The organism is Bacillus sp. ISO11 (assembly GCF_003458115.1).
Lineage (GTDB): Bacteria > Bacillota > Bacilli > Bacillales > Bacillaceae_G > Bacillus_A > Bacillus_A cereus.
Window position 1 is genome coordinate 1 of the sequence record NZ_QXCO01000021.1, and the last position, 56,174, is coordinate 56,174.

The window sequence follows — 56,174 nt, forward strand, 5'->3', positions numbered from 1 at the left end:
AGATTTCCCATAGCGTAAGCTAGTAAGATCTCTGAAAGATGATCAGGTTGATAGGTTCGAGGTGGAAGCATGGTGACATGTGGAGCTGACGAATACTAATAGATCGAGGACTTAACCATATAATATGAAGCAATGTTATCTAGTTTTGAAAGAATATAAAAAACTTGTTGACTTTCAAAAGTAAATGAGTTACAATAATTCTTGTCTTAAATGAATACAGTCTGGTAATGATGGCAGAGAGGTCACACCCGTTCCCATACCGAACACGGAAGTTAAGCTCTCTAGCGCCGATGGTAGTTGGGACCTTGTCCCTGTGAGAGTAGGACGTTGCCAGGCAAAATGGAGGATTAGCTCAGCTGGGAGAGCACCTGCCTTACAAGCAGGGGGTCGGCGGTTCGATCCCGTCATCCTCCACCATATATGTCGGAGGGGTAGCGAAGTGGCTAAACGCGGCGGACTGTAAATCCGCTCCTTCGGGTTCGGCAGTTCGAATCTGCCCCCCTCCACCATTCTTAATTAATGGGCTATAGCCAAGCGGTAAGGCAACGGACTTTGACTCCGTCATGCGCTGGTTCGAATCCAGCTAGCCCAGCCATTAAGAGCCATTAGCTCAGTTGGTAGAGCATCTGACTTTTAATCAGAGGGTCGAAGGTTCGAGTCCTTCATGGCTCACCATTTTAATGAAATATGCGGGTGTGGCGGAATTGGCAGACGCACTAGACTTAGGATCTAGCGCCTTTGGCGTGGGGGTTCGACTCCCTTCACCCGCACTTTTAATAAAATAACTCATACATGTCTTGCGGAAGTAGTTCAGTGGTAGAATACAACCTTGCCAAGGTTGGGGTCGCGGGTTCGAATCCCGTCTTCCGCTCCAATTTTCAATATGACATGCCGGGGTGGCGGAACAGGCAGACGCACAGGACTTAAAATCCTGCGGTGGGTGACCACCGTGCGGGTTCGACCCCCGCCCTCGGCACCATATGCGCCCGTAGCTCAATTGGATAGAGCGTTTGACTACGGATCAAGAGGTTAGGGGTTCGACTCCTCTCGGGCGCGCTTTTATTAACGGGAAGTGGCTCAGCTTGGTAGAGCACCTGGTTTGGGACCAGGGGGTCGCAGGTTCAAATCCTGTCTTCCCGATATTCCCAAAAAACATGGGGCCTTAGCTCAGCTGGGAGAGCGCCTGCCTTGCACGCAGGAGGTCAGCGGTTCGATCCCGCTAGGCTCCACTTTATTTAATATATGTCTCGGAGGTATACCCAAGTTCGGCTGAAGGGATCGGTCTTGAAAACCGACAGGCGGTGAGAATCGCGCGGGGGTTCGAATCCCTCTACCTCCTCCATTTTTTCTTTAATGGTTTAGACATATAATAATAAAATATTTATTTTTTCCTTCATGGAGGTATACCCAAGTTCGGCTGAAGGGATCGGTCTTGAAAACCGACAGGCGGCGAGAGTCGCGCGGGGGTTCGAATCCCTCTACCTCCTCCATTTTTTAAAACTTTATATTGTCGCGGGGTGGAGCAGCACGGTAGCTCGTCGGGCTCATAACCCGAAGGTCGCAGGTTCAAATCCTGTCCCCGCAACCAAATGGTCCCGTGGTGTAGTGGTTAACATGCCTGCCTGTCACGCAGGAGATCGCCGGTTCGACCCCGGTCGGGACCGCCATTTATGTTGGCTCGGTAGCTCAGTCGGTAGAGCAGAGGACTGAAAATCCTCGTGTCGGCGGTTCGATTCCGTCCCGAGCCACCATTTTTTTATGCCGGCTTAGCTCAATTGGTAGAGCAACTGACTTGTAATCAGTAGGTTGGGGGTTCAAGTCCTCTAGCCGGCATCATTTAGGGGCATAGTTTAAAGGTAGAACTGAGGTCTCCAAAACCTCCAGTGTGGGTTCGATTCCTACTGCCCCTGTAAAGTATATGGGCCTATAGCTCAGCTGGTTAGAGCGCACGCCTGATAAGCGTGAGGTCGATGGTTCGAGTCCATTTAGGCCCACCATATATTATTCCGCAGTAGCTCAGTGGTAGAGCTATCGGCTGTTAACCGATCGGTCGTAGGTTCGAGTCCTACCTGCGGAGCCATGGCCCGTTGGTCAAGTGGTTAAGACACCGCCCTTTCACGGCGGTAACACGGGTTCGAATCCCGTACGGGTCATACAAAAAAGAGTCAGCATTATGCTGACTCTTTTTTATTTTGTTAATCCTTTTTATTACGTTACTTTCCAGAAATAAATAAAGGAATTTTGGAAAAGCTATGGTATGTATAAAAAGGAGGAAATAAATAATGACACGAGTTAGAGACTTAATGAGTACCCATATTGTACATTGTACACCGCTAGACAATGTATATGAGGCAGCTGTTAAAATGAAGGAAGAATCAGTTGGATTAATTCCAGTTGTTGAAAATGAGCAAGTTGTTGGGCTTGTTACTGATCGTGATTTAGTCGTTCGAGGGATTGCTGAAAAACATCCTGGATCTAATAAAATTACAAATGTGATGACAACAAATATTATCTCAGTTTCTCCAAATGATTCTATTGAAAAAGCTACAGAGCTAATGGCACAGCATCAAATTAGACGATTACCAGTAGTTGATAGTGGTCAACTTATTGGCATGTTAGCACTAGGAGATTTAGCTATAAGGGAATCAGCAGATGATCAAGCTGGATTTGCCTTGAGTGAAATCTCAGAGCGTACAGAGTAAATTGAAACTTTAATTAACCGAGAGTTTAATGGTCACTCATAAAGAGCTAAATTATATATAAATTTCAGATACATTATTCTAGCATATATGGATTAAACTAATATGTTAGCGTGATGTATCTGAGACATTATATAATAAGGATACGGTTAATAATTTCGACATTTTTTTAAAATTTGTTATTCTTAATTTTTAATAAGAGAAAAGATGATATACTGATAGATATAAGTATTATGATAGATTTTGAATATAACAATATTAATTTTTAGTGGTGCGATAATAAATTAATATTTCCTACATAGATGAAAAGGGAAGGGGAATTATATGAAGGCTGTACAGGGCGATCCAAATTGGAATTTGGTTACAGATACATATATAGAACCAAATAATTTCGCTGAATTATTTTCTTTGCTTGTACCTTGTCACCCAAAAGGTGAGGGGAAAGAACGAACTATATTAGTATGGAAAGAGAAAGAATTTTATAAAGAAGAAAATTTAGCGGCATTTATCGTATATGGCATGAATAAAGCAAAGAAATTACCGCAGTTTCATAAAGATGAAATTCCAACTTTAGTGCGTATTCTTCGCTTATGCCAAGAGATTGGTTGGTATGAAGAGGCAAATGATTTTATGATAGCGCAAGGATTAGCTGAGTTTGTTCATACTTCATTGGAATATGAAACATGGGATCTTTTGACGCAATCAGTTGCTTTAAATTATTTAATTATTAAATATCGTATAGGTGAATTGACAGATAGGGATATTGAAATTTGGGATAGAGTTAAATTTAATGAGAAGTGTATAACCGATTGTAAACATTTATTATCTCATAAAGAAGTATTGGAATTTACATTCTTTTATATGTGCAAGAGAGCGAAATCATTATCAAAAGAGCAATTAAATAGTGATATGATGAGTTTAGCAATGTATTGTAATACTTTTGTATATGATTTGTATACACATGATTTATTACGGAAATATCGTAAGTGTACAGATTTCCTATCATATTATGGACCTAGTCAGGCAGTTTTAGCATGTCAAAGAGCTGTATTATCTCAAATTTCCGATCGCTTAGACCCATTAAAGACAACGCATGTAGATGATTATTTATATGTGATGAAAGAAATGATGGAGCATATGACGATAGGAGTAATGGATCGATACGGTCATTTTATTGGAAAGCTACTATCTTATGTGCCATTTTTCGAAATGATACAAGTTCCACAGCATGCATATTATTGTGAAGAATTACTGTATATTTGTAAGGGCATTGAATATAAAGAAGAAACACTACGCAATTATATATTTATACAATTACATGATTGTTTACCATCATTCTTTAGGCTATTTCTTAAAAATAAGCGTTACGCAACGATTCATGATATTCTTTTCTATTGGTGCGATGACGAACAACGAATGAGCTTAGAGAAAAAATATAATCTGAGCTTTATTTATGAAAAATATGCTTGTGGATAAACAATATTTTCGATATGAAAAATTAATATAAATTAAAAAGGATCTCCAGTTTATGTGAGATCCTTTTTTGTTAGTAAAACAAGGAGAAGGTGATTAAGACAAGAAAAAACATTCCATATAGGAGAAGTTGTTCAGTATAACTTCCTTGTATACCAAAAAAAAGTATTGGCTTTCTTATACAAATTCAATATGTATTTTATTGGAGTATCTTTGAAAGATTGGTACACAGTGTCTCCTCTTTCTAAGCTTCTTGTTCTTGTTTTTGTTTTTGGTTATAAGGGACATTAATATATCTAGCTACAAATAATAAAACAGCCATAAAGAATACTGGAAATACAGTAGATAAATAAAAGCCATTACTAATTATATTTGTTATGAGAGCACTCAAAAGAAAAATAGCATTATAAATATGGGCAATTTTTTGTTTTAGTTGCACTTGAAATGATTCCATCATAATTTCTAATGCAACAAAAGCAATAATAATAGATAAAAATACAATGTTTGTATTGTAAATGATTAAACAACAGATTAAACCTAAAAAGGCTACGTATTCAATTATAAGAGGTATATTGCGTGGCATACAATTTACCTAACTAAATATGGCAGTGGATTTACTGCATTTGTTTTTTCAAAATTCCATTCTCCATTATGTAATTCAAAATGAAGATGCTGCCCGTATGAATGACCTGTGTTTCCCATATGACCTATTAATTGTCCAGTTTGTACTTGATCACCAGCTTGTACAGTGCGATCCTTCATATGAGCATAAACAGTTGTATATAATTTCCCATTGATTTGATGCGCAATGAAAACAACATTGCCATAGCTAGCTGAATAATAAGATTTCACAACTTTACCTGCAGCAGCAGCTTGGATAGAGACGTTTCCTGGAGCGGCAATATCTATACCATAATGCATTTGTTCCCAGCGTATATCAAAGGTTGAGCTAATTCTTCCTTGAGCAGGGAATTTGAAAGCAGCTGGAATTGATGAAGGTTGATCTGTTTTAGCTTGTGGTTGATTTTGTACTACATAGTGTTTTGCTACATATCCGTATCCTGTGCCAAAACGAATTTTATACCAAGTTCCTACAGTTTCTACTACTTGTACTTGTGTACCGTTTTGTAATGAACCGAGTAGAGCGCTACTTGTACTAGCGTTGCTACGTACATTTAGATTAGGTGTTGCAACAGTATATTTTGTATTATTTTGAACGGTGATTCCTTTTACTAAGGGTTGTGAACCATTAGAGATGAATGCTTTTTGTACGTAACCTGTTTGGCCATTATGCGATATTTTATACCATTCGCCTTGATCTTCTTGAACGGTAATAAACTTGCCATTTGGTAATACATCTAAAATGGAAGATTCTAAATTAGGTTCAGAGCGAACGTTTAATGCATTAGCATTAACGATGTATTGATCATTAGAATGAAGTTTGTTTTTTAGTAAAATAGCATCTTTTTGTACATAACCTACTTTATTATGAACAGATACTTTATACCACTCATTAGTTGTTTCAAGGATGTTCACTTTTGTATTAAAGCGAATTGTATCAATTGATGTGCTTTTTACGTTATCTTCTGTATGTAATGCTACTTGATCGACTTTGACATACCCAGTTTTAATATTAGATAATTGTTCAGCGTTTGCTTTTTGTACATTTGTTTCACCCATAGAAGGAAGTAAAGAAGCAATCGCTACAGTAGTTGCTGTTAAAGCAGTAGCTTTCATATTCATGGAATAGAGACCTCCTCTAGTTGTATAGTTGTAATTTTATTATAGTATAAAGATATAATATAGTGGGTGTATTCACATAAATGTAATATGAAATCAATATAAAAATAAATTTTTTGAGGATAATGATTCCTTCTTATGCAATTAATTGGGGTTTTATTTTCTAAAATAGAATGTATGTATTGTATAACTTTGATATTCTGTTGATAATTAAGAAAATTAAAAAAGTTGATGATGTCTTATTAGGGTGTTATACTGACAGTGATAATTTTATAGTTTGCTAGGAGAGCTGGTGTTGCCAGCTGAGAGTAGGCCGTAAGCCTTTGATCCTTTTTATTACCTGATCTAGATTACGCTAGCGTAGGGAAGCAATTCGGACACTAACAATGAGTCCCCGTTTCTTTGCGTATAGAAACGGGGCTTTTTTATTTAAAAATTTCATATTGAAACCACTAGGGGTGCTTGATTTGCTGAGAGAGGAATAATCCTTAACCCTTACAACACCTGATCTAGGTAATACTAGCGAAGGGAAGTGGAACATCGAATAAATGTATAACTTTATTTGCTGTAACCACTTCTTATATATAGAAGTGGTTTTTTATTTAGATACATATATTGAAAGGGGATAGAGAAATGAAATTTTGCGATAGATTATTAGAAACTGTGCAACCGGTTTGGGAGATGAGTCATAGTCATCCGTTTGTAGTGGGTATGGGAGATGGCACGTTAGAAAAAGATAAATTCCAGTATTATATTATTCAAGATTATTTATATCTGCTAGATTATGCAAAGTTATATGCGATTGGTGTTGTAAAAGCAACGAATCCACAAGTAATGGGAAAGTTCGCTGAACAAATTGATGGAATATTAAATGGCGAAATGACAATCCATAAACAATATGCAAAAAGACTTGGAATTTCTATAGAGGAGATAGAGTCTGCGAAACCATCTGCTAAAAATTTAGCTTATACAAATTACATGATGTCTGTATCTCAAAATGGCACACTTGCGGAATTAATAGCAGCGCTTCTTCCATGTATGTGGAGCTATTGGGAAATTGGAAAGCGTTTAAATGATATTCCTGGAGCAAGAGATCATGAGTTTTTTGGTGAGTGGATTCAAGGATATAGTTCGGAAGAATACGGTAATCTGTGTATTTGGTTAATAGATTTATTAAATGAAATGGCAGTGGGAAAGTCTGAGACAGAACTAGAAAGATTAGAGGAGATTTTCTTATATTCCAGTCGATTTGAATATTTATTCTGGGATATGTCCTATCGTAAGGAGATGTGGGGATTTGAGGAGCAAGAACATACTACAGTTTCATAATGTTTCTTTTCATTACGATGAGAAACCAATCATCCATGAATTAAATGCTTCTATACATGAGAAAGAGTTTGTCAGTATTATCGGACCGAGTGGATGTGGGAAAAGTACTTTATTTCGCCTTATTACAGGTCTAGAAAAGGTAAGTACTGGACAGATAGAACTGACAGAAACAAAGCACCATCGTGTAGGATATATGCCGCAAAAAGATATGCTTTTGCCGTGGAGAACAATTATTGAGAATGCTGCCCTGCCGCTAGAGTGCCAAGGTGTACAGAAGAAAGAAGCACAAGTAAAGGCAAAGGAACTGTTACATAAATTTGGTTTGCAAGGGTATGAGAAAAAATATCCGAAAGATTTATCTGGTGGTATGAGACAACGTGTATCTTTTATTCGAACTTTATTAACAGGCGGGGAAATATTGCTGTTAGATGAACCCTTTAGTGCGTTGGATGCTTTAACGAAGACCTCTTTGCAAGAATGGTTGTTTGAACAATGGCAAGAGTGGGAAAAAACAATTTTATTCATTACTCATGATGTTGAAGAAGCGTTATTTCTTTCAAACCGAGTTTTAGTAGTGGAACAGCAGCCGATAACGACTTTGACTGAGCGGACTGTACCGCTTGATCATAACAGAACACGAAAAGATTTATATAAACCGGAAGTATTAGCGCTGAAAGATGAGCTTCTTAGTATGTTACAAAGGCAGGTACTTGTGTGATGAACCGATTGAAAGAATTAGTTCCTGCTATTACACTTTCTAGTATTTTACTAGCTGTGTGGGAAATAGGAGCAAGAATTGTAGATGAGATGTACATTTTACCGTCACCTTCTGCGATTGTAATGAAGATATGGAAACTAAAAGACATATTATTTACAGTTCATTTACCTGCAACGTTATACGTCGTTTTAATAGGTGTTGTTATCTCTATCGTATTAGGTGTAGGGCTAGCGATGTTAATGAATGCGAGTACATGGATGGAGAGAGCATTTTATCCATTATTAGTTGCTTCACAAACGATTCCGATTACTGCGCTTGCTCCGCTATTTGTTTTATGGTTTGGATACACAATTTGGAGTAAGGTTGTTGTCACAGTTTTAATTACGTTTTTCCCAATTGCGGTCAATACGTATGATGGACTGCGTAGTACGAAAAAAGAATGGGAGGAGCTCTTAGTTACATATGGAGCAACAAAAAGAGATATTTTTCTTAAATTAAAGTTGCCGTCTGCTCTTCCTTATTTTTTCTCAGCTTTAAAAATTGCAGTTCCGCTTAGTGTTATCGGAGCAGCAATTGGAGAATGGCTCGGTGCACAAGCTGGGCTTGGATATTTCAGTAAGAGAATGATGACGCAGTTAGATGGAGCTGGCGTATTTGCACCTATTGTATTGTTATCATTATTAGCTATTTTCTTCGTCGTAATTATTTCCATATTAGAAAAGAAATTCATTAGTTGGAGGAAGTATTCATGAAATTTTTAAAGCGCATCTTTGTGTTTACATTATTAATTGCAATAATTGCAGGATGTTCGAGTAATTCAGCATCAGACAAAAGTAAAAAAGAGAAAGAAATAACAGTTATGTTAGATTGGTATCCAAATGCGGTACATAGCTTTATCTATGCAGCAATTGAAAAAGGATACTTTAAAGAAGAAGGTGTAAAGGTAAATATTAAATTCCCTTCTAATCCGACTGATCCATTAACGCTGGCAGCAGCAGGGAAGGTGACAGTTGGCTTGTATTATCAGCCAGATGTTGTTATGGCGAGAGCGAATGAGCAAATTCCAGTGAAATCAATTGGGGCTGTCGTACGTTCACCATTAAATCATGTTGTATCACTGAAATCAGCGGGCATTCAATCACCGAAAGATTTAGAAGGAAAAACAGTAGGATACTCTGGAACACCTTTAAGTGAGATGTATTTAAAAACGATGGTAAAAGAAGCTGGTGGTAATCCTGATACAGTGAAAGTAGTTGATGTTGGATTTGATTTAGTACCAGCATTAATTACGAAGAAAGTAGATGCGGTAACAGGGGCATACATTAACCATGAAGTACCTGTTATGCGTCATGAAGGCCATGAACCAGCGTACTTTAATCCAGCTGATTACGGAGTACCAAACTACCATGAGCTTGTGTTTGTAACAGGTGATAAAACGTTGAAAAAAGATAAAGAAGCGTTGCAAGCTTTCTTACGTGGTACGAAAAAGGGCTATGATTTCATGAAGAAAAACCCAGATGAAGCATTGAATATTTTATTAAATCATCAAGAAAAAGAAAACTTCCCACTTGTGCCAGAAGTTGAAAAGGAAAGTATGAAAATTTTATTAGAGAAGATGGAAACGAAAGATGAGCCATTCTTATCAGATTCAAAAGAATCTTGGGAGAAACAAAATAAGTGGCTGAAGGACAAAGGAATGACGAAAGAAACCGTCCCAGCCGATGAACTATTCGAAAATATTTTAAAGTAGGCGAATGAATATGAAAAATGAGCTCCACGTAATCTCAAATGGCCATATGCCATTCGAAGAGTTAGTGAATGTAGCGATGCAAATTGAGAGTGAGATTGATTATTTGCATATTCGTGAGCGTGAGAAGAGTACGAAGGAATTATATGAAGGTGTGGAAAGTCTATTAATGGAGGGCTTTCCGGCTTCTAAAATTGTCATAAACGATCGAATTGATATTGCAATTTTATTAAATATACCTCGTGTTCAACTAGGATATCGAAGTACAGATGTAAAGTCAGTGAAAGAAAAGTTTTCGTATTTGCATGTCGGTTATTCTGTGCATTCGCTAGATGAAGCAATAGTAGCTTTTAAAAATGGAGCGGATTCACTCGTTTATGGCCATGTATTTCCGACAGATTGTAAAAAAGGTGTGCCAGCGAGAGGGCTTGAAGAAATTTCAGACATTGCAAGGTGTTTATCTATACCGATTACAGCAATTGGAGGAATTACCCCAGAAAACACAGTGGATGTTCTTACTAACGGTGTAAGTGGTATAGCAGTTATGTCTGGAATTGTAAGTAGTAGTAACCCGTATAGCAAAGCGAAATCTTATAAGGAATCAATAAGAAAGTGGGCGGAAAAACATGTGTGAGAAGTATGATGTAGCGATTATTGGTGGTGGTGTAATTGGCAGTTCAGTTGCACATTTTCTAGCAGAAAGAGGACATAAAGTAGCGATTGTGGAGAAGCAAAGTATTGCATCGGAAGCTTCCAAAGCAGCTGCTGGTTTACTTGGTGTTCAGGCAGAATGGGATGCGTATGATCCGCTATTTGAACTTGCTAGAGAAAGCCGAGCTATATTTCCACAACTTGCAGCAGTTTTACGTGAAAAGACGGGTATTGATATTGGATATGAAGAAAAAGGAATTTATCGTATTGCTCAAAATGAAGATGAGAAGGAAAGAATTCTTCACATTATGGATTGGCAGCAGAAAACAGGTGAAGATTCTTATTTTCTAACGGGAGACCATGTGCGGGAAAAAGAGCCATATCTATCCGAATCTATTATAGGAGCAGTATATTATCCGAAAGACGGTCATGTTATTGCACCAGAGCTTACGAAAGCATTCGCACATTCTGCGGCAATTTCCGGTGCTGATATATATGAACAGGCAGAAGTATTTGATATCCGTATTGAAAATAATAAAGTGACTGGAGTTATTACAAGTGAAGGTATTGTCACATGTGAGAAAGTCGTTATTGCAGGAGGTTCATGGAGCACGAAGTTACTAGGTTATTTTCACCGTGATTGGGGTACATATCCAGTTAAAGGAGAAGTGGTTGCGGTAAGAAGTAGAAAAAAACTTTTAAAAGCACCTATTTTTCAAGAAAGATTTTACATTACTCCAAAGCGCGGTGGACGTTACGTAATTGGGGCAACAATGAAGCCACATACGTTCAATAAAACTGTGCAGCCAGAAAGTATAACTTCTATATTAGAGCGTGCTTATACAATATTGCCAGCTTTAAAAGAAGCAGAATGGGAAAGCACGTGGGCAGGATTACGACCACAATCGAATCATGAAGCTCCTTATATGGGAGAGCATGAAGAAATAAAAGGTTTATATGCTTGCACGGGCCATTATCGAAACGGTATTTTATTAAGTCCTATTTCTGGCCAATATATGGCTGATTTAATAGAAGGAAAGCAAGAGAATCATTTGCTAGATTCATTGCTTTCTAGAAGAGTTTAGAAAGGGGATGGAAGTTTGAATTTAAAAATTAATGGTAACCAAATTGAAGTGCCAGCGAGTGTAAAAACAGTAGCTGAGCTACTTACACATTTAGAGTTAGATAACAGAATTGTTGTAGTAGAGCGTAATAAAGATATTTTACAAAAAGATGATCATACAGATACATCTGTTTTTGATGGAGACCAAATTGAGATTGTAACTTTCGTAGGAGGCGGTTGATTATGTTAAACATTGGACCATTTTCATTTCATTCTAGACTTTTATTAGGAACAGGTAAATTCCCTGATTTTGACGTACAGCAAAAGGCAATTGACGTTTCTGAAGCTGAAATTTTAACGTTTGCAGTACGTCGTATGGATATCTTTGATGCAAAGCAACCTAATTTATTAGAGAAACTTGATGTGAAAAAATATACGTTATTACCAAATACAGCAGGAGCAAAAAACGCTGAAGAGGCTGTTCGTATTGCAAAATTAGCAAAAGCTTCTGGGCTTTGTGACATGATAAAGGTAGAAGTTATTGGTGATGATAGAACGTTATTACCTGATCCGGTAGAAACGTTAAAGGCATCTGAAATGTTACTGGAAGAAGGATTTATCGTACTTCCGTATACATCTGATGATGTTGTATTAGCACGTAAATTACAAGAGCTTGGCGTGCATGCGATTATGCCAGGAGCATCTCCAATCGGATCAGGACTTGGTATTGTAAATCCATTAAATTTGAGCTTCATTATTGAACAAGCGACAGTACCAGTTATCGTTGATGCCGGTATTGGTAGTCCAGCTGATGCAGCATTTGCAATGGAATTAGGAGCTGATGGCGTGTTATTAAATACAGCTGTATCAGGTGCAAAAGATCCTATTAAAATGGCACAAGCAATGAAATTAAGTATTGAAGCAGGCCGTTTAGGATTTGAAGCAGGTCGTATTGCACGTAAGCGTTGTGCAACTGCAAGTAGTCCTTTAGAAGGAATGAGCGTAGTTGAATAATCGATATTCTCGCCAAGAACTATTTTCTCCAATTGGAGAAGAAGGACAGCAAAAGATAAGAGAAAAGCATGTGCTTATTATCGGTGCAGGTGCATTAGGTAGTGCAAATGCAGAGATGTTTGTAAGAGCAGGTGTTGGCAAGATAACAATTGTTGACCGTGATTATGTAGATTGGAGTAATTTACAAAGACAACAATTGTATGCAGAGAGCGACGTAAAGAATAATCTTCCAAAAGCTATAGCGGCTAAAAAACGTTTAGATGAGATTAATAGCGATGTAACAATAGAAGCTCTCGTTCAAGATGTAACAGCTGAAGAGCTAGAAGAACTTGTTATAAATGTTGATGTAATTATTGATGCGACTGATAATTTCGAAACGCGCTTTATTGTAAATGATATAGCACAAAAATATTCTATTCCATGGATTTACGGTGCATGTGTAGGTAGTTACGGTCTTTCTTACACAATCCTTCCTAGTAAAACACCATGTTTATCATGTTTATTACAGTCGATTCCGCTTGGCGGGGCAACATGTGATACAGCGGGTATTATATCACCTGCTGTATCTCTTGTCGTTTCTCATCAAGTAACAGAAGCTCTTAAACTGTTAGTAGAAGATTACGAATCACTTCGAGATGGGCTTGTATCGTTTGATATGTGGAAGAATGAGTATTCATGTATGAATGTGCAAAAACTTCGCCAGCATAATTGTCCTTCATGCGGAGAGAATGCATTATATCCGTATTTAAATAAAGAGAACACATCAAAAACAGCAGTTTTATGCGGGCGAAATACAGTTCAAATTAGACCACCTCATAAAGATGAAATAAATTTTGAACAATATAAAGAGTTGCTGGAAGGTCGCGTGAATGATTTAAATATAAATCCATATTTACTATCATTTTCTGTTGAAGACAAGAGGTTAGTAGCCTTTAAAGATGGCCGTGTGCTCGTACATGGAACGAAAGATATAAGCGAAGCAAAAACGATTTATCATCGCTATTTTGGATAGAAAAGGATGAGTGGGATGAAAGTGAATAAAGCTTTAACAATTGCAGGGTCTGATAGCGGCGGCGGTGCTGGAATTCAGGCAGATTTAAAAACATTCCAAGAGCTTGGTGTATACGGAATGACGGCTATTACGGCGATTACTGCTCAAAACACGCTTGGCGTTCAAGGGGTATATCCTGTTCCGTTAGAAGGTATTACAGAACAGCTGAATTCAATTGGTACGGATTTAACACCAGATGCAGTGAAACTAGGAATGTTATTTAGTAGTGAAATAATTCAAATTGTTGCAGAACAAATTAAAAAGTTTGGCTGGAATAATATTGTGCTAGATCCCGTTATGATTGCAAAAGGCGGTGCATCATTATTACAGCAAGAAGCAGTTCAAGCATTAAAAGAATATTTATTACCAGTAGCAACTGTTATAACACCGAATATCCCAGAAGCAGAAGTGTTAACTGGGATGGAGATTCATAATGTTGAAGATAGTAAGGAAGCTGCAAAAGTATTGCATGAATTAGGTGCTAAATATGTGCTTATGAAGGGCGGACATGCAGAATATCAAGGGAATGAAGTAATTGATTTCCTCTTTGATGGAGAAAAATTTATTGAGTTTAGAAGCGAGCGAATTCCTTCAAAGCAAACGCATGGAAGTGGGTGTACATTTGCTTCAGCGGTTACAGCAGGACTTGCGAAAGGATACTCAATTGAAGATGCTGTTCAAGAAGCAAAACGATTTATTAGTATAGCAATTGAAGAGCCATTGAATATTGGTAGTGGCCATGGGCCGACGAATCATTTTGCATATAAAGTGAATAGAACGCGTGCATAGGTAAGTGAAAAGCCAGTTTTATAACTGGCTTTTTTTCTGTTTACTTTTTCAAAATACAGGAGTAATATATCAGCCAGAATACATTTTTTTGTAAACGCTGAGTCCAATTATATGGAGCGGAGGAACCAATTTGTGCGTAGGCACTAGGGGTGAATCTTTCAAGTTTGAAAGTAGGGCTACTCTCAAAGTCCGAATCCGACAGCTAACTTCGTAAGCGTCTTGAGAGAGGACGGTGCCATGATGGATACATCACTTCATCGATCTGATTAGTATAGGGGAATATCAATCTATGTTTGATTTCTTTTATACTAAGGAGGATGAGGTACATGGAACTAACACTTATTTGTGTTGGAGAAGAAAGTAAGGTAGATAGTTTAAGAGATCTAGTATCATTTCAACATGAGTTAATTATTTTTACAGCAAATGAAGAGATAGCGGCTGAAGTTAGGAATTGTGGGTTTGATTGGACTTATAGCTGCAGTAAGGAGCAGGACTTTACTAGTATTTGTGAGTGTATTAAGAAGGTGATTTTACTAGGGGATGAGCTTCCAATCGTTAGTTTTTTCACAGAACACATTCGCTTTTCTTTTCAAGCACCTATTACTGTTGTTACAAGGAATAAACGATATCCAGCGAGGCTCTATGAAACAATTGGAGCTAAGTTTGTCGTGTTTACAAATTGTGATAATATTTCTTTTTTATTTTTTGAATAGGGCGGGGGAAGAAATGATGAAGGTACTATTACTTGGAGATATAGCAAATCGTTGGGCAGTATCGGTAGAGCGAGTTCAAGAATTGGTTCAGATCGATCCCCTTTTTCCAGGGCCGTATATTATATTACCATCAAAAGATGCTTTGTATTTAGAGGTGGATATTACCGAGTATGAGCAGCTACATGCAGAATTGACACAAGTTTATATTCGCGGGAGAAATTTACGTGCATTTTTACGAGGAGAATAAAGGTTGAATAAAAAGAGCGAATGCTGAGTGCAACAAGCTATGCACTTCATCTCATTCGCTCTTTTTATTTCATATTTAAAAGGTCATTTTTAAGAAAAGAGAAGAGAAATAAAGAAAATAGATGAAATAATAGTAATAATCTTCAATGTAAGCGTTTAAATGAATGTAAATATTATTATTTTCAGTAATTTACCCCTTTACAAGTGAAATATAGAGGAGTATATTTACTCTCATAAATCATTCATAAAATTTCCAAAAAAACCTAAAATCGCTGAGTTCCAGAAATGGAGCGGGGGAACCAATTTTGTGCATCGTCACTTGGGGTGAATCTTTCAGTTTTGAAAGTAGGGCTACTCTTTAGGCCCGAATCCGACAGCTAACCTCGTAAGCGTTTAGAGAGGAGGTTTACTTTTTGTTGTTCATTTTTTGAACACTGAGTAGAGCTCAGTGTTCTTTTTTAACATTTAAATGGTAAATTTTAACAAAAACAAAGCGAGGGATAGCTATGTTAGATGTTGTAATGATCGGGATTTTTATTTTATTAGTTGCATCAATGGCAAGTCTTGCAAGTTGGTCAGATAAAGTTGTGAAAGAAGGAAAGCAATCATGATGATTGTCTTATCGGTTATTGTCGCAGCAATTACAGTGTATTTAGTGTATGCATTATTAAATCCAGAGAAGTTTTAATTAGGGGGAATCATTCATTATGATTTGGGTTGCAGTCATTATTACAATGCTCTTGTTTATTTTAGTAGCAAAGCCAATGGGGATTTATTTAGAAAAAGCTTTTCAAGGTAGCAAAATGCTAGATAAAGTATTCGGGCCTTTTGAAAAACTTATTTTTAAAATTACGGGTGTAAAAGAATACAATCAAACGTGGAAACAGTACGCATTATCATTAGTTTTACTCAACGGATTTATGATTGTTATTGTATATTTCATTTTCAGATTACAAGGTGTGTTGCCGCTAAATCCAGCGCATATTGAAGGGATGGAGCCTACGCTCGCTTTTAATACAGCGATTAGTTTTATGGCTGATACAAACTTACAGCATTATAGCGGTGAAAATGGTTTATCCTATTTATCACAATTAATCGGGATTACATTTTTAATGTTTGCGGCACCAGCAACGACATTGGCGCTCGTTATGGCTTTTATAAGAGGACTTGCTGGAAAAGAACTTGGTAACTTTTTCGTTGATTTTACGAGAGCGTTAACGAGAGTGTTTCTTCCTATCGCATTTATTGCGGCACTAGTTTTTGTCGCACTTGGCGTACCGCAAACGTTAGATGGAGCGGTTACAGCACAAACGATTGATGGGGCAAAACAAAGTATATTACGCGGACCAGTTGCATCATTCGTGTCCATTAAGGAACTTGGAAATAACGGTGGTGGATTTTTTGGAGCAAACTCTACGCATCCTTTTGAAAATCCAGGACAAATGAGTAATATTTTGCAAATGATGCTTATGATGTTATTACCAACAGCACTTCCATTTACGTACGGACGAATGGTAGGAAATAAAAAACAAGGTCGCATCCTTTTCGTGTCACTATTTATGGTATTTTTACTAGGGTTTATAACGATTACGACATCTGAACTAAACGGGAACCCGGCATTAAATGGAATGGGTATCGAACATGTACAAGGAAGTACAGAAGGGAAAGAAGTACGATTTGGAACAGTATTTTCTTCACTATACGCAACAGTAACGACAGCTGCTGAAACTGGGGCTGTTAATACGATGCATGATACGTTAACACCAATTGGCGGTCTAGTTCCACTTGTAAATATGATGTTAAATACAGTGTATGGCGGCGTTGGAGCAGGCTTTGTAAACATTATTATGTATGCAATTATCGCGGTGTTTATATCTGGGTTAATGGTTGGACGGACACCAGAGTTTTTAGGTAAAAAGATTGAAGGTAAGGAAATGAAATTAATCGCGGTCACGATTTTATTTCATCCATTGCTCATTTTAGGATTTTCGGCATTAGCTCTTTCAACAAATTTAGGGACGGATGCTATCTCTCATTCCGGTTTTCACGGTTTAACGCAAGTTGTATATGAATATACATCGTCAGCTGCGAATAACGGATCTGGATTTGAAGGATTAGGAGATAATACACCGTTTTGGAATATTACGACTGGTTTAGTTATGTTTTTAGGACGCTACTTCAGTTTAATTACGATGCTAGCAGTGGCAGCTTCGCTGAAAGAAAAAACGGTAGTGCCAGAAACAGTCGGAACGTTCCGTACAGATAATAGTTTATTTGGTGGCATCTTCATCGGAACAATTGTAATTGTCGGTGCATTAACATTCTTCCCGATGTTAGTACTCGGTCCAATTGCAGAATTTCTTACATTGAAGTAATGGAGGGTAAATGATGAGACCGGTAGTAGTAAAAGAAAAACAATTAAATGAGTCACAAATACATGCTGTAGAAGATGAAGTTAGACAAGCGAAAACGATGGATCGTGATATCGTAACACATGCGATGAAGCAATCCATTGCGAAATTGAATCCGAAAGTCATGATAAAGAATCCGATTATGTTCGTTGTGGAAATTGGATTTATCATTACGTTCATTTTATCTTTTCTTCCAAGTAGTTCTAGTAGTATACCAGGTTGGTTTAATATAACAGTTTCTCTCATTCTATTATTTACAGTTTTATTTGCGAATTTTGCAGAAGCATTAGCAGAAGGTCGTGGTAAAGCGCAAGCCGATTCTTTAAAGCAGTCGAAGAAAGATGTGTTTGCAAATGTTGTAAAAGAAAATGGAGGCATTGTCCAAGTTTCAGCAACTGATCTTACAAAAGGTGACGTTGTTATCGTAAAACAAGGTGAGATGATTCCGAATGATGGCGAAGTAATCAAAGGATTAGCATCTGTAGATGAATCTGCAATTACAGGGGAATCAGCTCCTGTTATAAAAGAAGCAGGCGGTGATTTTTGTTCCGTAACAGGCGGAACGATGGTCGTAAGTGATGAAATTACAATTGTCATTACGAGTAATCCTGGTGAATCATTTATCGATAAAATGATTTCTTTAGTAGAAGGAGCTGCTCGTCAAAAAACGCCGAATGAGATTGCTTTAAATACAGTATTAACGAGCTTAACTCTTATTTTCTTGATCGTCGTTGTGACGTTGCCGATTTTTACAAATTATTTAGGTTTTCAAATTGATACTGCTGTACTTGTAGCGTTGTTAGTATGTTTAATTCCAACGACAATTGGTGGGCTATTATCGGCAATTGGTATTGCTGGGATGGACCGTGTGACAAAGTTTAACGTGTTAGCGATGTCGGGGAAAGCAGTAGAAGCTGCTGGCGATATTAATACAATTATTTTAGATAAAACAGGTACAATTACTTTTGGGAACCGGATGGCTCATACATTATTGCCTGTAGGAAATGAAACGATTGAGCAAGTTGGAAAGTGGGCCGCTATTAGTTCTGTTTTAGATGAAACACCAGAAGGTCGATCTGTTATCGAGTATGTGCAGGGGAAATCTATATCATACAATAGAGAACTTGCAGAACAAGGTGAGTTTGTTCCGTTTAAAGCAGAAACGAGAATGAGTGGTGTTGATTTACAAGACGGAACGAAAGTGAGAAAAGGTGCTGTAGGTGCCGTTATTGAATGGGTTGAGTCACAAGGCGGAATAATTCCGAAAGATATAAATCAAAAAGCAGACTTAATTTCAAAAGAGGGTGGAACACCACTTGTAGTTGCAGTAGATAATCGTATTTACGGTTTAATTTATTTAAAGGATACAGTAAAACCGGGTATGCGTGAGCGTTTTGAACAGTTACGCCAAATGGGGATTAAAACGGTTATGTGTACAGGTGATAATCCGTTAACGGCAGCAACGATTGCAAAAGAAGCTGGAGTAGATGAATTCGTTGCCGAGTGTAAACCGGAAGATAAAATTGCTGTTATTAAAGCAGAGCAAGATAAAGGGAAACTTGTAGCGATGACAGGTGATGGTACAAATGATGCTCCAGCATTAGCACAGGCGGACGTTGGATTAGCGATGAACAGTGGTACGACAGCAGCGAAAGAAGCGGCGAACATGATTGATCTAGACTCGAATCCAACGAAAATTATTGAGGTTGTAGGAATCGGTAAGCAATTGTTAATGACACGAGGTGCTTTAACGACGTTTAGTATTGCGAATGATATAGCGAAATATTTTGCAATCATTCCAGCAATGTTTACACTTGCGATTCCGCAAATGGAGGCATTGAACATTATGAAATTAACATCACCACTGTCAGCGATTTTATCAGCATTAATATTTAACGCTGTTATTATTCCATTACTCATTCCGTTAGCGATGAAAGGTATTGCATATAAACCGATGAGTTCTAATGCATTGCTTAGCCGAAACTTACTTATTTATGGGCTTGGCGGAGTTATCATTCCGTTCATTGGAATTAAGGTAATTGATATGATTGTCGGCTTGTTTATATAAGGAAGAGGGGAAAAAGATGGAGAAGAAACAAAGTATGCTATCACCAATTATCCGTATCACTTTTACATTTCTAGTGTTGTGTGGACTTGTATACCCACTTATTGTTACTGGTATTGCACAAGCAGTGATGAAGGATAATGCGGATGGAAGTCTAATATATAATGATAAAAATGAAGTGATTGGTTCTAAATTAATTGGTCAAAACTTCACGGATCCACGTTATTTTCAAGGGCGTGTTTCTAGTATTGAATATAAGGCTGAAGCATCTGGTTCAAATAACTATGCACCATCTAATCCAGATTTAGCAAAGCGAGTAGAGAAAAGTATTGCGGACTGGAAGGAAAAAAATCCAGCTGTTCCAGTTACAGAAGTACCGATAGATTTAGTGACAAATTCAGGTTCAGGGCTTGATCCTGATATTAGTCCAAAGGCGGCCTCGGTGCAAGTGGATCGCATCTCGAAATTAACGAATATTCCGAAAGGAAAACTTAATCAATTGATTAAAGATCAAACAGAAGGTGCTGCGCTTGGTTTATTTGGAGAAGATCGAGTGAACGTCTTAAAGCTAAATTTGGCATTACAGAAATTAATGAAATAGTAACAGTGCTACCTCAATCTAACGGATTGAGGTAGCGTTGTTTCGAATGAAAGGTAGTGTTTATTTTGTATGCAGATGATTATGAACCGAAGTTTCAAAGGCGAACGCCAGAGGAATATTTAGAATATATTCGTCAGCAAAATCGCGGAAAGTTAAAGCTATATGTAGGAGCAGCTCCAGGCGTAGGAAAAAGTTATAAAATGCTTTTTGATGCAAGGGAAATGAAAAAAGATGGAATTGATATTGTAATTGGTTTAATTGAAACGCATGGAAGAAAAGAGACGGAAGAAGCAATTGCTGATTTAGAAAAAGTTCCTTTGAAAGAAATACAGTATAAAGGAAAGGTATTTTATGAGCTTGATGTGGAAGGAATAAAAAAACGCGCGCCGCAAGTAGTCGTAGTGGATGAACTTGCTCATAGTAATGTTCCTGGTTCTAAATATAAGAAACGTTATATGGATGTGCAGGAATTGTTAGAGGCTGGTATATCGGTATTATCAGCTTTTAATATTCAACATTTAGAAAGTGTTCATGATATTGTAGCTCAAATTACGAATGTAAAAGTAAGAGAACGAATTCCAGATTTTATTTTACAAAAAGCAAATGAAATTCAGCTCGTTGATGCAACGCCTGAGGTATTAAGGAAGAGACTAATAGACGGAAAGATATATAAAGAAGAAAAAATTCAGCAAAGCTTACAAAACTTCTTTACACTTAATAATTTAGGAGCGCTTAGGGAATTATCACTTCGAGAAGTTGCAGATGATATGGACGAGAAAATTAGCCAAACAGTAATAGAACCGATTGGCGTAAAAGAAAAAATTCTCGTTTGTGTACAATACAGTTCAACAGCGGAGAAATTAATAAGACGGGGATGGCGCATGGCTGATCGGTTAAATGCTGAATTGTACGTATTAAACGTTGAGAGGGAAAATATAGATTCTATTTCAGCTGGAAAAAAGCAGACGATTGAAGAGTGGAAGTTGCTAACGAATCAATTTGATGCAAGTTTTGTATTAGAAGAAGCAAAGGGAAGAAAGCCAGCAGATGTTATTATTGAAGTAGCAAAAAGATTACAAGTGACGCAAATTTTACTTGGACAATCGGCAAGAACAAGGTGGGAAGAAATACGAAAAGGCTCTATTGTAAATGAAATTATGAGACAAACAAAGTATATTGATATTCATATTGTTGCGGATCAAAGAGGGTAAAATAGAGCCGACATTTTGGGGGCTCTATTTTAATTTTTGTACAGCATGAAAACTTAGCATTTTCATTGCATATAAGATTACAAGTAAAAATATAATTGCGCCTAGGAAGAAAATCCAAAAGTAATTTTGGTTAAATAAAAGAAATCCACCTATAAGTGGTCCTGTGCTCATACCAAGATAGCGGATGAAGTTGTACATACCGATAGCTGTTGCGCGTTCTTGTACGAATTCTTCTGTTAATAAAGTAGTGTGAGTTGGCATAGAAAGTCCCATACTAAAACCGTACAAAGATGTAACGATAATGATGAATGGGATATTGATGCTATATGTGAAAGAGAATAAAACGACACATATAATATTGAAGAAACTCGTAATAAATAAAGCTTGCTTTGTTGTGAGGCGTTTTTGCAAAAACTTGTAGCAAAAACTTCCTAGCATAATAGAAAGAGACATTGGTACAAACATAAGACCAATTTCACTTGCAGCTAGATGAAATGAATTTGCTAAAATGCTCGGTAAAAAAACGAGAAAGCAAAAGTAAACACAAAATTGAATGAAGCCAATAAGAGTAATAGAAAATCCAGTTTTATTTTTTAAGATAAGAGAGTAATTCTTTTGTGCTTTAGACTGCTTAATTACATTTGGCTTTGTTTCTGGAAGTAGTGAAATGTTTATCATTAATAAGATAATCCCAAGTGTAGATAAAAAGAGAAATACAGATAAGTGACCATTTATACTGCCAAGATAACCACCTATGAGAGGAGCCATTGCAGGTGCGAGGGCAAGTAACATTTGGTATAGGCTCATCGCTTCTCCACGTTCTTTTTCTTCAAATAAATCGCCGATAATCGTTGCTGAAACTACAGGTATAGCCGCTATTCCTATAGCTTGAACAGCTCTAAAAAAGAGAAATAAATAAATGTTTGCCGAAAAAGCACATCCGATTGAACCAATTGTACTAATGACTAAACTAGGGATAAGGACAGATTTTCTCCCTTTTGTATCAATTAAAGGTCCATATACGAGCTGCATAATCGCAAGAACGAATGTGAAAAGTGAAACGGTTACATTTACAAGATAAAGAGAAGTGTGAAAAGAATTTTGAATCATCGGTAAGATAGGTGTGTAAATATTTTGAGCGAAGGAACCGAATAAGGCACTAATACAGACAACATATAAAATAAAAGTTAGTTTAGATTTTTTCATCATGTTAACCTCCTTGTTATTTAGTTTCCTAGGAAACTAAATTTATTTTAACATGATTTTCTCACTTGTAAAGATGAAAAAATGGTTTTAAAATGGTATATAGTTAAATTGTTTCTTTGGAAACTTAGGAGGCGAACGGATTGAAGCATGCAACGAAGCAAATGGAAATACTTTCGGACATTCGTACACTTTTGCATAAAAAAGAAGAACATTTAAAACGACAAAACGGGAAGTTTCTTCGTGAGACAGGTGTAAGTAGTATGTCTTTATCTGAGTTACATGTAATCGAATGTATCGGAAAAAATGGTTTGATAAATGTAACGGCAATTACGACAGAAATGGGCATGACGAAGGGAGCAATCTCTAAAATTTGTACAAAGTTGTTTCAAAAGCAATTCGTTGAGAAGATGCAAATGTTAGATAATCAAAAAGAAATCTTCTTCCGCTTAACGGAAAGTGGGAATAAAATATATAAAGCTCATGAAAAATTGCATAAGCAAGTTGAAGAAAAGTGGTTGTTACTTTTAGATGGATATACGAAAGAAGAGCAAGATTTTATTCAAAGGTTTATAAAGGATGTCTCCGGTCATTTAGAAATATAATTGGAAGAAAAAACTCCTTTTTCTCAAGTCTTTTAAATATAATTTCTGAAAGAACTCATATATAATAGAAAAATATACTTAACATGGTGAATAATTAAAGAGTCAATATATATAGAGGAGAGAGTAACATGCTTGAAAATACGGGGTTAGTATTAGAAGGCGGCGGTATGCGTGGTGTGTACACGGGCGGGATATTAGAATACTTTATGGAACAAGATTTATATTTTCCATATGTAATTGGTGTATCAGCTGGTGCTTGTCATGCAGCGTCGTATCTTTCCAGACAAAGAAATAGAAATAAAACGGTCAATATTGATTATGCATCACATCCGAAATATTTATCGTATAAAAACTTATGGAGAAAACGGCAGTTATTTGATATGGATTTCATTTTTCATGAAATTCCAGAAAAGCATGTGCCGTTTGATTTTGAAACATACTTTAATAGCCCGGAACGTTTCCTTGTAGGAACGACGGATTGTGAAACTGGGCAATCTGTTTATTTTGAAAAAGAAGGAACGAATGATGATGCGCTAAATTTATTACAAGCGTCTAGTTCATTGCCTTTCATTGCACCAGTAGTAAATTACCGTGGTAAGCAATTATTAGATGGTGGGATTTCAGATCCGATTCCAGTTCGTAAAGCACAGGAAGATGGATTTAAAAAATCAGTCGTAATTTTAACAAGAAATCACGGTTACGCAAAGAAAAAATCAAGATTTGGGTGGGTTGCTGCGAAAGCTTATAAAAAATATCCGAATCTTGTTAACACGATGCTAAATCGTTATGAAGTGTATAATGAAACACTTCACTACATTGAAAAAGAAGAACAAGCGGGTAATTTATTTGTTATTCGTCCAGAAGTACCGCTTCAAGTAGATCGTATGGAAAAAGATACAGCAAAACTACAAAATTTATATGAGCAAGGCTATGAAGATGCAAAGAGACAGTTTGCAGATTTGCAGGCGTTTTTGCAAAAATAAGTACTAGGCTGTGGAGATGGAGTTCTCTGCAGCCTTTTTTATTATTGGTTTCAATACCGAATGTTGGTTATACACGTTTTTAGGTTATGGTATAATATGGATAAAAGTATGTAGAGAGGTGATACATATGGAAAATGTATATAAAGGACTTGGACATACTGGATTTATCATGATGCTTATTTTTGGTGGTGTATTTTTACTTCGCTGGTTTATTCATGATGAAATGTTATTAGATCAACTTATTGGTTTTAGTGTGGCCATAGTAATGGTTATTTCATCCGTTTTCATTCAAAAGTGCAGTAAAGAATTACAGATAGAAGAGAAGTATTAAAAGGTTATAAGCTCCTTCATATTTTAGAGGTGCCTGTATAGTTTGAAAGATTGTTATAAAAGAAAAGTAGAGCATCGAATTTCGATGCTCTACTTTTTTAATGTGGTAAGAATATCAATTGATAAGCAAACAAAATTCCAAATACATATACAAGTGGGTGAACAGCACGGAATTTACCTTTTGCCACTTTCATAAGTGGGTATGAAATAAATCCAAGTGCGATACCTGTTGCGATACTTGATGTAAGAGGCATGCTTAAGATTACTAAAAATGCTGGGAATGCTTCATCAAATGCGTCCCAATCGATGTGGCGAACTGAGCCCATCATAAGACTACCAACGATAATTAGTGATGGTGCAGTAATAGCTGATACACCAGAAACGGCACTTACTAATGGTCCGAAGAATGCTGCTAGTGCAAATAGAACAGCTACTGTAACAGTTGTTAAACCAGTACGACCACCAGCTGCAACACCAGCAGATGATTCAATGTAAGCTGTTGATGGTGTTGTTCCGAACATAGAACCGATTGTTGCTGAGAATGAGTCAGATAGAAGAGCTCGTCCTGCTTTTGGAAGCTTTCCGTCTTTCATAAATCCACCTTGTTGTGCAACGCCAAGTAATGTACCTGTTGTATCGAATAGTGTAACAAGGAAGAATGAGAATACAACGCCGTATAATCCGTAGTTAATTACGTCAGATACAGCAGTAATTGGATTTGAAACGATAATTCCTTCTGGTAAACCAGGCATTGATGTAACACCGTTTGAGAATGTTAATTGTCCTGTGAAGAAAGCGATAATACCAGTTAATAGCATACCGATAAATAGTGCGCCATTTACATTTAAAGACATAAGGATAATAGTAATTCCAAGTCCAGCTAATGCTAGTAGAACTGGAGCAGAGTGAAGATTACCAAGTCCAACTAAGTTTGCATCATTTTTTGTAACGATACCTGTTAAACGTAAACCGATAAAGGCGATAAATAGCCCGATACCAGCCGTAATTGCATGTTTTAAGTTTTCAGGAATTGCTTCCATTAATTTTGTACGGAAAGATGTAAATGATAGCAAAATTAAAATCATACCTGCTACGAATACAGCAGAGAATGCAATTGCGAAAGTCATGCCTTCATGCGCTTTTACAACAGAGTAAGAGAAGTAAGCATTTAAGCCCATACCTGGCGCGATTGCGATTGGTAAGTTTGTAAAGATTGCCATAAATAATGTTCCGACAACAGCAGCAATAATTGTTGCTGTAAATGCTTGTTCAAATGGAACACCTGCATCTCCAAGGATAACAGGGTTTACGACAATGATATATGCCATTGTTAAGAAGGTAATAATACCTGCCATAATTTCAGTTTTAATAGAAGTTTTATGTTTTGAAAGGTTAAACATATAAACATCCTTTCTGTTTACGAATAATTTTCACAACAGTTATATATAATATTCGTTTTTTATCTATTTTGCAATAGTTTTGCATAAAAAGTTTATAACAATTCATATTTTGTGTCTTAAATTCGAATATTAATCGTAAAACGATGTGTGAATTTCAGCTTTTTATTGTGCACATGCTAAGGAAAAGGAGTTGAAAGCAACTATGCCACAGCAAAAAAACTTTATAACAATGCCTGCGCAACATCAAAATAAGCAGCCTGGTATTGAATCATTAATGAATCCTCTACCACAGTTTGAAGATCCCAATTATAAAGGTAGCGAAAAGTTAAAAGGAAAGAATGTGTTAATTACGGGAGGAGATAGCGGAATTGGGCGAGCAGTTTCCATCGCTTTTGCAAAAGAAGGAGCAAATGTTGCGATTGCTTATTTAGATGAGGAAGAAGATGCAAATGAGACGAAGCAATATGTTGAGAAAGAAGGTGTAAAGTGTGTATTGTTACCGGGTGATTTAAGTGATGAACAGCATTGTAAAGATGTTGTTCAAGAGACCGTGCAGCAGCTAGGTAGTTTACAGGTTTTAGTAAATAATGTCGCGCAGCAATATCCGCAGCAAGGACTCGAGTATATTACGGCAGAACAGCTAGAAAAGACTTTTCGTATTAATATTTTTTCTTATTTTCACGTTTCGAAAGCAGCCCTTTCTCATTTGAAGAAAGGGGATGTCATTATAAATACGGCATCTATCGTTGCATATGAAGGAAATGAAACGTTAATTGATTATTCCGCGACGAAAGGAGCAATCGTAGCTTTTACAAGATCACTTTCTCAATCATTAGTGCAAAAAGGGATTCGGGTAAATGGTGTTGCACCAGGACCGATTTGGACACCACTTATTCCAGCGAGCTTTGATGAGAAGAAAGTCTCTCAGTTTGGGAGCAATGTCCCAATGCAAAGGCCTGGTCAACCATATGAGTTAGCGCCGGCATACGTATATTTAGCGTCTGGTGATTCTTCTTATGTTACTGGACAAATGATACATGTAAATGGGGGCGTTATTGTAAATGGATAGTTTTCATTTATAAGAGCAAAGTAATGTTAATTCCACTTATTATAGTGAGCGCTAGGGGGGATATAGCTGAAAAAGTTATGTTTCGTCATACTATTATTTTTCATCCTACCGGTTAGTGCTTTTGCTAATACAGATCATTTAATATTAGTGAATCTTACGACAAATCAGTTGTCTTTTTTTGAGAATGGAAATTATACAAAAACATTTCCAGTAACGACTGGAAGAGATCGTACACCTACGCCTGAAGGTAACTTTTGTATTATAACTAAATTTAAAAATAAAGAATACCATCGAAAAAAAATACCTGGGGGTGCACCGAATAACCCTCTCGGTACGAGGTGGCTGGGACTAGATAAGAATGAATATGCGATTCACGGGACAAATCGGGAATGGACTATTGGAAGTAGGGAATCAAATGGTTGTATTCGCATGCATGACAGGGATATACAATGGTTATATGACAGAGTACAATTACAAACAAAAGTAATTATTTCTCGTTTTCATACGAGTCCCGAATATGAAGCGAATAAGCTTGGTTATCGCGTTGTGAGCTGGAATAGTCGGAAAATAGAAGAAGAACAAATTGGAGTACTTACGCTAGTAGACCGCGCGGATATATATTGGCAAGAACCAAATGTACAGTTAACGAAAGTGAAAACGGTATTGCCAAATGAAAGATATCCAGTGTACTCAAAACGAAAAGATGGAATATATTATATAGGAAACAATTTGTATATTATAGATGAAACAGGAGAGAAAATTCGTTACGAGCAAATTCCTTCTTCGATTTTAAGTAATATATATAAACGGGAATACAATGTTCCGTAATGGCTACCGTTTTATAGACGGTAGCTTATTTATACTTGGAGTTTAACTGCAACTATTGTATTTTGCTGAATATAATACAGTACAGATAGGGGGCGGTTATATTATGAAAAGTGAATTTGCGTTTAAAGTTTTTTTAGTAACGACCTGTTTATTTATCGTGTATTTATATGCGTTTCTCGTCTTTTCTTTTTATGTTCCATATGTTGATTTAATATTGTTCTTCGGATTTATTTGGGCGTTTGTGAAAGCGAGGGAAGGAGAGAAGAGTATATATCGGCGCATTACCTTATGCGGGACGGCCGTTCTCGTTATTTTGTACTTTTTTATTATGCATGATTTTTGGAGAGGAATGTAAAAAAGCATACGATTAATCGTATGCTTTTATATCTGTTAATGATGGAAGAGAGGCAATTGCACCGTAATTTGTACATGTGATAGCGCCTACTTTATTTGCAAAGGAGGTAAACGCTGTTAAGTCTTTGAAATGATACGAAAGTGTATGTTCACTTTGGGCAATCTGATATAACATTGCTCCAACGAAAGCATCACCAGCACCAGTTGTATCGACTTGTTGAATGGAAATAGAAGAGACAATGGTTTGACCTTCATTTGTCGCAAGAAGGGTACCGTCTTTTCCAAGTGTAATAGCTACTACTTTTGCGCCATAATTTAATAATTTGAGTGCAGCTTGTTGTAAATCACTCTCTTTAGAGAGCATAGTAGCTTCCTCTTGACTTACTTTTACGAAGTGTGCATGTTTTATAAAGGTTAGACAATCTTGAGAGAATTGTTCTGTATTTGTAATGAGTGCACTTCGATAATTTGGATCAAAAGAAATAAAATGGCCGTTATCTTTCGCATATTGTAACAACTGAAAATACGTTTCTTTTAATGGGCTTGATAGTAAAGCTGTCGCTGAACCGAAATGTATTAAATCATTCGTTTGTATTTTTGATAAATCAATGCTATTGAATTGATATTCACCATCTGCACCACGCATAAAAGTAAAATCACGTTCGCCATCTTGATCGATGGATACGAATGCAAGTGTTGTTTGTTTATCTTTTATGAGCATGGATGTATCGACTTGCGCACGCTGTAAAGTTTGTTCAAGAAGCTCACCAAATGGGTCATTTCCTACTTGCCCCATAAATGTAGCGTTTCCACCTAATTTTGTAATCGCAGCAGCAACATTAGCGGGTGCTCCACCAGCTTTTTTTTCGAAATCTGAACCGTTTACTAAAGAAACGTTAGTATTTCGGCACACAAAATCAATTAATAGTTCACCTATACAAAAGACATTTCTCATACAATCCCTCTTTTCAGCTTATATTGTGTGATGGTAAAGTTTAGTTTTGCATCTGAAAAGATTGCGATATGATGTTTCATGTCTTTTCGAGGAAAAACTCGGGACGTAAAGACTGTTGAACCATCGTATAAGAAAATTTCCACGATGCTTTTATCTACAAATATTTGTAGTTCTATCGTATCTTGAATATCGATTTTTTTACAGCGTTCAAATCCATATTCTCCGCCAAATTGATGGTAGAAGTTGCCCCTGTCTATAGAAATAGTACCTTGTTCCCGATTAAATGTAATGGGGAAACATTCCTCCTCATTGTGGAAGAGAGAAAGCCCAAAACGCTTTGCATCTTCTGTTTTAAGTGTAACAATTAATTCATAGGAGTCTTCATCATCAAGCGTTGATAATACATTTAATCCAGCTGTTATATCTCCTGAAATGTCTTTTTTTGTTGTTCGTAGTTTTGTTAATTCTGAAACTGGTTTTTGTTTTAATATGTTATCTTCTAATGTTAATTCACGTGGAAGTGTTAGGCAATGAGCCCACATATAATCATCAGAAGGATATGTGATTTCACTTGATCCTGCCCAAGCAAACAATAGGCGACGACTAGTAGAGTCTTCTAAAGTTTGAGGGGCATAAAAATCGAATCCTTTATCAGCTTCGTAATAGGAATCAACATGGAAATATAAATTTTTAATATCGAAATGGCCTATAGCATAAACGACATTGTATACATTGTGAAAGTTTTCTCCGTCTTTTTCAATTCCTTGCGGTGAAAAGAGAAGTACATCTTTCCCTGATAATTGGAAGTAATCGGGGCATTCCCACATAAATCCGAATTCTTTTAAATTTGTTGTAATTTCGCCTTGGAAATGCCAATTGTATAGGTCTTGTGATTTGTATAGTAATAGAGTTCCTGTTTTATTTTCACGTTGGGCACCGAGTAACATATAGTACATATCATTATGTTTCCAGACTTTTGGATCACGTACATGTTTTGTATATCCGTCAGGAATTATATCAATAACAGGATTATTACTATATTTCGTCATCGTATATTGTGAATCCATTGTTGCCATACATTGTTTTGCATCACGGGAATCATCAGGCTTTTTTATATTCCCTGTATAAAGTAAATGAAGAAGGCCATCTTTTACGATAGCACTACCAGAATATGCACCGTGTGATTCATAGCTTTCAGTAGGGATGATGGCTACAGGCATACGCTCCCAGTTAATAAGGTCTTTTGACTTCACATGCCCCCAATGCTTCATTCCATGAATGGGACCAAATGGATACCACTGATAAAAAATGTGATATTCATCATTGTAGTATGATACACCGTTAGGATCATTCATTAATCCAAATGTTGGGTGGATATGATAAATTGGTTTCCATGAATCTTGGTTTGCAATTTCATATAAAGAATGTAATTCGTCTTTATTAGATTGCAGTATTGTTTTATATTTTGACATAGGTTTTCACCCCGTTATTATTTACTTTCTTTATATAAAATGAATGTGGCAACAAAAGCAGTGATAACTGCAATAGCGAAACCAATTATATAGTGAATTATGTTCATCATGCCAAGAGGTGCAACAATTGTAAGCATCGGAATACCTGTTAAACCGTATGCATTAGCCGCCACTTGCATCCAAACAACGTAAGCGCCTCCAATTGCGCCGCCAATAGCTGCTGCAATAAATGGTTTACCAAGTTTTAAATTGACACCAAAAATAGCTGGTTCTGTAATTCCTAAAAATGCTGAAGCCGCTGCTGGAATTGCAATTTCTTTCGTTTTTTTGTTTTTTGTTTTGAAATAGACAGCTAAAGTAGCACCGCCCTGTGCAACGTTCGCCATTGACCAAATAGGGAGTAAGAAATTGACACCGATATCTTTATTTGCGAGTAAGCCCGCTTCAATAGCGTGGAAGCTATGATGTAAGCCAGTAAGAACGATTGTTGAATACAATCCACCGAATATAAGTCCAGCTACTGGTCCTGCAAATTGATAAATTGTATTTAAAAGGTACGTAATGCCGTCACCGATTTTATATCCAATTGGTCCGATAATAATAAGTGATAAAAAGCCAGTTATAATAATTGTTAAGAATGGTGTAACTAATAAATCTAAAGAGTTCGGAACACGTTTTCGAAGTTCTTTTTCAATTGTACTCATAACATATACACATAATAAAATAGGTAAAACAGTACCTTGATAGCCAATCATATCAATATCCATACCAAGGAAATGTAAAACAGTGGGTTTTGCATTTGAAAGAGTCCAAGGATTTGTTAAGTTTGGGTGAGTTAATATACCACCAACAACTGCACCTAAGAAAATGTTTCCACCAAATTCTTTAGCGGCACTAACTCCAATTAAAATAGGTAAAATGATGAAAGCTGCACTTGAGAACATATCAAGTAATTGGATAAGTGAGTGATCTCCAGGAACTAATTTAAACGCTTTCAACATTCCGAGTAGACCCATAAGTAAACCGCTTGCGACGATAGCTGGAATAATTGGAACAAAAATATTAGATAGTGTCTTTGCTAGGCGGGCGATAGGATTCATTTTTTTCTTAGGTATATCGTTTGATGTTGTAGAATCTAGTTCGGCTATTCCAATTAGTTTTGAGAATTCATCATATACTTTGTTTACTATGCCAGTTCCAAAAATAATTTGATATTGCTCGGTCGTTGCGAAAGCACCTTTTACTCCATCGATGTTTTCGATTTCTGCAGAGTTTATTTTCGTATCATCCTTTAATATAAGACGAAGGCGAGTCGCGCAATGTGTGGCACGAACAATGTTTTCCTTTCCACCAATGTTCTGTATTACTTGAGTTGCAATTTGCTTCATATCCATAAAAATTCCCCCTTACTATAAATTTTCTTTTATGGAACCGGTTCCTCAATAAGTTAAAATAAAAAACAGGGAAATGATGTTGAAAATCCTGTTTTTAAAATGTGGAACCGGTTTTAATTTTATTATAGAGCGCCTTTATATTTTGTCAACGCTTTCTTGGATTTTTAATGTATAACGAGAGTGTAATATTTTTGGTATAGTTTTGTTTTCAACAAGCTGTGAAAGAGAAGTGGCAGCAAGCTTTCCAGCATACTCATAGTCAAACGCAATTGTCGTTAAACTAGGGTGTACCATTTCTGAAATATCATATCCACCGAATCCTGTTACAGAAATATCACCTGGTACAGAAAGGGAGTGGGAGTGAATGACTTTCATTGCGCCAAGAGCGATGTTATCTGTAGCACATACGATAAGAGTTGGGCGATTATTATCTAAAATATGTTGTACTTGTTTCATGGCATCTTCTATGCGGAAAGTTGTTTCGTAATATGAAACGTTGCAAGTCGGTTCTAAATTTTCAATTGCTTTTTGAAAACCATTTTTTCGATTTATTCCAACAGAAATATCATCTTTTTCTATCCCTAAATAGGCAATATGTCGATGGCCTTGGGATAAAACGTATGCCCCTAACTCATAAGCTGCATCATAATCATCGTGAACGAGGCAATATTGATCTTTATATTTTTGCCCGACGAATAAAATAGGGATGTTTGAATTAGCCATAATTTTTTGATGTTCATTCGTTAATGTTTTTGTTAATAAAATAATGCCAGCTACCTTTTGTTTTATAAAGTTTTCAATTGCTTGTATTTCAGTTTCGGATGTTTGATTTGCATTTGCTACAAGCATTTGATAGTTATTTTCCTGTAATGTTTTATCGATCCCGATAAGTGTTTTCATTGTAGCGAAGGAGTCTAATCGGGGGATGATGACACCAATTAAATTTGTTGTTTTTGCTTTTAAACTTTGAGCAAATGTATTGGGAGAGAAATTTGTTTCCTGAATAATACCTTCGATTTTAAGTTTTGTTTTATCACTTACATATCCGCCGTTTAAGTAACGAGAGACTGTGCTTTTTGCAACGCCAGCCAATTTGGCGATATCTGCAATTGTTTTAGCCATAGTATTTCACCTTCGTATTCATAAAAATGTTAACTTTATTATAGGGAGAATTAGAGATGACGTAAACAAGAAGAGAGAAAGAAAAAACCACCTCACGTATATGAGGTGGAATAATTGTTAATATCTAGGCTTAAACGTATGACAACAAGTCTCTACACTCGTTGCTACAGAACTTTCTAGCGTCTCGTTTGTTAAAACAGCAGCTGTATATGAATCATTTTCAGTTTGACCAGTTTCATCTGCATCAGGCTGAACGATGATCGCACTTGCTTGACAAAAGTTACCTTGCCCCCAAAAAGAACAGTTGGAAACAGAACATCTTACTTCTGGCATAAAACCCCCTCCTTATACATTAGTGTGGGATTTTACACCCATTTCATGTGTAGAAGGAGTTTCCTTTTCTCGTTACTTTTTCGTTTGCTCAAGCCATTCTTTTAATTTATCTTTCGGCTGTTCACCGCTAATACGGCTCACTTCTTTGCCATCTTTAAAATGAATGATTGTTGGTGTTCCTTGAATTTTATATTCATCCCAAGGAGCATCTAATTTTTCAATATCCATAACTTTCATATCAACGTTTAAGTCTTTAGCCATTGGCACTAGGACAGGAGATAATTTTTGGCAATGAACGCAAGATGTTTGATAAAAGTATACTGTTTCTTCTTTTTTCTCTTTTAAGTTCTTTTGAAGATCTGAAAGAGAAATTTTATTTGTGTAGTAGTCAGGACCGTTTGTCTTACTTTCAGCAGGATTATCAATTTTTTGGCTAGTTGAAGCGTTTTTTTCTTCCATTTGTGTTACAGCGAAAATTGCCGCAAACAAGGCGATAATAATACCACCAAATATAAGCATTTTTTTCATTCTTTCATCTCCTTATTTGTTTTTGATGACAATAAAGCTACAAACAGCGATTGTAATAAAGCCGATAAGTGCTAAAAACGGGATTGTAATAAAACCAAACCAGTTTATAAATTCTCCGGTGCAGGGTACACGACCGCAAGCTGCTCCAGCGACTGAAAACGCTGGGACTTTTTGAATTGCATAGTGATATAAAGAAATACAAGCACCAATACTTGCAATTGGTAAAGAATAACTTGCGATGCGATAATCTTTTTTTGCTACAGCGATACCGAGCCATAAAACGAATGGATACATAAAAATACGTTGATACCAACAAAGAACACAAGGCTCAAATTTCATGATTTCGGAAAAGTACAGACTTCCTAGTGTAGCGATAAAAGAAGCTCCCCATGCGGTAAGTAAAGCATATTCTTGCTTTTTTTCTCGTCCCATATTTTATACCTCTCTTATAATAGTTACATACTAAATTATAGTATGAAGTGGTATGGAAAAGAAAGAAAAAATATGTTTATCAATAAAAGTTTTATAAGAGGGAACTTTTATTAGTATTAATATTAATAAAAGCGCTACCCTCCTAAAGAGAATAGCGCTATATTTTACATTTGAATTTGTTCTACTTCTTCTACATGCGACTTTTGGGATGCGTGGTCAATATATTGAAATAGGAGCTGCAATTGTTTATCAACTTCTGGCAGTTCCTTGCTGTATTGATAAGCGTGTAAAAAATGCTCAATACGCTTAGAAAATAATTGATCGTTCGTTTGAACCATGAGAACGAGTAATTTATCCCAATTACAGCAATACGTGTAATAGAGAGCTTTATCATAGTCGTTATATGTTTGCACTGTGTACCCTCCTTACCGAGAGTTATATATAGTGTGTGATAAGTAAGGGGAAATACACTTGAAAGAATTTGTTAAGAAAAAAAGTGAATGAAAAGAAAAAACGAGGAGTTTCCTCGTTTTTCAAGCTTTTGGCATTGGCGTAGGTGTTGGTTTGCCATAGCCTTCTTTATATTTATTATCGATATAGTTACGAATTTCTAGCGTTGATTTTCCTTTTTGTTTCATGGAAGCAGATTCAACTGCGATTTCTAGGCAATTGACGCAAGTCGTTGCATGGGAGTCCCAAACAACTTCACCATTCTTTTTAATTTCACGAATAAAGCAGTTTTTATTATTTTTATGTCCTACACTTTCACCGCAACCACAATAGCATGGAATCCAATCTAATAGCTCTGCATTTTGTCCAGCGACGGTGTAGATATCTTTCATTTGTGGATCAAGCTTATCTAGGAAGGTCGGAAGTGTGTCGACTCCTTTTGTTTTCTCTTGAATGTCAGCTTGCTGAGTGTGCGATGCGTGGTCATGTTCTTCTTGTTTTGATTCAGAAGATTTTTGGTCATTTGTACCAGTACTTCCGCATCCAGCAAGAATTAAGCTTAGTACTGCAAGTAAAGAAAATACATACTTTTTCATTCGCTTGTCCCCTTTACAAATGTATTAATAAAATTGTATCAGACTAAGGGACACCTAGGGAGAAGTTTTTTTTGAACGATTTTTGAAGTGCCATCTTAGTGAATGAAACAAAAATAAAATCGGGATATAAGTGTATACAATATATAAACCCGCTTGAGATAGTACGGTATTTAATGTGTTGATACTTTCACGGTTTGTGAAAAACAGAGAAGCTGAAAATATGATGAAAATAAAAAACGGTAATGTAAATTTAAATGAAATATGAAAGGAACGCTTCATCGTTTGACATGATGACCAAATGGTTAAGCAAAGGTTTGGTAAAATAATTAAAAACCAAACGAAAATAATAATATATTCAAAGCGCTGAATAAAAGGAACTTTAATTATTTTTAACATCGTTAAAGTAGGCCAAATAGTACGGTTTAATTGTCCCTCGCTGTAATACATAAAAGATACGATAGCTAAAACTACATAAATTAAGGTGCTAAAAGCAATTCCAGCATGGGCCCATCGCTTTAAAGATTTTCCTTTTTCAATAAAGGGATAAAAGATAAGAATTGTTTCAAACCCTAGAAATTCTAATGCAGAGTGTTTTGCAGATATAAGCATGTCAAAGGGTGAATGTGTAAAAATAGGTAAAATATTACGAAAATGTGCATACTTCATCGGATAGACTAAAAAGAATACAACGAACATAGGAAGAACAATACCCCAAAAACATATCCCTGTCACAGAACGGAAGCCACCTTTTATAATGTAGTAAGTGACTAATAAAAACATAAGCGTAAGTTTCCATAACTTAATGGTAGGGAAAATCCAAACTTGTATCACTTCTATATATGTACGAAGAACAGTAAGGCAAAATAATAAGCAATAAAGAGTGAAAATTACAGAAAATATAGAGCCAACCCATTTTCCAAAGGTTGTTGTATGAATACTAATTAAATCTCCGTCTTTTTCAAGCATTTTTAACATACAAAACAGTACAATATGAGTTGCAATACCTGCAATAATAAGAGAAATCCAAGCATCATAACCTGCATTTTTCAAAATTACACGTTGATATCCGAGAATTCCTATACCAACCTGGAGAGAATGCAATAAAATAAATGCAAAATATGGAGATACGGTCTTTGTTTTATTCATTGTATTCATTGCTTATTTCACCTCACTATTCTCCGATTCCAGATTGTACAATATTAAGATCTAAATTTATATCTACCGCTACATTTTTATACATATTTCGAATTTGTTTTATATTCCATTTTCTCGTATGGCTTCTAATTTCATCTCGTATTCCTAAAGGATCAATTTCTTTTTCTTGAAATTGTTTTATTAAATCTTCACAGTCTTTTTCGACATTTCGTTCAATTTGTTTTTTTATATAGTTGATATTTATTTTTTTTCTTAGATCAATCCAATTAGGAGAGTTTTTAATTAATCCATTTAGTTTTAAATGGATTTTTACTTTTGGTATGTCGCCAGTTTGATCTATATCATACTTATTTTCCCCAGCTAAGTTTTGTATAACAACCATACCTTTATGTTTATCCTTTTTTATTGCTGCTTCGTAACGTCCATTTTTCGTAGGATTAATAAGTAATTTTGCTAAAACAGAATGTCTTTTATCCGTATACATGACGACTTTATCGCCTTTTAAAAAGGCAAGTCCTTTGACAGCGACAGAATGATTATCGTCCATTTTAATATAAGGAACATAGGCATCACATACAGAAGAGTAATAATTATATAAAAAAATGTTTAATTCAGTTTGTGGAATGTTCTCATTTCTTATATTTTGCTCGAGTAAATCAGCAATATATAAAGACCCATTTTTTTTTCCGTAATTTAAAAGCTCTTCAGCCGATCCATCTACAATTGCTAGTTGTACATCACGCCCGATATTTGGGTCACGTTGTAAGTTAGTAATAATCTCTCCCATTCCGCGTTCCCCTAGAGCCTTTCCAAATAGGACGACACGCATTTGACCTACAACAACATTGTGAGGAGATTTCGCATTTAATCGTGAAGCAATTGTTTCAAGTGAACGGGCAGATGTTGTTTGCGTCTCTGGTTTAGACTTTACACCATGTGTGTACTCTGGGAATAGAATAGTTCCTTGGAATTTTTTGTTTTTTGTGATGTCAAATCCAGCAATATGAATAATACGCTGTGCATCCACTATATACGTTTGTGTACAGCCAGTTTGTAAAACGAAGAAGATAATGATAAGGTGCAATAAAATTTTTTTCATTCATTCTCACCATCACGTTTTTGCTTCGATTTGTTTGGATTGTAGCGCCATTTTGATTTTGGTCTAAGAAAAGAAGGTCTTTGTGCCGTTTGACTAAATGGTAATCGAAGAAAACCTTCTGCTGTACCTAAACCACGAAACGGATATAAAGGTAACAAATAAGGTGATCCAAGTGATTTTAATTTAATTAAATGAGCTAAAATAAATACAAATCCGACAGCGAGGCCTAATCCTCCGAATGCACCGGCTAAAAGAATAAGCGGAAAGCGTAACAACCGGATAGTAGAAGACATCTTTACGGTTGGTGTTGTGAAAGATGCAAGAGCGGATAAAGCAACTGCAATTAATAAAATTGTACTTGTCAAAGCTGCCTCCACAGATGCTTGGCCAATTACAATCCCCCCAACAATCCCGATCGTTTGTCCGACTTTTGTCGGTAAACGCGCTCCCGCTTCACGAAGCAATTCGATTGTAATTTCTAAAAAGAGTGCTTCTAGAATAGGAGGGAAAGGTACGTTAGCTCTCGAGAAAATAATAGGACCTAGTAAATCGGCAGGGATCATTTGATAATGATATGTTAAAGCCGCTGTATAAATAGCGGAAGAAAAAAGAGAAAATATAGCTCCGAAAAAACGAATAATACGAAAAAACGATCCAATCATCCACGGTAAATAATAATCTTCTGGTGAAATGAAAAAATCCAGTAATGTTGTTGGTCCTGATAAAGCATATGGAGAGCCATCTGTTAAAATTAAAACTTCCCCGTTAATTAATGCAAATACAGCTCGATCTAATCGTTCTGTAGGTAATAGAACAGGAAAAGGTGAATTGCTATTATCACTAATAAATTGCTCAATCATAGTTGAATCAAATGGGACATCAAAGTCAATGTCTTCTAGCCGTTGAATTGCGGTGTTGACAAATTGTTCATTTGTAATTCCTTCTATATAAGCAACTGCTACTTTCGTTTTTGATATAGATCCGACGGTAACTTCTTTAAAAATGAGTTGCTCCGTTACGATATTTCGGCGTAATAAGTGGATATTTGTATCAAGGTTTTCAACGAAACCGATTTTAGGTCCGATTACGCTATACTCATTTTCTGTATCGTTATATAATCGTTTTCCTAAAACAGTACTTTCGGCACGAATTAAAGCATATTGATCAGGATTCGAATTGTTTTTTAAGCGTATTAAAATATATCCACCTAATAATTTTTCACGAATATCATCAATAGAAGGGGAGGTAATAATGTCTTCAATAGAGATGATATTACATAAATCAGAGATGTTTTGGATTTGTTCCGATTCCTTTTTTATGGGAGTTAAAATGAATTGTTTAATAATAAGTGCTTCCACGACAGATTTATAATAAAACAAGCACAACGTTTCATCTTTAAGTATGTTATAAGAGACAAAATCGCTTGATTCTTTCATGGTTTGTATAAATTCTGGAATAGAACAAAGTGTTTTTGTATTAGTCTTTTTTGATTTCTTAGATGATAAACCGAACATTTTCTCACCCCTAACTTACATCATTTACTTGTGTTAGTTTTTGGGAAAGACGGGAATTTATACTTAAAAATTGAAAGTTCATAAAGAAAAGGAAGAGTGGTGAATGCCTCTTCCTTTTTAGCAGTTTAATTTGTTTTTTGTTCTTTAATAGACTTCACTAATTTCATCATTTCCGCTCGTATATCTTCTCTTTTTACATTTAATTTTTCGGCAATTTGTTTAATGTCCATTCCATCTTTTTTCATCTTTAATACATCATCAAGAGGGGTATTGCTTTTTTGAGAGATGATTGTTAACACAGTAAGATGACGCAATTTGATGTTATATTCTTTCATTTTTTGCTTTAGCTGATCCGGTGTGGATTTTTGCATAGTTGCTAACCGTTGTAGCAGTGCTTGCTTTGTTTCTTTATTCATATGATGCTTTTTCAGCTTACTTGGATCTACACCGAAATGCTCGGCTGTTTTCTCCCAAGATTTATTTTGCTTATAGTAAGCTAAAACATCTTTTATTTCTTTATTACTAATTCTTGCAATATGAGCAGCTTTCCAAATTTCATGTTTGTTATAGCCGAGTTTTTCTAGCGATTGCATTTCTTCTTCTGAAATTGGTTTATGGTGATGCATTGTTACTTCTTTTGGTGTGGCAGCGGATGTAGGGAAGGTGGATATCCCGCATAATAATGCTGCCATAGTCATACAAACAGCGATTTTTTTGTACATGTAAACTCCTCCTAGATGGATAATGTAGAAAACTGTACACATATCATTTCCATAAAATGTGAAATACTTGTGAACAAATCAAGTTTTTTTATTCACAGTATGAAATGATGTTTTTAGAAGTTTTCCAACATAAAACATTGATTAATAGTAAAAAACTAAGGTATAATCGAAATTGAAAATCAATATCAATGATGACGATAAACTTATACATATAGATAAAAATAAGGGAGAGATAAATATGACTACATATACTTCCATCGCTAATGTGATTAAAGAAAGACGCTCTGTTCGTACATTTACAGACAAAGCAGTAGAAAAAGATTTATTAATTGAACTATTAAATGATGCAACATGGGCACCTAATCATAAGCACCGTGAACCATGGAATTGTAAACTATACATCGGAGAAGGCCGCAAGAAATTAGTAGATGCAGTATTAAACTCTTTCACAGAAGAAGAAAGAGCGAAACGCGGTAAAATTTTATCAGATCGTTTCTTAAGCACGCCTGCACAAATCGTTGTATATATAAATGAAGATCCACGTCAAATTCAGCGTGACGAAGATTACGCTGCAACATGTGCATTTATGCAAAACTTCCAACTTCTTGCTTGGGAACGCGGATTAGGTTGCGTTTGGAAATCTGGCGGATTAAACTACAATCCATTATTTATAGAAGGAATCGGTTTAACAAGAGGCCAACGTATCGTTGGAATTCTTCATATCGGCTATTTCGATAAAGCACCAGAAGGAAAAGCTCGTACTCCGATTATGGAGAAGATGGAGATTATTGAAGGTTAATAGATAAGACATTCTCGTTTTTGCGGGGGTGTCTTTTTATTATGCAATCAATCCTCATGAAAGCTTGTTCTTCGTCATACACTTTCTTAAGGGAAAGTGTAAGGAGGGAAAATAATGAGAGCAAGTGACGATAAAGCACTGCAATATGCGATTGCGGAAATTACGGAAATTGCGACTGGATTTGGGCTTGATTTTTATCCGATGCGTTATGAAATATGTCCAGCGGAAATTATTTATACATTTGGTGCATATGGGATGCCGACAAGGTTTTCACATTGGAGTTTTGGAAAACAATTTTTCAGAATGAAATTACAATACGATTTAGGACTTAGTAAAATATACGAACTCGTTATTAACTCTGATCCATGTTACGCCTTTTTATTAGATACGAACTCTTTAATTCAAAACAAATTAATTGTAGCGCACGTTTTAGCACACTGTGATTTTTTCAAAAATAATATTCGTTTTTCAAATACGAAGCGAGATATGGTAGAGAGTATGGCCGCAACAGCGGACCGTGTGAAAGCGTATGAGCATAAGTACGGAAAAGCAGAGGTAGAAACATTTTTAGATGCCGTACTTGCCATTCAAGAGCATATTGATCCGTCGCTTATGCGTCCGAAGCTCGCATGGAGTATTGATGATTTAGAAGAGGAAGAAGTAGAAAAGAAAAAGGTATCGCAATACGATGATTTATGGAATTTAGATAATCGCAATAAAAAGCAGGAACGTTCCAATGTGCGTAAAAAGAAGAAAATTCCACCACAACCAGAAAAAGATTTACTTCTCTTTATTGAAGAATATAGCCGCGAGTTAGAAGATTGGCAGCGTGATATATTAACGATGATGCGCGAAGAAATGTTATATTTTTGGCCGCAGCTTGAAACGAAAATCATGAACGAAGGCTGGGCGTCCTACTGGCATCAACGCATACTTCGTGAAATGGACTTAACATCTGATGAAGCAATTGAATTTGCGAAATTAAATGCGGGTGTTGTACAGCCATCAAAAACAAGCATTAATCCATACTACCTCGGTATTAAAATGTTTGAAGATATTGAAGAACGGTACAACAATCCAACAGAAGAAATGAAACGACGAGGCGTAAAACCAGGATCTGGCCGTGATAAAATGTTTGAAGTACGCGAAATTGAATGGGACGTATCGTTCCTAAGAAACTACTTAAATAAAGATCTTGTTATGCGAGAAGATATGTATTTATTCCAGCGCCAAGGAAAAGAATATAAAGTAATAGATAAAGAATGGGAGAATGTGCGTGATCAACTCGTAAATATGCGGACAAATGGTGGGTTCCCGTACTTAGTAGTAGAAGATGGAGACTACTTAAAGAACGGAGAATTATACATTAAACATAGTTACGAAGGAATCGAGCTCGATTTAAAATACTTAGAAAAAGTATTACCATATCTTCATCAACTATGGGGAAGAACGGTGCATATGGAGTCCATTGTGGAGAGTAAGGGCGTTGTGTTTTCTTATGATGGGAAGATGGTGCATCGGAAGTATGTGTGAGGGGAAGAACGGACATAGGATACTGTGTCCGTTCTTTTTATTTGGAACCAAGTTAAATATGCTATTCTTGAAAAAAGGGAGTTATATAGAGAAATGGAGTGATTTAAATGAGCAAAATAGGGGTATGTAAGGTTGATATTACGCCGCCTGTAGGTATTGATTTTGTCGGATATCATAGAGAGACAGGAATAAATAATATTGAAGAGCGTATTTATGGGACAGTTTTTGTATTTGAAAAAGATGAAATGAAAACTGTGTTTATAAGTATCGATAATATTGGGATGTTAGTAGAAGATACGAATATGATTCGTGAGCGAGTAGCAAGTAGGCTTCATGTGCCATTTGAGCGAATAACGGTTGTTTATACACATACCCACTCTGGTCCAGAAACGGTCGGTGATAATTCGCTCGTACAGTCGTATAAAACGATTTTAGTAAATAATGTGGTGCAAGGTGCTGTTACTGCTAATAAAAATTTGAAGCGATGTGAAGTTGGCTGGAGTGTTACGACAGGTGATATTGGGGTCAATCGAAGAGAGAGAACATCTGATGGAAAAGCGAAGATGGGAACAAATATAGATGGTGTTGTAGATAAACGAATTGGTATGTTAGCAATAAGGGATGCTGAAACGAAGGAGTTATCTGGGGTTTTAGTATTTTGTACTGCGCATCCGAATGTTTTAAAAGGCAATAGTGATGAATTATCAGCGGATTATCCTGGAATGACGAGAGAGATTCTAGAGCAGATAGTGAACTGCCCTGTTATTATCGTTCAAGGTGCCGCTGGAAATGTGAATGCGAAGTATCGCGGTTCAAGTGAAGCCTTAAAACAAATGGCTTACATACTTAGTGGACATATATTAACGATGTTACCAACAGTTACATATAGTCCAATTGTAAAATTAAGGACAGTTTCAAGTATGATGCAAATGAAGTTGAAGGATATTCCTGAAATTGATGAGATACGAAGCATGGCTCGATTAGCCGAGAAGCAGTGGGGCGTGAATACGGATGAATGGCTTGCTATCGTATTAGAGAAATATAGGCAAGGTATTCGGAAGTTACGTATAGATTTAGAAGTTCAACTGTTTCAAGTTAATGATGGTATGTTTTCAGGTATACCGATGGAACCTTTTTCAGAAACTGCCTTAGCAATGAAAGAGAGCCTTCAAAATGAATTGGCTTTCTTTGGTGGATATATGAACGGATATCTTGGTTATTTACCGACAAAAGACGAATATGCATATGGCGGATATGAAGTAGAATTAAGTCCTATTGTGTATGGAACAGTTACAAATTTGTTAATGCCACCGGGAGAGAATACTGCGGAGTTGATTGTGAAAAAGGTTATGGATTTATGTAATATGGTGAAACTTTAATGAGACAGGTTTTTGAACGCAGAGTAAAGAATATGACTCATTGTTTGATTTTGTTAAGTCAATGTAATTAATAATGATAATCATTATTAATTACATTGACTTCTAAAAAAAGAAAAACTAGAATTTATAAAGGGATCTTCAATTGTTCGCTATCATTTGTATAGGAGGTAAGTTATGTTGGATAGCTTTATTTCTATAAGATGTAGGTTGGCTCTTTATAGTTTTGGTGTTCTTTTTATCTTTTTTTGTACAGTATTTTTGGTGAATCAGAAGGTGTATGCAGAAGATGTACCGTGGACATCAGTTTCAAATGAGGGAGAACGTGTACTTTTTCAAGAACAATCTTTGTATAGTAATGATCGAAGGGGAGAAGATCTTGTTTCACCTTCATTTGAAGGGCGTAAACATGGTGGGGAAGATTGGGGAGCCTTCTTAGAAAATACGAAGTTAAATTATTCACCTAACATTCTTACCTATTCTGTTATAGGAATAGATGATCGAATACGGGTTAATGATACAACTTCATATCCGTATAGTGCTGTAGTCCATATAGCAACTCAGTATAATAGTGGAGAAATTTATGGATGTACAGGAGCACTAATTAGTAAAGATACAGTGCTGACAGCTGGACATTGTATTTACAATAAAGAAATTGGTGGATGGGCGACAAATGTTATTGTAACTCCAGGATGTAATGGAGGACAAGCACCGTATTTACCTTATAAAGGAACAAAACTTTACTCGGTAAGTGGATGGACTGATAACGAAAATTCAAATTATGATTATGGAACGATTAAATTAAATGGGTCTCCAGGAGATTATACGGGTTGGTTTGGATATAGAACTACCTATGTAGAATCACCAAAAGGTTTACTTGCGGTGATTCCTGGATATCCAGCTGATAAAATAGGAAATGAACGTTACACAATGTGGAGAGATTATGGTCCAATTGAAGGTGTTAATCCTAGCAGACTAACATACAAGATTGATACTTATGAAGGGCAAAGTGGATCACCTGTATATCATTATTTTGATACAGGTATCAAAATAATAGCCATTCATACAAGAGGAAATAAAAATATGAATTTTGGAAATCGGATAACAGACAATGTGTTTAATAATATTAAAAGATGGTCTGAATAAATATAGTAAATCCATTTGGATTCATTTTCTTAGATTGTGGTATTTAAGAATTTTAAGCGAAATATATTCAACTTCAAGTGAAACTATTGAGTTTGGAAATTTAAATGTAGGTGTAGTTCAGTTATCTAAAACAAGTATTCCCTCATACTACACCATCTTTAGGTATTGATGTAATAGTAAAGAAAGTTATAGAACAGAACTATATGAAAAAGAACTTGGAAATATCTAAGTTCTTTTTTGTTTCAAATTTGTGAAAGAAAGACATATTGATTGAAATTAAATTTTTTATACTCTATTATATACCCATACGGGTATAGGTTTTTTGTGATTCATGAAAAAATTAAATAATAAATAACATGGAGGTTTGAAATATGTCCAGAAAAATAGTTGTAGTAGGCGGAGTTGCTGGCGGGGCATCAGTAGCTGCAAGGCTTCGTCGTTTAAGTGAGGAAGATGAAATTATTATGGTTGAACGTGGTGAATACATTTCATTTGCAAATTGTGGCTTACCATACTATATTGGCGGTGTTATTACAGAAAGACAAAAGTTATTAGTACAAGCTGTTGAAAGAATGTCAAAGCGCTTTAATCTAGATATACGTGTATTGAGTGAAGTAGTAAAGATTAATAAAGAAGAGAAAACAATTACGATAAAGAATGTAACTACAAATGAAACATACAACGAGGAATATGATATTTTAATTCTTTCACCAGGGGCAAAACCAATTGTTCCACCTATTCCGGGCATTGAAGAAGCGAAGGCGTTGTTTACGTTACGAAATGTACCTGATACAGATCGTATAAAAGCGTATATTGATGAGAAGAAACCACGTCATGCGACGGTTATTGGTGGAGGATTTATTGGAGTGGAAATGGTTGAGAATTTAAGAGAACGCGGGATTGAGGTTGCTCTTGTAGAGATGGCAAATCAAGTGATGCCACCAATTGATTACGAAATGGCGGCATATGTACATGAGCATATGAAGGTGCACAATGTTGAGCTTGTTTTTGAAGATGGTGTAGATGCGTTAGAAGAGAATGGGACTGTTGTACGTTTAAAAAGTGGCTCAGTTATAAAAACAGATATGATTATTTTAGCAATTGGTGTACAACCAGAGAGTAGTTTAGCGAAAGATGCAGGATTAGCATTAGGAGTTAGAGGAACGATAAAGGTAAATGAGAAATTTCAAACATCAGATCCACATGTATATGCAATTGGTGATGCGATTGAAGTGAAAGATTTTGTTACAGAAACAGAAACGATGATTCCTTTAGCGTGGCCCGCTAATCGTCAAGGTCGTATGTTAGCAGATATTATCCATGGCCATACGGAGTCTTTATATAAAGGTACGATGGGAACTTCTGTGGCTAAAGTTTTTGATTTAACAGTTGCTTCGACTGGAGTGAATGAGAAAATATTAAAACGACTAAATATACCCTATGAGGTAGTACATGTACAGGCAAATTCTCATGCGGGATACTATCCGAATGCTACGCCTGTGCTAATAAAATTAATCTTTAATAAAGAAAGCGGAAAAATTTATGGAGCGCAGGCGTTAGGGCGTGATGGTGTAGATAAGCGTATTGATGTTATTGCAACGGCAATGAAGGCAAACTTAACTGTAATCGATTTGCCGGATTTAGAATTATCATATGCCCCGCCCTATTCTTCTGCAAAAGACCCAGTAAACATGGTGGGGTATGCGGCAAGTAATATAGTAGATGGTTTTGTGGACACAGTGCAATGGCATGAAATAGATCACATTGTTAAAAATGGTGGATATCTTATTGATGTTCGAGAGCCTAATGAACTAAAACAGGGAATGATTAAAGACTCTATTAATATTCCGTTAGATGAATTACGTGATCGATTGGATGAAGTACCAATGGACAAAGAAATATATATCACTTGCCAACTTGGTATGAGAGGGTATGTTGCAGCGCGCATGTTAATGGAAAAAGGATATAAGGTAAAGAACTTAGATGGTGGCTTTAAATTATACGGAACAGTAGTACCAGAACGTGTTGTATATTAATATTTTTTCATCTTCCACTTCAAAATTTGGTGAAAGATGAAAGCCTATATAGTAAGGTTTCACTTCTTGTTTTGTGAACATATAAGATAAATATTAAAAATAGGGGTTTACAAAATACCCTATAGGGTATAATATATTGTCATAGGTTATAAATAGTGACATAATGGTAATGAGGTGATTATAGGATGGAATATAATCAAGATATGAAAAATAGATTGAAACGTATTGAAGGTCAAGTTCGTGGTGTGCTTCGTATGATGGAAGAAGGAAAAGATTGCCGAGAGGTTATTACACAGTTAACGGCATCTCGTTCTGCCCTTGATCGTACAATTGGGCTCGTTGTTGGGACTAATTTAGAGCAATGTTTGCGTGAACAGTTTGAAAGTGGTAATGGTTCAAATGAAGAGTTAATTAAAGAAGCTGTTCAATTACTTGTAAAAAGCCGATAATCTGTCAAATATAATTGTTGACAGATTTTCAAAAACATTTTAATATACCCCTACGGGTATATGTATATAAGTTGTGGAGGAATCAATTATGAGTATAAAAGTGGATATGAGTTTAGATTGTAAAGGGTTGGCTTGTCCGATGCCGATTGTGAAAACGAAGAAGGAGATAGAAGGATTAGCACCAGGGCAAGTGATTGAAGTTCAGGCAACAGATAAAGGATCTACGGTAGATATAAAAAGTTGGGCGGGTAAAGTAGGACATCAATATATCGGGACGAAACACGAGGATGATGTATTGGTGCATTATGTTAGGAAAGCAAACGAGCATGAAGTGAATGAAATTGTGAAATATCCTCATACAATTACGAATGCTGAATTACAGTCTATATTGTCTCATGGAGAAGAGAGCATTGTATTAGATGTTCGCGAAGCAGCGGAATTTGCTTTTGGTCATATTCCATCCGCCATTTCGGTACCATTAGGTGAATTAGACAGCGCAGTATTAGATAAGACGAAGCAAATTTATGTTATTTGCCGAACTGGTAATCGCAGTGATATAGCTTGCCAAATGTTGAAAGAGAAAGGTTATTCAAATGTGAAAAATGTCATTCCAGGTATGTTAGAGTGGCAAGGGAATATAGAGAAATAAATTTTTTTGAATAAAAATATACCTATGGGGGTAATAGAGTGAGTGTTAAACCGTTACAAGCAAAAGATGTGGCAGAGAAAGTGTTATTCGGAGAGTTATTCATTTTAGATGTTCGTAATGAGGCGGATTATGAAGATTGGAAAATTGAAGGGAAACAAGTTTCTTCTATTAATAGACCTTACTTTGACTTGTTAGATGGTGTAGATCATATTGTAAGTGAATTACCTAAAGATAAAGATGTTTTAGTAGTATGTGCAAAAGAAGGGTCTTCTATATTTGTGGCAGAGCAATTAACAGAGGCTGGATTAGAAAATATTTATTATTTAGCTGGTGGCATGAAGGCTTGGAGTGAATATGTAAAGCCTATAAAAGTTGGAGATTTAAAAAATGGTGGAAGTATGTATCAGTTTAACCGCCTTGGAAAAGGCTGTTTATCTTATATGGTCGTTTCAAATGGTGAAGCAGCAGTTATTGATGCAGTAAGAACAGTTGAAGCATATGAAGAATTTGCGAAAGAGCATGGCGTTACGATTACGAATGTAATGGATACACATTTACATGCAGACCATATTTCCGGAGGACGTAAGTTAGCGGAAAAGGTAGGTGGTACGTATTGGTTACCACCAAAAGATGCAGAGGAAGTTGTTTTCTCATACGAACCGCTTGTTGAAGGATCTGTTATTACGGTGGGGGGTACTAAAATTGTAATTGACGCATTATACTCACCAGGGCATACGATTGGAAGTACGTCATTCATTGTAGATGATTCTTATTTATTATCAGGCGATATTTTATTTGTAGATTCAATTGGGCGTCCTGATCTTGCTGGTAAGGCTGAAGATTGGGTGAGTGATTTACGTAATACTTTGTATAGCCGATATAAAGAGCTATCTCAAAATTTAGTTGTGTTACCGGCTCATTATTCAAAAATAAGTGAAATGAACGAAAGTGGTATCGTTAGTGCAAAATTAAAAGATTTATTTGAGCATAATGCAGGATTAAATATTGAGGATGAGGGAGAGTTCCGTAAAGTTGTAACAGAAAACTTACCACCTCAGCCAAATGCATATGAAGAAATTCGTCAAACCAATATGGGTAAAATTCACCCAAGTGTGGATAAAGAGCGTGAAATGGAGATTGGTCCAAATCGTTGTGCAGTGCACGAATAATGAAATAAATAAAAAATGGAGGAATTGATGATGAATATAAAACAAGTGTTAGATGCGAAAGGTTTAGCATGTCCAATGCCGATTGTAAGAACAAAGAGAGCAATGGATGCTCTACAAACTGGAGAAGTGTTAGAAATACATGTAACGGATAAAGGGTCAGTTAAGGATATTCCAGCGTGGGCAAATAAATGTGGCCATGACATCGTAAAGCTTGAAGAAGAAGGCGATGTGCTGAAGTTTTGGATTAGGAAGGCGTAGTGAAGCAATAGTTTTGTAAATATAGAGAGGTTGGTTATATGAACACAATATTAAGTACGCTTTTCATTGTACTTGCTGCATGGTTTGTTATTTCACGATTTTTACCAGTGAAAGGTGTTCAAAATATAAATGGCAAAGAATTGAAAAGTATAGTGGGGAAAAAGGGGAAGTATTTTATTGATGTCCGTACAGTAGGTGAATATAGAGGGAATCATATGAAAGGCTTTCAAAATATCCCCCTAAATGATCTAGCAAGTAAGGCGAATCAATTAGATAAGAATAAGGAAGTAATCGTTATTTGCCAAAGTGGAATGAGAAGTAAGCAAGCAGCAAAGGTATTAAAGAAATTAGGATTTCAGCACGTTATCAATGTTTCAGGCGGTATGAATGGTTTGTGAGGAGGGAATTTAAAATGAAAGAAATGACAGTAAAAGAATTGGAAGAAAAATTGTTACGTAAAGAAGCAGTAAATATCGTGGACGTACGTGAAGTAGAAGAAGTAGCCGAAGGGAAAATTCCAGAAGCGTGTAATATTCCACTAGGACTATTAGAGTTTCGTATGCATGAGTTGGATAAAAAGAAAGAGTATATTATCGTTTGTCGTTCTGGCGGAAGAAGTGCACGAGCAGTTCAGTTTTTAGAGAGCTACGGTTTTCAAGCAATTAATATGGTAGGTGGTATGTTAGCATGGGAAGGTAAAGTCGTATAGTACAGAGATACATGATTTGAGCCTTTTTATAAATGATAAAATACCCCTATAGGTAATTGGAGGGAGAACAACATGGAACAACAGAAGAAAACAACAATCGTTTTATTTAGCGGAGATTATGATAAAGCAATGGCTGCTTATATTATTGCAAATGGTGCAGCGGCGTATGATCAAGAGGTAACTATTTTTCATACTTTTTGGGGATTAAATGCTTTAAGGAAAGATGAGCATGTGAAGGTAAAGAAAACTTTTATAGAAAAAGTGTTTGGAAAAATGATGCCACGCGGTGCGGATAAGATGGGATTATCAAAAATGAATTTTGCAGGTATGGGACCAAAGATGATTAAAGGTATTATGAAAAAACATAATGCGATGCCTTTACCAGATTTAATCGATTTGGCGAAAGAACAGGGGATTAAACTTGTCGCTTGTCAAATGACAGTAGATTTATTAGGGTTAAAAGAGGAAGAGATTATGGAAGGGGTAGAGTTTGCAGGAGTAGGAGCTTATTTAGCAGATGCTTCGGATGGGAATGTAAACTTATTCATTTAATTCATCTTCTTTCTAGAAGGGAGGGGATGTAAGATGAGCTTAGTCGTATTACTTTTTATAATTGGATTTATAGGATCGTTTATATCAGGAATGGTTGGAATTGGCGGTGCGATTATTAATTATCCGATGATCTTATACATTCCGGTATTGCTAGGATTTTCTGGCTATACATCACATGAAGTGAGCGGTATTACAGCGGTGCAAGTATTCTTTGCAACTTTTGCAGGCGCTTGGGCATACCGGAAAAGTAATGACATGAATAAAACGTTAGTTATGTATATGGGAGCTAGTATATTAATAGGAAGCTTCATAGGGAGTTTCGGTGCTAACATATTAGAGGAACATACAGTCAATGTTGTTTATGCAGCATTAGCTACAATTGCAGCTATTATGATGTTTGTACCGAAACAAAATAATAGTGGAGATGTGAAGTATAATAAATGGTTAGCAAGCTTGTTAGCGTTCGTTGTAGGGGGAGCTTCAGGCATTATAGGAGCTGGAGGTTCGTTCCTTTTAGTTCCCATTATGCTAGTTATTTTAAAATTACCACTGCGCATGACGATCGCAACATCTATCGCTATTACGTTTATTTCCTCAATAGGGATTACTACAGGAAAAATGGTTACTGGGCAAGTAGTTATCATTCCAGCTCTAATTATTGCGGTTGCCAGTATATTTGCTGCGCCACTTGGAGCACGAGTCGGGAAGAGGCTAAATCAAAAAGTACTGCAATATGTATTGTCCACTTTAATTGTAGGCACTGCTGTTAAAATGTGGATTGATATGATATCAAAATAAAAGGATGGTGCTGCTTACAGCCCATCCTTTTATTTATTACCTGTAAACCCCATGGATTAAAGTTTCACTTTATGCCCAAATAACTTTCATTAAGTTTTTATATTCGTCATTTGCTAATTTATATAGCATTCTCGTATGTTCAAAGACAAGTGCTGGATTAAAGTTTGGTTCTGAGAATGCAAGAGATGTTGAAATATCAATTGCATTTTGCTTATTTAATGTGAATTTTGCAAAGCGATAAGATGTATTTAATTCATTGATGACATGTAAAATATCATTTGTTGATGTTGCATCAGGCACGTGAGCAACATTGAAGCAGTATATATCCACCGTAGGATGTTCGTTTTGGAAAGCAGCGATAAGTTGAATCTTTGCGCCAGCTTCAGTCTCTAATCCTACTGAAAAATGAACAGAGCCATCATTTTCATCTATATTTTCTTCCATGTATATATCGTTAGATTTTAAGTAGTCTTTAAAATCTGAGATGTTATGTTTTACTGCAGCTTTCATATGTATGAGCCCCCTGATAATTGGAATAGATTGCTACTATTTATTATAATTTAAAAATATTAAAAAAGATAGTTAGAAAGTTCTGATTTTTATATTTGGAAGAATAAAAAGAAGCGGTTCTCTACCTCCATAGAGAACCGCTTTTATATTATTCATTGTCATTAGACGATGTTTCTGTATCTTCACTGCTATTTTTGTTCTTATTTTTCACTTCATTGTTATTTGATTCGCGTTCACTTGAATTTTCAGACTTAGATTCTTTTGTCTTTTTCGAATCAGAGTTTGAGTCAGACTTTGTATATGCAGGTAGCCCAAGATGAGTACGAAGTTCATTTGTAACATTAGCTAATTCTTTTTTATCTGGATTGTAGTAGTAAGTTCGACCACCACCAGCAGATTTGCTACAAGTATCGTCACCTTTTGCCATGTAGCAATCATCACCTTGGATTTGTAATTTCTCAATTTCCGAATCCGATCCATATTTATAGAATGAAAGCATATCATCAAATGTTAAGTTTGTAACGAATTGTCCGTTAATATCATCAATGATGTTGCCAACTTTTGTTACAGAACCAACACTTGTTAGTTTCTTTAAAATAGCCTCGATAACGAGTTGTTGACGTTGTCCACGCATTGCATCACTATCGATGTGCCTTGTTCTAGCAAGAGCAAGAGCTTCTTCGCCATTTAGCTTTTGAACACCTTTTTCTAGATGAATAGCCTCAGCATTATCATTGCTATCTTGCTCAGTAAATTCAACTGGTACATCAACTTCAACACCGCCCAAGTCATCGACGATTTTTATAAATGATTTAAAGTTGAATTTTACAAAATAATCGACAGGAACATTCATTAATTTTTCAACTGCATCAATGCTTGCTTGTGGTCCACCATTTTTTCCGTTTTTAGCAGAACCGAATGCATGAGCGTGTGTAATTTTATCTTTTTTCTTTTCTATTGGAATATAAGTATATGTGTCACGTGGGATACTTAATAGTTTAACAGTTTTGCTATCTTTATTAAATGTTGCAAGTAAAAGCGCGTCTGTTCTTATAGCTTCACCATATTCTTTTCCACGGACATCGCTTTCATCGACACCCATTATTAAAACAGAGACATTGTTTGTAATAGGTTTTACAGCCTTATCACGTAAATCAGATTTATCACCGCGTGCTAAATCGTGTGCGGCATTTCGAACAGCAGAAGATGCTTTATTTACTAAAAACCAAGTATAACCGCCGCCTATTAATAAAACGAATAGTATAGCGCTTATAATAATTTTTATTTTTTTCTTATTTTTTTTCGGTTTATTGCGTGTATTTTCTTGCAAAGATGGGTTTTGCTCCATTTCCTGTACTCCTTCATTTGGATTGAAATACGACACTCATATCCACTTATTATAATGAAATTTAGCGAAAAAAAACATTACAAAACATTTACATTTCGTAAAAATTCAATATATTTATAAAAAGTCAGATTTTCTATATATTATTTGTCAGATGTAGAATAAGTATAAGGGCTTTTAGTAGAAATGAAAATATATATTATGAGAAAGTGATAGGGAAGTAAGATTTGTTGAAATATAGCCAAGAAGAAATGAGTAAGCTTACTTATTTCTTCTATATAATAAAGAAGAATTTGACGGATAAAGGAGAGAGCATAATGAATCATACATCATTCCGAGCAATCGTTGTGAACGAAAAGGAAAATCATCAGTTTGTAAGAAAAGTTGTTGAGAGAGAAGTAAGTAGTTTACCTGAGGGAGACGTATTCATACAAGTTCATTATTCTTCATTAAATTATAAAGATGCTCTTTCAGCTACTGGTAATAAAGGTGTTACGAGAACATATCCTCATACGCCAGGAATTGATGCTGCAGGAGTAGTTGTGAGTAGTGAAGATGCTACCATTAAAGCAGGAGATCAAGTTATTGTAACGGGATATGACTTAGGTATGAATACCTCTGGTGGTTTCGGAGAATATATTCGCGTGCCATCATCTTGGGTCGTGCCTTTACCAGAAGGAATGTCATTAAAGGAAAGTATGATGTATGGGACAGCAGGTTTTACTGCGGCGTTGTCGGTATATAAGCTTATTGGGGCAGGAATCAAGCCTAATATGGGAGATGTTTTAGTAACGGGTGCTACAGGCGGCGTAGGCAGTGTAGCTGTTAGTATATTAAGTAAGTTAGGGTTTAACGTAGTAGGAGCGACAGGAAAAATGGAAGAGAAAGATATGCTACTACGTCTAGGAGCGAAAAAAGTGATTCATCGCGCGGAATTGAATGATGAATCAGGAAGACCGATGTTAAAAGGGATATACGCCGGAGTTATTGATACTGTAGGTGGACGTATGTTAGAAACAGCTTTAAAAACAGTAAAGTATGGTGGTTGTGTAACGACATGCGGTAATGTGGCAGGCCAGGAATTACAAACAACGGTATATCCGTTTATTTTACGAGGCATAAGCCTTTTAGGGATAGATTCTGTGCAATGTCCAGCAGATGTGAGAAGTGATGTGTGGACGCTCTTAGCAAATGAATGGAGTAATAAAGAGTTAAGATCTTATACAGGAGAATGTACATTAGAAGAATTAGAGGAGAAGTTTACACTTATATTGCAAGGAAAGTTAAAAGGAAGAACAGTTGTTAAAATATAATAAGAAAGAGACGCTTACGTTAGCGTCTCTTTCTTATTATAATGATTGTTTTAAATTGATTTTTCCTTGTTCACCTAAAACACCGTCAGCGATATTTACAGCGTGATCGCCAATGCGCTCTAAGTTACTTACCATATCGACGAAGATGATACTTGCATCACCTGAACAGCTGCGTTCGTTTAGACGTAATACGTGACGTTTACGAAGAACACGTTCCATTTGGTCGATTTTGCGTTCTTTTGCAATAACAGTTTGAGCTAGTTCAGTATCGAAGTTTGTTAAAGCTTCAACTGAGTCTTGCAGTGTTGAAATTGTTAACTCAAGCATTTCGTTTAATTCAGCTAATGCTTCATCTGATAGTGAAACACGGTTTGAAATTTGGAAATCTACAAGTTCTACAAGGTTTTCTACATGATCACCGACACGTTCAATATCTCCAACAACACCTGCTAAAACAGAATGTTTTTCAGAATCCGTAGGTGAAAGTGGCTTTTCTGATAGTAAAACTAAATACTCGGTAATTTTTTTATCTAAATTGTTAATAGCTCCTTCTAATTGAGTAGCCATGTTTGCGTGTTTTTTGTCTTGTGTATTTAAAAATTGATTTGCTTCTTTTAATCCATGTAATGAGAACTCAGCCATACGGATAATCTCTTTTTGAGCTTCAGTTAAAGCGATGGCTGGAGATTGTTCAATAAAGATTGGATTTAAATGTTGTGGTTTGAAGTCAATCGCTGCATCTTCACCACGAATAATTTTTGTTACGATCCATGCTAACACTGCAATGAACGGGAATTGAATGATTGTATTTGTTACGTTAAATGTTCCGTGTGCAAATGCAATAGTCATTTCTGGATTCAAGTTTAATGATGTTTGGAAATATTGAATTAAACTTGTAAATGGTACTAATAAAATTGTAAAGATAATTGTACCGATAATATTAAAGATAACATGAACTAATGCTGCACGTCTTGCGGCAATAGAAGTACCGATTGCTGCTAATACAGCTGTAATTGTTGTACCGATGTTATCACCGAATAATACAGGAAGAGCTGCTTGTAAATCGATTGCACCTTGACCAAATAGTTCTTGTAAAATACCGATAGTTGCACTTGAGCTTTGTACAATTAAAGTAAAGACTGTACCGACAACAATTCCTAAAATTGGATTATCACTCATGCTAACTGTTAATTCTTGGAATGATTCTAAAGAACGAAGAGGTTTCATACCTGCACTCATTAATTCTAAACCGAAGAATAACATACCAAAACCGAATACAACTTGACCTACAGAATGTACTTTTTTATTTTTAAAGAAGAATAGTAAGATTGCTCCAATTGCCATAACTGGGAGAGCATATTCTCCGATTTTAATTCCGATAATAAATGCAGTAACTGTCGTACCGATGTTTGCACCCATAATAACACCGATTGCTTGTCTTAATGTCATAAATCCGGCACTTACAAG

General features: G+C 36.0%; 60 protein-coding genes, 20 tRNA genes, 2 rRNA genes and 4 riboswitches (1 of these 86 running past the window's edge). Of the genes, 62 read left to right on the forward strand and 20 right to left on the reverse strand.

From position 1 onward, the window contains the following. From D1166_RS20260 to D1166_RS20375, 24 genes are all read left to right on the forward strand, one after another. Positions 1 to 119 (forward strand): 23S ribosomal RNA (locus D1166_RS20260); the annotation flags it as partial. A gap of 101 nt (positions 120 to 220) precedes the next feature. Then, positions 221 to 336 (forward strand): 5S ribosomal RNA (gene rrf, locus D1166_RS20265). Between the two features lie 5 nt (positions 337 to 341). Further along, positions 342 to 417, forward strand: a tRNA-Val gene (locus D1166_RS20270). Between the two features lie 8 nt (positions 418 to 425). Further along, a tRNA-Tyr gene (locus D1166_RS20275) sits at positions 426 to 509 on the forward strand. 11 nt (positions 510 to 520) lie between these two features. Continuing rightward, positions 521 to 595 (forward strand) — tRNA-Gln (locus tag D1166_RS20280). A gap of 4 nt (positions 596 to 599) precedes the next feature. Beyond that, positions 600 to 675: transfer RNA gene (locus tag D1166_RS20285), tRNA-Lys, on the forward strand. A gap of 14 nt (positions 676 to 689) precedes the next feature. Beyond that, a tRNA-Leu gene (locus D1166_RS20290) sits at positions 690 to 770 on the forward strand. Between the two features lie 29 nt (positions 771 to 799). Continuing rightward, positions 800 to 874, forward strand: a tRNA-Gly gene (locus D1166_RS20295). A gap of 16 nt (positions 875 to 890) precedes the next feature. Beyond that, positions 891 to 979 (forward strand) — tRNA-Leu (locus D1166_RS20300). A gap of 3 nt (positions 980 to 982) precedes the next feature. Next, positions 983 to 1,056 (forward strand) — tRNA-Arg (locus D1166_RS20305). Positions 1,057 to 1,066: 10 nt separating this feature from the next. Continuing rightward, positions 1,067 to 1,140, forward strand: a tRNA-Pro gene (locus D1166_RS20310). A gap of 16 nt (positions 1,141 to 1,156) precedes the next feature. Continuing rightward, positions 1,157 to 1,229: transfer RNA gene (locus D1166_RS20315), tRNA-Ala, on the forward strand. A 20-nt stretch (positions 1,230 to 1,249) separates the two neighbouring features. Beyond that, positions 1,250 to 1,342, forward strand: a tRNA-Ser gene (locus D1166_RS20320). A 55-nt stretch (positions 1,343 to 1,397) separates the two neighbouring features. Continuing rightward, positions 1,398 to 1,490 (forward strand) — tRNA-Ser (locus D1166_RS20325). A 21-nt stretch (positions 1,491 to 1,511) separates the two neighbouring features. Then, a tRNA-Met gene (locus D1166_RS20330) sits at positions 1,512 to 1,588 on the forward strand. A 3-nt stretch (positions 1,589 to 1,591) separates the two neighbouring features. Continuing rightward, positions 1,592 to 1,667: transfer RNA gene (locus D1166_RS20335), tRNA-Asp, on the forward strand. A gap of 8 nt (positions 1,668 to 1,675) precedes the next feature. After that, positions 1,676 to 1,751: transfer RNA gene (locus tag D1166_RS20340), tRNA-Phe, on the forward strand. A 9-nt stretch (positions 1,752 to 1,760) separates the two neighbouring features. Further along, a tRNA-Thr gene (locus D1166_RS20345) sits at positions 1,761 to 1,833 on the forward strand. 6 nt (positions 1,834 to 1,839) lie between these two features. Beyond that, a tRNA-Trp gene (locus D1166_RS20350) sits at positions 1,840 to 1,910 on the forward strand. A gap of 10 nt (positions 1,911 to 1,920) precedes the next feature. Beyond that, positions 1,921 to 1,997 (forward strand) — tRNA-Ile (locus D1166_RS20355). Between the two features lie 8 nt (positions 1,998 to 2,005). Further along, positions 2,006 to 2,080, forward strand: a tRNA-Asn gene (locus D1166_RS20360). A gap of 1 nt (position 2,081) precedes the next feature. Next, positions 2,082 to 2,153 (forward strand) — tRNA-Glu (locus D1166_RS20365). Positions 2,154 to 2,282: 129 nt separating this feature from the next. Continuing rightward, on the forward strand, positions 2,283 to 2,702 hold the full coding sequence (locus tag D1166_RS20370; RefSeq protein WP_000199011.1) for a CBS domain-containing protein: 420 nt from the start codon (positions 2,283 to 2,285) through the stop codon (positions 2,700 to 2,702). A 321-nt stretch (positions 2,703 to 3,023) separates the two neighbouring features. Next, positions 3,024 to 4,175 carry a DUF3965 domain-containing protein gene (locus D1166_RS20375; RefSeq protein ID WP_000648912.1) on the forward strand — a complete coding sequence of 384 codons (1,152 nt, stop codon included), beginning with the start codon at positions 3,024 to 3,026 and terminating at the stop codon, positions 4,173 to 4,175. Between the two features lie 241 nt (positions 4,176 to 4,416). Here D1166_RS20375 and D1166_RS20380 read toward each other — a convergent pair whose 3' ends face one another. Together D1166_RS20380 and D1166_RS20385 are read right to left on the reverse strand one after the other, a co-directional pair. Further along, positions 4,417 to 4,755: a hypothetical protein gene (locus tag D1166_RS20380; protein ID WP_001137824.1), complete on the reverse strand. Its 339-nt coding sequence runs from the start codon at positions 4,753 to 4,755 to the stop codon at positions 4,417 to 4,419. Between the two features lie 5 nt (positions 4,756 to 4,760). Then, the gene (locus tag D1166_RS20385; protein ID WP_001056031.1) at positions 4,761 to 5,915 is read right to left on the reverse strand and encodes an SH3 domain-containing protein; all 1,155 of its coding nucleotides are present in this window, start codon (positions 5,913 to 5,915) and stop codon (positions 4,761 to 4,763) included. A 269-nt stretch (positions 5,916 to 6,184) separates the two neighbouring features. Next, positions 6,185 to 6,296: riboswitch (TPP riboswitch) on the forward strand. 60 nt (positions 6,297 to 6,356) lie between these two features. Beyond that, positions 6,357 to 6,460: riboswitch (TPP riboswitch) on the forward strand. Between the two features lie 85 nt (positions 6,461 to 6,545). Here D1166_RS20385 and tenA point away from each other — a divergent pair. The 18 genes from tenA (at position 6,546) to kdpDN (ending at position 21,521) form a co-directional block, all read left to right on the forward strand. Beyond that, positions 6,546 to 7,241, forward strand: coding sequence for a thiaminase II (gene tenA / locus D1166_RS20390; protein WP_097861980.1), 696 nt, complete (start codon positions 6,546 to 6,548; stop codon positions 7,239 to 7,241). After that, positions 7,210 to 7,959: an ABC transporter ATP-binding protein gene (locus D1166_RS20395; RefSeq protein WP_097861979.1), complete on the forward strand. Its 750-nt coding sequence runs from the start codon at positions 7,210 to 7,212 to the stop codon at positions 7,957 to 7,959. Before tenA ends, D1166_RS20395 begins: the two co-directional genes overlap by 32 nt. Next, positions 7,959 to 8,711: an ABC transporter permease gene (locus D1166_RS20400; protein WP_001080856.1), complete on the forward strand. Its 753-nt coding sequence runs from the start codon at positions 7,959 to 7,961 to the stop codon at positions 8,709 to 8,711. The genes D1166_RS20395 and D1166_RS20400 overlap by 1 nt, the downstream gene beginning before the upstream one ends. After that, positions 8,708 to 9,709: an ABC transporter substrate-binding protein gene (locus D1166_RS20405; RefSeq protein ID WP_000670416.1), complete on the forward strand. Its 1,002-nt coding sequence runs from the start codon at positions 8,708 to 8,710 to the stop codon at positions 9,707 to 9,709. Before D1166_RS20400 ends, D1166_RS20405 begins: the two co-directional genes overlap by 4 nt. A gap of 10 nt (positions 9,710 to 9,719) precedes the next feature. Further along, positions 9,720 to 10,340, forward strand: a complete 621-nt coding sequence (gene tenI, locus D1166_RS20410; RefSeq protein WP_000787170.1) for a thiazole tautomerase TenI — start codon at positions 9,720 to 9,722, stop codon at positions 10,338 to 10,340. Beyond that, the gene (gene thiO / locus D1166_RS20415) at positions 10,333 to 11,442 is read left to right on the forward strand and encodes a glycine oxidase ThiO (RefSeq protein ID WP_098220875.1); all 1,110 of its coding nucleotides are present in this window, start codon (positions 10,333 to 10,335) and stop codon (positions 11,440 to 11,442) included. The genes tenI and thiO overlap by 8 nt, the downstream gene beginning before the upstream one ends. A 15-nt stretch (positions 11,443 to 11,457) precedes the next feature. Next, positions 11,458 to 11,661 (forward strand): sulfur carrier protein ThiS, encoded by a 204-nt coding sequence (gene thiS / locus D1166_RS20420; RefSeq protein ID WP_001049502.1) that lies wholly within the window; start codon positions 11,458 to 11,460, stop codon positions 11,659 to 11,661. Positions 11,662 to 11,663: 2 nt separating this feature from the next. After that, positions 11,664 to 12,434 (forward strand): thiazole synthase, encoded by a 771-nt coding sequence (thiG, locus tag D1166_RS20425; protein ID WP_000931981.1) that lies wholly within the window; start codon positions 11,664 to 11,666, stop codon positions 12,432 to 12,434. Beyond that, positions 12,427 to 13,446: a thiazole biosynthesis adenylyltransferase ThiF gene (gene thiF / locus D1166_RS20430; RefSeq protein ID WP_001065414.1), complete on the forward strand. Its 1,020-nt coding sequence runs from the start codon at positions 12,427 to 12,429 to the stop codon at positions 13,444 to 13,446. The genes thiG and thiF overlap by 8 nt, the downstream gene beginning before the upstream one ends. Positions 13,447 to 13,461: 15 nt before the next feature. Next, complete coding sequence (gene thiD, locus D1166_RS20435; RefSeq protein ID WP_097861977.1) at positions 13,462 to 14,274, forward strand: bifunctional hydroxymethylpyrimidine kinase/phosphomethylpyrimidine kinase; 813 nt, start codon at positions 13,462 to 13,464, stop codon at positions 14,272 to 14,274. Positions 14,275 to 14,359: 85 nt separating this feature from the next. Then, a riboswitch (cyclic di-AMP (ydaO/yuaA leader) is annotated at positions 14,360 to 14,507 on the forward strand. 93 nt (positions 14,508 to 14,600) lie between these two features. Then, entirely contained in the window at positions 14,601 to 14,987 is a 387-nt protein-coding gene (locus D1166_RS20440) for a hypothetical protein (protein WP_000424067.1), read from the forward strand. Between the two features lie 13 nt (positions 14,988 to 15,000). Beyond that, positions 15,001 to 15,234, forward strand: coding sequence for a hypothetical protein (locus tag D1166_RS20445; RefSeq protein WP_001985933.1), 234 nt, complete (start codon positions 15,001 to 15,003; stop codon positions 15,232 to 15,234). 259 nt (positions 15,235 to 15,493) lie between these two features. Next, a riboswitch (cyclic di-AMP (ydaO/yuaA leader) is annotated at positions 15,494 to 15,639 on the forward strand. A 100-nt stretch (positions 15,640 to 15,739) separates the two neighbouring features. After that, entirely contained in the window at positions 15,740 to 15,844 is a 105-nt protein-coding gene (locus tag D1166_RS20450) for a SipW-dependent-type signal peptide-containing protein (RefSeq protein ID WP_097856422.1), read from the forward strand. Then, complete coding sequence (kdpF, locus tag D1166_RS20455) at positions 15,844 to 15,921, forward strand: K(+)-transporting ATPase subunit F (RefSeq protein WP_223153441.1); 78 nt, start codon at positions 15,844 to 15,846, stop codon at positions 15,919 to 15,921. Before D1166_RS20450 ends, kdpF begins: the two co-directional genes overlap by 1 nt. Positions 15,922 to 15,940: 19 nt before the next feature. Further along, on the forward strand, positions 15,941 to 17,608 hold the full coding sequence (gene kdpA, locus D1166_RS20460; RefSeq protein ID WP_000638318.1) for a potassium-transporting ATPase subunit KdpA: 1,668 nt from the start codon (positions 15,941 to 15,943) through the stop codon (positions 17,606 to 17,608). A gap of 13 nt (positions 17,609 to 17,621) precedes the next feature. Beyond that, the gene (gene kdpB, locus D1166_RS20465) at positions 17,622 to 19,712 is read left to right on the forward strand and encodes a potassium-transporting ATPase subunit KdpB (RefSeq protein WP_118043408.1); all 2,091 of its coding nucleotides are present in this window, start codon (positions 17,622 to 17,624) and stop codon (positions 19,710 to 19,712) included. Positions 19,713 to 19,728: 16 nt separating this feature from the next. Continuing rightward, positions 19,729 to 20,310: a K(+)-transporting ATPase subunit C gene (gene kdpC / locus D1166_RS20470; protein WP_097856420.1), complete on the forward strand. Its 582-nt coding sequence runs from the start codon at positions 19,729 to 19,731 to the stop codon at positions 20,308 to 20,310. 56 nt (positions 20,311 to 20,366) lie between these two features. Then, on the forward strand, positions 20,367 to 21,521 hold the full coding sequence (gene kdpDN / locus D1166_RS20475; protein WP_097861976.1) for a KdpD-like non-kinase potassium sensor: 1,155 nt from the start codon (positions 20,367 to 20,369) through the stop codon (positions 21,519 to 21,521). A gap of 24 nt (positions 21,522 to 21,545) precedes the next feature. On the opposite strand, the gene D1166_RS20480 is transcribed toward kdpDN, so the two are convergent. Continuing rightward, complete coding sequence (locus D1166_RS20480) at positions 21,546 to 22,727, reverse strand: MFS transporter (protein WP_097861975.1); 1,182 nt, start codon at positions 22,725 to 22,727, stop codon at positions 21,546 to 21,548. Positions 22,728 to 22,867: 140 nt separating this feature from the next. On the opposite strand from D1166_RS20480, the gene D1166_RS20485 reads away from it, so the two are divergent. The 3 genes from D1166_RS20485 (at position 22,868) to D1166_RS20495 (ending at position 24,643) form a co-directional block, all read left to right on the forward strand. Beyond that, the gene (locus D1166_RS20485; RefSeq protein ID WP_097861974.1) at positions 22,868 to 23,329 is read left to right on the forward strand and encodes a MarR family transcriptional regulator; all 462 of its coding nucleotides are present in this window, start codon (positions 22,868 to 22,870) and stop codon (positions 23,327 to 23,329) included. Positions 23,330 to 23,457: 128 nt separating this feature from the next. Next, positions 23,458 to 24,312: a patatin-like phospholipase family protein gene (locus tag D1166_RS20490; RefSeq protein WP_000892681.1), complete on the forward strand. Its 855-nt coding sequence runs from the start codon at positions 23,458 to 23,460 to the stop codon at positions 24,310 to 24,312. Between the two features lie 127 nt (positions 24,313 to 24,439). Beyond that, the gene (locus D1166_RS20495) at positions 24,440 to 24,643 is read left to right on the forward strand and encodes a hypothetical protein (RefSeq protein ID WP_097856417.1); all 204 of its coding nucleotides are present in this window, start codon (positions 24,440 to 24,442) and stop codon (positions 24,641 to 24,643) included. A gap of 97 nt (positions 24,644 to 24,740) precedes the next feature. Here the strand turns inward: D1166_RS20495 and D1166_RS20500 are convergent, their stop codons facing one another. After that, positions 24,741 to 26,042 carry an NCS2 family permease gene (locus D1166_RS20500; RefSeq protein WP_000482722.1) on the reverse strand — a complete coding sequence of 434 codons (1,302 nt, stop codon included), beginning with the start codon at positions 26,040 to 26,042 and terminating at the stop codon, positions 24,741 to 24,743. A 202-nt stretch (positions 26,043 to 26,244) separates the two neighbouring features. Here D1166_RS20500 and D1166_RS20505 point away from each other — a divergent pair, with 202 nt between their 5' ends. The 3 genes from D1166_RS20505 to D1166_RS20515 all read left to right on the forward strand — a co-directional run bounded on the left by D1166_RS20505 (position 26,245) and on the right by D1166_RS20515 (position 28,294). Further along, positions 26,245 to 27,111 (forward strand): SDR family oxidoreductase, encoded by an 867-nt coding sequence (locus D1166_RS20505; protein ID WP_097856416.1) that lies wholly within the window; start codon positions 26,245 to 26,247, stop codon positions 27,109 to 27,111. Between the two features lie 66 nt (positions 27,112 to 27,177). Then, positions 27,178 to 27,939, forward strand: coding sequence for a L,D-transpeptidase (locus D1166_RS20510; RefSeq protein WP_097856415.1), 762 nt, complete (start codon positions 27,178 to 27,180; stop codon positions 27,937 to 27,939). A 103-nt stretch (positions 27,940 to 28,042) separates the two neighbouring features. Then, positions 28,043 to 28,294 carry a hypothetical protein gene (locus D1166_RS20515; RefSeq protein WP_000834195.1) on the forward strand — a complete coding sequence of 84 codons (252 nt, stop codon included), beginning with the start codon at positions 28,043 to 28,045 and terminating at the stop codon, positions 28,292 to 28,294. Between the two features lie 12 nt (positions 28,295 to 28,306). Here the strand turns inward: D1166_RS20515 and D1166_RS20520 are convergent, their stop codons facing one another. The 13 genes from D1166_RS20520 to D1166_RS20580 form a co-directional block, all read right to left on the reverse strand. Then, complete coding sequence (locus D1166_RS20520) at positions 28,307 to 29,248, reverse strand: carbohydrate kinase family protein (RefSeq protein WP_097856414.1); 942 nt, start codon at positions 29,246 to 29,248, stop codon at positions 28,307 to 28,309. Beyond that, positions 29,245 to 30,720, reverse strand: a complete 1,476-nt coding sequence (scrB, locus tag D1166_RS20525) for a beta-fructofuranosidase (protein WP_097856413.1) — start codon at positions 30,718 to 30,720, stop codon at positions 29,245 to 29,247. Before scrB ends, D1166_RS20520 begins: the two co-directional genes overlap by 4 nt. Positions 30,721 to 30,737: 17 nt before the next feature. Continuing rightward, positions 30,738 to 32,114 carry a sucrose-specific PTS transporter subunit IIBC gene (locus tag D1166_RS20530; protein ID WP_097856412.1) on the reverse strand — a complete coding sequence of 459 codons (1,377 nt, stop codon included), beginning with the start codon at positions 32,112 to 32,114 and terminating at the stop codon, positions 30,738 to 30,740. 135 nt (positions 32,115 to 32,249) lie between these two features. Next, positions 32,250 to 33,236 (reverse strand): LacI family DNA-binding transcriptional regulator, encoded by a 987-nt coding sequence (locus D1166_RS20535; protein ID WP_097856411.1) that lies wholly within the window; start codon positions 33,234 to 33,236, stop codon positions 32,250 to 32,252. Between the two features lie 117 nt (positions 33,237 to 33,353). After that, positions 33,354 to 33,569, reverse strand: a complete 216-nt coding sequence (locus tag D1166_RS20540; RefSeq protein WP_001115482.1) for a DUF1540 domain-containing protein — start codon at positions 33,567 to 33,569, stop codon at positions 33,354 to 33,356. A 72-nt stretch (positions 33,570 to 33,641) separates the two neighbouring features. Next, positions 33,642 to 34,097, reverse strand: coding sequence for a thioredoxin family protein (locus D1166_RS20545; protein ID WP_061667652.1), 456 nt, complete (start codon positions 34,095 to 34,097; stop codon positions 33,642 to 33,644). A 12-nt stretch (positions 34,098 to 34,109) separates the two neighbouring features. Beyond that, complete coding sequence (locus D1166_RS20550; protein ID WP_063263464.1) at positions 34,110 to 34,529, reverse strand: disulfide formation protein C; 420 nt, start codon at positions 34,527 to 34,529, stop codon at positions 34,110 to 34,112. 164 nt (positions 34,530 to 34,693) lie between these two features. Beyond that, complete coding sequence (locus tag D1166_RS20555; protein WP_001195459.1) at positions 34,694 to 34,942, reverse strand: YhdB family protein; 249 nt, start codon at positions 34,940 to 34,942, stop codon at positions 34,694 to 34,696. A 120-nt stretch (positions 34,943 to 35,062) separates the two neighbouring features. Next, entirely contained in the window at positions 35,063 to 35,575 is a 513-nt protein-coding gene (locus D1166_RS20560) for a PCYCGC domain-containing protein (protein WP_000761029.1), read from the reverse strand. Between the two features lie 54 nt (positions 35,576 to 35,629). Further along, positions 35,630 to 36,730 (reverse strand): GerAB/ArcD/ProY family transporter, encoded by a 1,101-nt coding sequence (locus tag D1166_RS20565; RefSeq protein WP_001095042.1) that lies wholly within the window; start codon positions 36,728 to 36,730, stop codon positions 35,630 to 35,632. Between the two features lie 16 nt (positions 36,731 to 36,746). After that, positions 36,747 to 37,829, reverse strand: a complete 1,083-nt coding sequence (locus D1166_RS20570) for a Ger(x)C family spore germination protein (RefSeq protein ID WP_097856410.1) — start codon at positions 37,827 to 37,829, stop codon at positions 36,747 to 36,749. Continuing rightward, the gene (locus tag D1166_RS20575; RefSeq protein ID WP_000467489.1) at positions 37,826 to 39,343 is read right to left on the reverse strand and encodes a spore germination protein; all 1,518 of its coding nucleotides are present in this window, start codon (positions 39,341 to 39,343) and stop codon (positions 37,826 to 37,828) included. The genes D1166_RS20570 and D1166_RS20575 overlap by 4 nt, the downstream gene beginning before the upstream one ends. A 125-nt stretch (positions 39,344 to 39,468) precedes the next feature. Next, complete coding sequence (locus D1166_RS20580) at positions 39,469 to 40,065, reverse strand: hypothetical protein (protein ID WP_118043409.1); 597 nt, start codon at positions 40,063 to 40,065, stop codon at positions 39,469 to 39,471. 238 nt (positions 40,066 to 40,303) lie between these two features. Here D1166_RS20580 and D1166_RS20585 point away from each other — a divergent pair, with 238 nt between their 5' ends. From D1166_RS20585 to D1166_RS20650, 13 genes are all read left to right on the forward strand, one after another. Beyond that, positions 40,304 to 40,864, forward strand: coding sequence for a nitroreductase family protein (locus D1166_RS20585; protein ID WP_000214818.1), 561 nt, complete (start codon positions 40,304 to 40,306; stop codon positions 40,862 to 40,864). 114 nt (positions 40,865 to 40,978) lie between these two features. After that, on the forward strand, positions 40,979 to 42,397 hold the full coding sequence (gene spoVR, locus D1166_RS20590) for a stage V sporulation protein SpoVR (RefSeq protein WP_089170444.1): 1,419 nt from the start codon (positions 40,979 to 40,981) through the stop codon (positions 42,395 to 42,397). Positions 42,398 to 42,504: 107 nt separating this feature from the next. Then, positions 42,505 to 43,776: a neutral/alkaline non-lysosomal ceramidase N-terminal domain-containing protein gene (locus D1166_RS20595; protein ID WP_097861973.1), complete on the forward strand. Its 1,272-nt coding sequence runs from the start codon at positions 42,505 to 42,507 to the stop codon at positions 43,774 to 43,776. A 174-nt stretch (positions 43,777 to 43,950) separates the two neighbouring features. Further along, positions 43,951 to 44,919, forward strand: coding sequence for a trypsin-like serine peptidase (locus D1166_RS20600; protein ID WP_118043410.1), 969 nt, complete (start codon positions 43,951 to 43,953; stop codon positions 44,917 to 44,919). Between the two features lie 371 nt (positions 44,920 to 45,290). Continuing rightward, complete coding sequence (gene cdr, locus D1166_RS20610) at positions 45,291 to 46,955, forward strand: CoA-disulfide reductase (protein ID WP_097856407.1); 1,665 nt, start codon at positions 45,291 to 45,293, stop codon at positions 46,953 to 46,955. A 185-nt stretch (positions 46,956 to 47,140) separates the two neighbouring features. Beyond that, positions 47,141 to 47,404, forward strand: coding sequence for a metal-sensitive transcriptional regulator (locus tag D1166_RS20615; RefSeq protein ID WP_000456206.1), 264 nt, complete (start codon positions 47,141 to 47,143; stop codon positions 47,402 to 47,404). A gap of 88 nt (positions 47,405 to 47,492) precedes the next feature. Then, positions 47,493 to 48,053: a sulfurtransferase TusA family protein gene (locus tag D1166_RS20620; RefSeq protein WP_097856406.1), complete on the forward strand. Its 561-nt coding sequence runs from the start codon at positions 47,493 to 47,495 to the stop codon at positions 48,051 to 48,053. A 38-nt stretch (positions 48,054 to 48,091) separates the two neighbouring features. Further along, positions 48,092 to 49,222, forward strand: coding sequence for an MBL fold metallo-hydrolase (locus tag D1166_RS20625; RefSeq protein WP_000114056.1), 1,131 nt, complete (start codon positions 48,092 to 48,094; stop codon positions 49,220 to 49,222). Between the two features lie 27 nt (positions 49,223 to 49,249). Beyond that, the gene (locus D1166_RS20630) at positions 49,250 to 49,480 is read left to right on the forward strand and encodes a sulfurtransferase TusA family protein (protein ID WP_002093886.1); all 231 of its coding nucleotides are present in this window, start codon (positions 49,250 to 49,252) and stop codon (positions 49,478 to 49,480) included. Between the two features lie 38 nt (positions 49,481 to 49,518). After that, the gene (locus tag D1166_RS20635; RefSeq protein ID WP_001092317.1) at positions 49,519 to 49,878 is read left to right on the forward strand and encodes a rhodanese-like domain-containing protein; all 360 of its coding nucleotides are present in this window, start codon (positions 49,519 to 49,521) and stop codon (positions 49,876 to 49,878) included. Positions 49,879 to 49,892: 14 nt separating this feature from the next. Further along, a complete protein-coding gene (locus D1166_RS20640; protein ID WP_000661816.1) occupies positions 49,893 to 50,189 on the forward strand; it encodes a rhodanese-like domain-containing protein in 297 nt (98 codons plus the stop codon). A gap of 72 nt (positions 50,190 to 50,261) precedes the next feature. Continuing rightward, entirely contained in the window at positions 50,262 to 50,741 is a 480-nt protein-coding gene (locus tag D1166_RS20645) for a DsrE/DsrF/DrsH-like family protein (protein WP_000437728.1), read from the forward strand. A gap of 33 nt (positions 50,742 to 50,774) precedes the next feature. Then, on the forward strand, positions 50,775 to 51,539 hold the full coding sequence (locus D1166_RS20650; protein ID WP_000060715.1) for a sulfite exporter TauE/SafE family protein: 765 nt from the start codon (positions 50,775 to 50,777) through the stop codon (positions 51,537 to 51,539). Between the two features lie 69 nt (positions 51,540 to 51,608). Here D1166_RS20650 and D1166_RS20655 read toward each other — a convergent pair whose 3' ends face one another. Then, positions 51,609 to 52,049 carry a hypothetical protein gene (locus D1166_RS20655; protein WP_000642362.1) on the reverse strand — a complete coding sequence of 147 codons (441 nt, stop codon included), beginning with the start codon at positions 52,047 to 52,049 and terminating at the stop codon, positions 51,609 to 51,611. 148 nt (positions 52,050 to 52,197) lie between these two features. Then, a complete protein-coding gene (locus tag D1166_RS20660) occupies positions 52,198 to 53,397 on the reverse strand; it encodes an LCP family protein (RefSeq protein WP_000437392.1) in 1,200 nt (399 codons plus the stop codon). Between the two features lie 314 nt (positions 53,398 to 53,711). Between D1166_RS20660 and D1166_RS20665 the strand changes: the two genes are divergently transcribed. Then, complete coding sequence (locus D1166_RS20665; protein ID WP_001016957.1) at positions 53,712 to 54,707, forward strand: YhdH/YhfP family quinone oxidoreductase; 996 nt, start codon at positions 53,712 to 53,714, stop codon at positions 54,705 to 54,707. A gap of 36 nt (positions 54,708 to 54,743) precedes the next feature. On the opposite strand, the gene D1166_RS20670 is transcribed toward D1166_RS20665, so the two are convergent. After that, positions 54,744 to 56,174: the 3' portion of a Na/Pi cotransporter family protein gene (locus D1166_RS20670; protein ID WP_000456270.1), read on the reverse strand. It continues 225 nt past the right edge of the window; 1,431 of the gene's 1,656 nt are visible here — the last part of the coding sequence; its start codon lies beyond the right edge, outside the window; its stop codon occupies positions 54,744 to 54,746.

Bases quoted from the DNA above. Each gene is read 5' to 3' on its own strand.
- D1166_RS20545 (WP_061667652.1), bottom strand. From the start codon at position 34,097: ATGAAAAAAATGCTTATATTTGGTGGTATTATTATCGCCTTGTTTGCG.
- D1166_RS20505 (WP_097856416.1), top strand. From the start codon at position 26,245: ATGCCACAGCAAAAAAACTTTATAACAATGCCTGCGCAACATCAAAAT.
- D1166_RS20570 (WP_097856410.1), bottom strand. From the start codon at position 37,829: ATGAAAAAAATTTTATTGCACCTTATCATTATCTTCTTCGTTTTACAA.
- D1166_RS20600 (WP_118043410.1), top strand. From the start codon at position 43,951: ATGTTGGATAGCTTTATTTCTATAAGATGTAGGTTGGCTCTTTATAGT.
- D1166_RS20595 (WP_097861973.1), top strand. From the start codon at position 42,505: ATGAGCAAAATAGGGGTATGTAAGGTTGATATTACGCCGCCTGTAGGT.
- thiO (WP_098220875.1), top strand. From the start codon at position 10,333: ATGTGTGAGAAGTATGATGTAGCGATTATTGGTGGTGGTGTAATTGGC.
- D1166_RS20580 (WP_118043409.1), bottom strand. From the start codon at position 40,065: ATGTACAAAAAAATCGCTGTTTGTATGACTATGGCAGCATTATTATGC.
- tenA (WP_097861980.1), top strand. From the start codon at position 6,546: ATGAAATTTTGCGATAGATTATTAGAAACTGTGCAACCGGTTTGGGAG.
- kdpF (WP_223153441.1), top strand. From the start codon at position 15,844: ATGATTGTCTTATCGGTTATTGTCGCAGCAATTACAGTGTATTTAGTG.
- D1166_RS20440 (WP_000424067.1), top strand. From the start codon at position 14,601: ATGGAACTAACACTTATTTGTGTTGGAGAAGAAAGTAAGGTAGATAGT.
- D1166_RS20400 (WP_001080856.1), top strand. From the start codon at position 7,959: ATGAACCGATTGAAAGAATTAGTTCCTGCTATTACACTTTCTAGTATT.
- kdpA (WP_000638318.1), top strand. From the start codon at position 15,941: ATGATTTGGGTTGCAGTCATTATTACAATGCTCTTGTTTATTTTAGTA.
- D1166_RS20640 (WP_000661816.1), top strand. From the start codon at position 49,893: ATGAAAGAAATGACAGTAAAAGAATTGGAAGAAAAATTGTTACGTAAA.
- D1166_RS20540 (WP_001115482.1), bottom strand. From the start codon at position 33,569: ATGCCAGAAGTAAGATGTTCTGTTTCCAACTGTTCTTTTTGGGGGCAA.
- D1166_RS20565 (WP_001095042.1), bottom strand. From the start codon at position 36,730: ATGAATACAATGAATAAAACAAAGACCGTATCTCCATATTTTGCATTT.
- D1166_RS20665 (WP_001016957.1), top strand. From the start codon at position 53,712: ATGAATCATACATCATTCCGAGCAATCGTTGTGAACGAAAAGGAAAAT.
- D1166_RS20490 (WP_000892681.1), top strand. From the start codon at position 23,458: ATGCTTGAAAATACGGGGTTAGTATTAGAAGGCGGCGGTATGCGTGGT.
- D1166_RS20650 (WP_000060715.1), top strand. From the start codon at position 50,775: ATGAGCTTAGTCGTATTACTTTTTATAATTGGATTTATAGGATCGTTT.
- D1166_RS20445 (WP_001985933.1), top strand. From the start codon at position 15,001: ATGATGAAGGTACTATTACTTGGAGATATAGCAAATCGTTGGGCAGTA.
- scrB (WP_097856413.1), bottom strand. From the start codon at position 30,720: ATGTCAAAATATAAAACAATACTGCAATCTAATAAAGACGAATTACAT.
- tenI (WP_000787170.1), top strand. From the start codon at position 9,720: ATGAAAAATGAGCTCCACGTAATCTCAAATGGCCATATGCCATTCGAA.
- D1166_RS20515 (WP_000834195.1), top strand. From the start codon at position 28,043: ATGAAAAGTGAATTTGCGTTTAAAGTTTTTTTAGTAACGACCTGTTTA.
- thiD (WP_097861977.1), top strand. From the start codon at position 13,462: ATGAAAGTGAATAAAGCTTTAACAATTGCAGGGTCTGATAGCGGCGGC.
- D1166_RS20450 (WP_097856422.1), top strand. From the start codon at position 15,740: ATGTTAGATGTTGTAATGATCGGGATTTTTATTTTATTAGTTGCATCA.
- D1166_RS20495 (WP_097856417.1), top strand. From the start codon at position 24,440: ATGGAAAATGTATATAAAGGACTTGGACATACTGGATTTATCATGATG.
- D1166_RS20385 (WP_001056031.1), bottom strand. From the start codon at position 5,915: ATGAATATGAAAGCTACTGCTTTAACAGCAACTACTGTAGCGATTGCT.
- D1166_RS20655 (WP_000642362.1), bottom strand. From the start codon at position 52,049: ATGAAAGCTGCAGTAAAACATAACATCTCAGATTTTAAAGACTACTTA.
- D1166_RS20575 (WP_000467489.1), bottom strand. From the start codon at position 39,343: ATGTTCGGTTTATCATCTAAGAAATCAAAAAAGACTAATACAAAAACA.
- spoVR (WP_089170444.1), top strand. From the start codon at position 40,979: ATGAGAGCAAGTGACGATAAAGCACTGCAATATGCGATTGCGGAAATT.
- D1166_RS20500 (WP_000482722.1), bottom strand. From the start codon at position 26,042: ATGTTTAACCTTTCAAAACATAAAACTTCTATTAAAACTGAAATTATG.
- D1166_RS20520 (WP_097856414.1), bottom strand. From the start codon at position 29,248: ATGAGAAATGTCTTTTGTATAGGTGAACTATTAATTGATTTTGTGTGC.
- D1166_RS20660 (WP_000437392.1), bottom strand. From the start codon at position 53,397: ATGGAGCAAAACCCATCTTTGCAAGAAAATACACGCAATAAACCGAAA.
- D1166_RS20375 (WP_000648912.1), top strand. From the start codon at position 3,024: ATGAAGGCTGTACAGGGCGATCCAAATTGGAATTTGGTTACAGATACA.
- cdr (WP_097856407.1), top strand. From the start codon at position 45,291: ATGTCCAGAAAAATAGTTGTAGTAGGCGGAGTTGCTGGCGGGGCATCA.
- D1166_RS20620 (WP_097856406.1), top strand. From the start codon at position 47,493: ATGAGTATAAAAGTGGATATGAGTTTAGATTGTAAAGGGTTGGCTTGT.
- D1166_RS20370 (WP_000199011.1), top strand. From the start codon at position 2,283: ATGACACGAGTTAGAGACTTAATGAGTACCCATATTGTACATTGTACA.
- kdpC (WP_097856420.1), top strand. From the start codon at position 19,729: ATGGAGAAGAAACAAAGTATGCTATCACCAATTATCCGTATCACTTTT.
- kdpB (WP_118043408.1), top strand. From the start codon at position 17,622: ATGAGACCGGTAGTAGTAAAAGAAAAACAATTAAATGAGTCACAAATA.
- D1166_RS20405 (WP_000670416.1), top strand. From the start codon at position 8,708: ATGAAATTTTTAAAGCGCATCTTTGTGTTTACATTATTAATTGCAATA.
- D1166_RS20550 (WP_063263464.1), bottom strand. From the start codon at position 34,529: ATGGGACGAGAAAAAAAGCAAGAATATGCTTTACTTACCGCATGGGGA.
- thiG (WP_000931981.1), top strand. From the start codon at position 11,664: ATGTTAAACATTGGACCATTTTCATTTCATTCTAGACTTTTATTAGGA.
- D1166_RS20380 (WP_001137824.1), bottom strand. From the start codon at position 4,755: ATGCCACGCAATATACCTCTTATAATTGAATACGTAGCCTTTTTAGGT.
- D1166_RS20635 (WP_001092317.1), top strand. From the start codon at position 49,519: ATGAACACAATATTAAGTACGCTTTTCATTGTACTTGCTGCATGGTTT.
- D1166_RS20530 (WP_097856412.1), bottom strand. From the start codon at position 32,114: ATGGATATGAAGCAAATTGCAACTCAAGTAATACAGAACATTGGTGGA.
- D1166_RS20560 (WP_000761029.1), bottom strand. From the start codon at position 35,575: ATGAAAAAGTATGTATTTTCTTTACTTGCAGTACTAAGCTTAATTCTT.
- D1166_RS20535 (WP_097856411.1), bottom strand. From the start codon at position 33,236: ATGGCTAAAACAATTGCAGATATCGCCAAATTGGCTGGCGTTGCAAAA.
- D1166_RS20645 (WP_000437728.1), top strand. From the start codon at position 50,262: ATGGAACAACAGAAGAAAACAACAATCGTTTTATTTAGCGGAGATTAT.
- D1166_RS20480 (WP_097861975.1), bottom strand. From the start codon at position 22,727: ATGAAAAAATCTAAACTAACTTTTATTTTATATGTTGTCTGTATTAGT.
- D1166_RS20585 (WP_000214818.1), top strand. From the start codon at position 40,304: ATGACTACATATACTTCCATCGCTAATGTGATTAAAGAAAGACGCTCT.
- D1166_RS20615 (WP_000456206.1), top strand. From the start codon at position 47,141: ATGGAATATAATCAAGATATGAAAAATAGATTGAAACGTATTGAAGGT.
- D1166_RS20630 (WP_002093886.1), top strand. From the start codon at position 49,250: ATGATGAATATAAAACAAGTGTTAGATGCGAAAGGTTTAGCATGTCCA.